This is a genomic window from Paenibacillus sp. sg306046 (assembly GCF_059821225.1).
Genome location: NZ_JCAMRT010000005.1, coordinates 228,100 through 285,770 on the forward strand (window position 1 = coordinate 228,100; position 57,671 = coordinate 285,770).

Genomic DNA, 57,671 nt, shown 5'->3' on the forward strand with positions numbered 1-57,671 from the left:
TATTTTACCATTGGAAAATGAAAACTGCATCTGATCTGCTGGCCGTGGCCGTCTGGCTGATTCCACTGACTTATTTGGTATCGACCATCGGAGCCGCCTCGTCAACGCTGGCGTTTAACATGGTCTATATTCAGATCATTTATGTGGCCTTCTTTTTGCTGGCGTATTATATATCCAACGAAAAGCTCGGCTTGACGCTTCTGAAATCGGTGCTTGTCGCTTCGGCGTACTGGATCGTCCTCTTCGGCCTGCTGAACTGGCTCGGGCAACGCGAGGGCGTCTTCCGTCTCGTGAAGTGGTTCATATCTGACACGAATCTGCTGCCGTATTACCAGCACGCGGTGATGTCAGATTCGAACGGACCGCGTTTGACCTCGGTTTTTCAGTACGCGAATACATATGCTGGATATTTAATTGCTATTTTACTCGTTGCCGTTCACTTTGTCATTACGTCCAGGCGCTGGTACACAATCGCGCTGCACGCCCTGTTTGTCGTTCCGATTATTATTTCTTTCTTCGTCACCTTGTCGCGGGGAGCGCTTGTCGTCTTGCCGATTGTGGTGCTGATCGTCCTTCCTTTCCTGAAGGTGTCTCGGCAGGTGACGGTTCTGCTGCACCTTTTACTTGCTTTTATTGCATCCTTTCTCATTCTAACACAAGTGTCAAACGCCGGGGTGCAATTGTTTCAGGCATATGATGCCAGCCTGGCCCAAAGCGGCTGGACGCAGCTGCTGCTCGCTTCCGCAGTGTACACAGCTCTCGCTGTAGCGATCCAGCTCTGGGTGCAGCCGTGGCTGGACGCTCGGTTCAGCAAGCTGCAGCAGCGTCGCTTCTCCCAGATTGGGCTCCCTGTCATTACGGTCATCGTCGGCACGATTGCGGTCGTGCTGCTGTTCACTGACACAGGGGTAACGAAGGCGCTGCCGGACAACATTCGAACCCGGATCGAAAATATTAACTTCCAGCAGCATAGCGTGCTTGAACGCGGAACCTTCTACAAGGATGCAATCAAGCTGTTCTCCGATTACCCGCTGCTCGGCGCAGGCGGCGGCGGCTGGTCTGCCTTATATGAGAAGTACCAGAACAATCCATACACCAGCCGTCAGGCTCACAGCTTCTATTTGCAGTATTTAGGTGAAACCGGTCTGATCGGCACGCTTATTTTTCTGCTGATTCTGGCGGCCATTCTTTACATCTTTATCCGCAATTATGTCAAGCAAGATGAGGAGACGCGGGACCAACGCTTTATATTCTATATAATAGCGATTTCGTTGCTGGTGCATAGCGCACTCGATTTCAATATGAGTTATGTGTACATCGGCCTGCTGGTTTTCCTGTGTCTGGGCGGAATGATTTCCGGTGACGCAATCAAGGTGAAAGGAAGCTGGTTCGCGAAAACGGCTGCATATAAATGGGCAGTTCCTTCGGCCTTCACGGTGATTTCGTTGGTGATGTTTTTCACGTCCGTACAGCTGGTGAACGCCAATCGGAATTTCCAGGCGACTGTTACACTGCTGACCTCCGGCGCTACGGATTACAACCAAATTGTCGCGCCGCTCGATCAGGCGTTAGCTACGCGGCCTGTGCAGCCGGAATATGTGCAGCAGAAGTCGGCCATCATGTTCCAGGTGTATAACCAGAATAAAGACGAAAAATTTTATACGGATGCCGTACAGCTGATTGATCAGGCTCGTGAGAAAAATCCATATGATTTCAACTTGATTTTCCAGCGCTTGCAAAGTCATCTGCTCAAGGAAGAGGTGCAACCGGCCTTAGATTTGGCGACTGCTCAGCTTGATAACTTTGCCTGGAAGGTGGAACTGTACCAGTTGGCCATTGATCTGAATAATCGCTTTGGCCTTCAAGCCTTCGACAAGAAGGATCAGGCCGCTCAGGATAAATATTGGGGGCAGGCGCTGCAACTGTTCGCTCGCTTCGAGGCTCAGCAGCAGACGCTCGCAAGTCTGCCGAAGGAGCAGGCGCAAGGGAATGCCTTTGCGGTTACGCCGCAGATGGGCTTCTCGCTCGGACAAATTTATTTCCTGCAAGGCAAATATGATCAGGCGGAGGCCATGATGCGGCTCGGATTAAGTGATGACTTGAAGGAGTCCTTCACCCGCCAGGCAACGAGATGGTACTTGGCCGCGCTGCAAAAGCAGAACAAGCAGGATCAGGCGCTCTACGACAAGCTGATTGCCGCAGATGCTGCGGAGAAAAATGAAATCCAACAGTTGGTGAATTTGAAGCCGTAACGATGCGGCGCTAAGTCAGCTTCAACTTCAAGCAAAATGCATCCAAGCCACGCTTCGTGTGGACTGGATGCATTTTTTCGTAAAGTCGGGTATGCTCGATGCCCGGCCCGTAGAATCGGATATTCAAGAGTAGAAATGGGGGCATTCAAGTCGAGCTAAGTGTCCTGCCGCCGGGCGACCTGCCCGACTCTGGCATACAGCTGCTGCCAGGCTGGAGCCATGTCGCGCAAATGCGGGGCGGCCTCCAGATCAAGCTGGCTCTCCCAATTCACTGCAGTCTGCTTGCCCTTCGCTCCGCGCGGCTTCGCTGCGACGGGCATGCCAGACGCTGCTTGGCCGGACGAGTTGACTGCGGCAGAACGCTGGGCTGGAGGCCGACCGCGCCCCGCCTGCTGAGCTTGAGCCTGCACAGCTCCCGCTGCAGTCAGACCCGCAACAGGAGCACCTGTCCCCTCGTTTGCCTCCGCCCGTGAACGGCTGCCAGCCTTATTCGGCTGTGCGGAGCTTGCGGTCGCAGCCGCCAAAGCGCTTTTGGGCGGCCGTCCCCGACGCTTGGGGACCGGGACAGGTTCAGCAGCGACGGAGCCAGGTCCAGCCCCGTCGCTTCGCCGGTCCTGAGTGTGTGAGTCGGCGGCCGCCGCATCCGTGGAACCTTTATCCGTCCGAAACGGCTGGTTGCCACTGGCTGGGGATGGAGGGGCGGCTTGCGAGCTTCCCTGTACGCCACCCTGAATAACAGACAATTCGACGGCTTTGTCGTTGCGGCTGTGGCGCCGTTCTTTGGCCTTGATTTTGTCACGCTTTCGCTTGGACACGCGTGTCTCTCCTTTCATCTTAACAAGTCGCTACAGACGCTGCATCAGCTCCGCCATGGCCTACTTGCCGATCCATTCCCGGCGCAAGGCAAACATCTCCCGCAGCTCGTCCGTCGACATTTCCGTGACCCAGTTCTCGCCAGCGCCTACGATTTGCTCGCTGAGGCCCAGCTTGCGTTCGATCATTTCATCAATCCGCTCCTCAAGCGTACCTAACGCAACAAACTTGTGTACCTGCACGTTACGCGTCTGACCGATGCGGAAGGCCCGGTCGGTCGCCTGGTTTTCCACAGCGGGATTCCACCAGCGGTCAAAGTGAAACACATGATTCGCCGCCGTCAGATTAAGCCCCGTCCCTCCCGCTTTCAGCGAAAGAATGAATATTCCGCCGCCTGCGCCATCATTCACAGCAGCTCCGCTCGCTAGAGCAGCTTCTGCTTTGGGCTGAATGGAATCGGAGTGTGACCTCGGCATGCCCTCCCGGTCCGAGACGACACCCGCTGATGCATCCGCCGCAAACGACGCTTCCTCGACCGTCACAGCCGAGCTTCGAGACCGCGTCTGTTTGGCAGCAGCTTCCGCAGGTGACAATGAAGCTGGCCCCGCTTCGCCCTGAAAACGGGCGATCATCGCATCGCGCTGCTGTTTGGGCACGCCGCCGTGCAGGAACAGTACCTGCTCGCCCCGCTCACGCTCCAGCGTCGCCTTGAGCAGATGGCCCATTTCGACGAACTGGGTAAAGATCAGGCAGCTCTCGCCCTCCTGCCGCAGCTCATCCACCAGTTCAAGCAGCCGTTCCAGCTTGCTGGAGCGCTCCTCCCAAGCCGAATCGGACGGTTGCTTAAGAAACAACGCCGGGTGATCACAAATTTGCTTGAGCTTGCTCAGTGTAGCGAGAATGAGTCCCTTTTTCTCGATTCCGCTCAGCTTGTCGATCTGCTCCAGCATATCTTGCACCGTGTTTTCGTACAGGGTCGCTTGCTCTACGGTGAGCGGCACATATACCTTGGTTTCCGTTTTGTCCGGCAGATCGAGCTGGATAGCGGGATCTTTTTTGACCCGCCGCAGCAGAAACGGCTTGATCAGCTTCTGCACTTGTCCGATTAGCTCCTGGGCGTCGCCCTTCTCGATCGGATTCACGTATTTATGAGTGAAGCCGCCAAGCGTCCCCAGATAGCCCGGGTTCATAAAATCAAAAATCGACCAAAGCTCGGTCAGCTTATTTTCAATCGGCGTCCCGGTCAACGCAATCCGATGGCGGGCGTTAAGCTTACGAACCGCAGCAGATTGCTTCGTATGGACATTTTTGATGTTTTGCGCTTCGTCCAGACCGATGACATCCCACATGACTGCGGACAGCTCCTCCTCATCCATTTGCGCCAGCGTATAGGAAGTCAGCACAATATCATAGCCCTGCACCGCCGGAGCAAAAGCCTCGCCCTTAGCCCGCTGAGCACCGTAATGCAAATATACGCGCAGGGAAGGCGCGAACCGTTCCAGCTCCTTCTGCCAGTTACCGAGCACGGAGGTGGGGCAAATCAGCAGGCCGGGCGAACGGGCGCCATGGTCTGCGATTACGGCAGAAGCCGAAACCGGCTGGTCAGCTTTAGCCGCAGGCGCAAGCTCTGCTGACATAGACTGCTCCTTGCGCGGCCGTCCCCGGCGTTTGGGCGCTGCGTCTGCTTCCGCTTCCGTCAGGGCGGCGCTTGCTTGGGCCGATTTCACTGTTCCTTCGCTTGCTCCAGCCGCATCCAACCCGGAACCCGCCTGCCGCGCATGCAGCAAGTAGCCGATAAATTGAATCGTTTTGCCAAGACCCATATCATCCGCCAGACATGCCCCGAAGCCGAATTTCCGCAAAAAGAGCAGCCATGACAGCCCATCCCGCTGGTAGCTGCGCAGCTCGGCCTGCAGCCCTGCCGGAGCGTCTACCACCGGGATGCGGTCTGTATCCTGCAATTGCTCCAGCAGCCGGGCCATATGACGATTCAGACCAACCTCAATCCGCAGCTGCCGCTCCGCCTCCTCCGGCGTCAGGTCGGCATGACCTTCCTGCGCAGGCGCACTGCCTGATTGCTCGGCTTGCAAGAGGTGAAGCTCCATCACTTCACGGAAGGAAAGTCCTCCCTTGCCCACACGCTTCATCGCTTTGCGCATCGCTTCGACAAAAGCCGGGTCCAGCTGAATCCAGCGCCCGCGCACGTACATCATCCGTTTGTTTGCAGCAACAAGACGGGCAAACTCGGCATCCGAGAAGTCCGTATCGCCGACGGCGATCTTCCAGTCAAATGTCATCAGCTGGTCAATGCCCAGCATGGAGCCCGAGCCGGCGCCTGCCGAGGGCTGCAGCTGCGCCTTCAGTCGCGGCTGCGTCCGCCGCAGCTCCTCCCACCAAGAAGGCAGCCATACTTGCAAGCCCGCCTGCACAAGCTTCAAGCTATATCGGTCCAAAAAGGTCCAGGCCTCGTCATCGGTCAGCCGTCCACGGAAACGGGCGCTTGCTTCAGCCTGATCTGCTTCCTGATCTGCTTCCCGATCTACTGCCCTCAGCAGCTCCGGCACGGCCAGCAGCGCGCGCCCCAAATCGGTTTCCAGCTTGGTCGCCAGCGTGTCACGCCAATGCGCGGGAAGATCGTGTCTGCCGCTTAAAAGCGAACCTAACTGAGACGGCGAGACGCCTTCCAGCTCCTGTTCGACAATCCGTGTCAGATCCTGCTTGTCCTGAAGCAGCAGGCTGAGCGACCAGGTCTGCTCATCAGCCGACAGCCGCCCATTCTCTGCGCGCCCCTCGTCCCCGCCTTCCTCCAACCCGCGTGGCTCCAGCAGCTGCAGGCCAATCCGGAACGGAATGTCATCCTTTTTCCAGCCGACCGAAACAAGCCAGCTTTCCTCATCCAGCAGCCCCGCTGCATCGACAGGCTCAGCCGTCTTGTACCGTCCGCTGTGCAGCTCCGCCAGCTCCTGCTGCAGCAGCTCAGCATCGTCGCGGTGCCGCTTCAGCAGCGGCTCCTGAGCCAGCAGCTCGCTCCAGGCTCCCGCTATCCTATCCTCTTCCGTAAGCAGCTGCTCCAGCGCCGCTGAAAACCAGGCCGTCGGATCGGCTCCGACAGCCGCAAGCTGCTGCTGCAGCTGCTCCAGCTCATCCGCTTGCTCAGACGGCAGCAACAGCGCCCAGCTCAGCTCCCCGCGCAGCCACGCCGCCGGATCAGGACGGTACCATCCCTTGTCCAGCGCCCGCCTCAGCAGCCTGGCAGCCTGTCTGGCTGCTTGCAGCGTCTCACTCCAGGCCAATGGTAAATGAAGCGAAACGTCCGGCTCAGCCAAATAGTCCAGTGCGTCGTAAGCAGACAGCTTGAACGCCTCGGGACGACCTGGCAGCCCCAGCTCCAGCAGCGTACCGTACATGGAACGTTCATGCCACGGAAATAATCGCGCACGCGAGCTTTCGGCAGACAGCTCGGCTCGACCGTCCTCCGCCTCCGACCACAACGCCCAGCCGCCCCCAGGCAGAGGCTCACCCTGAATAAGATACGTCTTCAAGTGGATCATCCTCTAAGCTTCTCCCTTCCGGAGCTGCGCCAGCTCCTCCTGCAACGCGCGCAAACGCGAATATTTCACCGTAATATGCGCCAAATACAGCTCCCAGCGCTCCTTGCGCTTCAGCTTGCCGTACATCGTACGCAATTTTTTCAGCAGCTTGACTGCCTGCTTATAGGCGGTGCGATTTTTCTCCGCAATCAGCTTTTCGGCGCTGTGATGGAACCAGGGAAGCAGCAAATCCTTGCGCTTCAGCTCAATCGGCTTGTAGTCAGCGGCGCGCAGGTCAAGCGGCGTGTAGCCAAACGCCATATGCAAATCCACCCATTCCTGAAACCGCTCCTGACGCATCAGACGCTCCAAATAAACCGGGATACTCGCCGGAAACAGCGCGCGCATCGTCCGCTCCCAAGCCTCCTCGGCCGGCCGATGAGCCATCACCTGTTCCCAGAACGCATAATAAGTGTCGTCAGGCCGGCTCCATTTCTCATCAATAAGCGGGGCCAGCTCCTCCAGCCAATGCTGCAGCCTTTCCCACTCCTTCGCCTGCTGAAATCCATACAAAAGCGGATACATGCGCACATGCCCGTTCGCCTGCAGCTCAGCCGCCTTCTTCAAGGCAGCCGCATCCTGGGCCTCATCCACATCAAACATAATTCTCGCAACCTGCAGCTGATCAAATGCGGCCGGACTGATCTGCTGTCTGGACGCCCGGCTCAGCCTAGCCTTCTCCCGGTCTCTGGCCGCCGGGTCAATCATGAGCCCTCGCCAGACAGAGATATAAATATTGACCCAGGGAACTGAACTACCTGCCGCCGGAAACGCATGCTCGGCCAAATAAGCAATGGTAGCAAGCACATGATCGCCATATTGCCGGGAGGTCTCGACTGCGTCCATCCGATTCAGTACAGCGATTAACTGGCGGTAAGCCTGACCGGAGGCTTCTCCAAACAGCTCCCTCCATGAATAAAAATCATAAGCAAACGAGTAACGATAGACGGAAGCCGACATATTGCCTAGCGTCTCAAACGTAAACAACAGCGCATGAATGTCAAACAAGCCGCGCAACGGCGCCGGCCAGGAAGCGCTAATCGGCGACAAGCCGCCATAGACGGTGTCGTAAAATCGCTCCATCACGCGCGGCGCGTTAAATCGCTCCGGCGGAAATTGCTGGCGGAAATAGCGGTGCCAGTCCTCTACACTGGAGTTGGATGCGGGTGCGGGGAGCTTGTCAGCCTTCTTCTCGACCATTGGCGAGCTTGCCGTTTGTACGCGCGCCCCCCAGGCGCTGCCGCCGGGCGACAACAGAGTTTCCGGTGAAAGCCCTATCTCTTCCTCGAGATGAAGCATCAGCAACGCGGCCAAGTGCTCGCAAGCAGGTGAGCGCGTACAAGCGCAGCTGCTTCTCCCCGGCGCATCCAGATTGAAGACAGCCTCAAGCTCCTGGTAGCGGCCATTGGGCTTCTTCTGGAGAACCGCGCCTTGCAGAAGATGATCGTCAGACTCGTAGGAGCTTATTTCATCCTCGCGGTATAATTCCAGCCCTTGCCGCAAAACAGGCTGTGAAAAGTGGCTGAACAAAAAACGGGTCCATTCCTTATTCGTTCGTAGCTGCATTGCCTGCACCTCTTCAAATTCAAATCAATTCCTGATTTACTTCGTATTCTTGCCAGCTATTGTACCATAAAAGCATACAAGCCGCTTGACTTCAGCAGATTCCCTGGCCTCCGGATCATGCCAAAAAACGGCATCCTCACGGATGCCGTTTCTCCTATCTAAACCTGGGCTTGAAGCCGCAGCTTCACCGATCAGGGCCGGATTAGAATCCGCCCATGCCGCCCATACCACCCATGCCGCCCATATCAGGCATAGCTGGCTTGTCTTTTTCCGGTTTGTCAGCAATGACAGCTTCAGTCGTCAGGAACATGGAAGCAACGGACGCTGCATTTTGCAAGGCGGAGCGCGTTACTTTCGCAGGATCAACGATACCAGCTTCGATCATGTTTACCCACTCGCCGGAAGCAGCATTGTAGCCGATGCCTGTTGCTTCTTTTTTCAGGCGCTCAACGATGACCGAGCCTTCTTGACCCGCATTAGCTGCGATGGTACGAACAGGCTCTTCCAGCGCGCGCAGAACAATGTTCACGCCTGTTTGCTCGTCGCCGCCAGCTTGCACAGCAGCAACTGCCGCATATACGTTAACAAGCGCAGTACCGCCGCCTGCCACGATTCCTTCTTCAACAGCCGCTCGCGTTGCGTTCAGAGCATCTTCGATACGCAGTTTGCGCTCTTTCAGCTCAGTTTCGGTAGCAGCGCCGACCTTCACGACAGCTACGCCGCCGGACAGCTTCGCAAGACGCTCTTGCAGCTTTTCTTTATCGAACTCGGACGTCGTCTCTTCCAGTTGAGCGCGGATTTGCGAAACGCGAGTGCCGATATCTTTCTTGTCGCCAGCGCCGTCAACGATGATCGTGTTTTCTTTCGTTACACGAACTTGACGAGCGGAGCCGAGTTGATCCGGACGCGTCGATTTCAGCTCAAGGCCGAGCTCTTCGGTGATCACTTGGCCGCCAGTGAGGGCAGCGATATCGCCCAGCATCGCTTTGCGGCGGTCGCCAAAGCCAGGAGCTTTAACAGCTACGCAAGTGAACGTGCCGCGCAGACGGTTAACGACCAAGGTCGCCAGCGCTTCGCCTTCGACATCCTCAGCGATGATCAGCAATTGCTTGCCGGATTGTACGACTTTCTCAAGAACCGGCAGGATCTCTTGAATGTTCGTAATTTTTTTGTCCGTAATCAGGATATGCGGGTTGTCCAGCACAGCTTCCATTTTATCCGTATCCGTAATCATGTACGGGGAAATGTAGCCGCGGTCGAACTGCATGCCTTCAACGACTTCCAGCTCCGTAGCGAAGCCTTTGGATTCTTCAACGGTGATTACGCCGTCCTTGCCGACTTTTTCCATGGCTTCTGCGATCAGTTCGCCGACTTCATCATCAGCTGCAGAAATAGCGGCAACTTGTGCGATGGATTGCTTGCCTTCGATTGGCTTGGCAATGCTGGCGAGTTCGCCGACAGCTGCTTTAACAGCTTTCTCGATACCTTTGCGGATAACCATCGGGTTAGCGCCTGCCGTTACGTTTTTCAAGCCTTCGCGGATCATCGCTTGCGCCAGCACCGTAGCTGTTGTCGTACCGTCGCCGGCAACGTCGTTTGTTTTAGTCGCTACTTCTTTAACGAGCTGAGCGCCCATGTTTTCGAACGCGTCTTCCAGCTCGATTTCTTTCGCGATCGTCACGCCGTCATTTGTGATCAGCGGGCTGCCGAATTTTTTCTCAAGCACGACATTGCGGCCTTTAGGACCGAGTGTAACTTTAACAGCGTTCGCCAAAGCGTCTACGCCGCGAAGCATCGAACGGCGAGCTTCTTCGCTGAATTTAATATCTTTAGCCATGAATGAACCCTCCTGATTTGGAAAATGTTTATGTTGAACACGTTCGGATATTTCTAAGTAACGAGGCTAAGCCTAAGTATAAGGTGCGATGACTAAGCCAGAACAGCCAGTACGTCGCTTTCGCGCATGATCAGCAAATCGCGGCCTTCGAATTTCACTTCGGTACCCGCGTATTTGGAGAAAATAACACGGTCGCCTTCCTTCAGTTCGAGCGCTACGCGTTCGCCATCCTTGAGTGTACCGCTGCCGACTGCTACGACTTTACCTTCTTGCGGCTTTTCCTTAGCCGTGTCAGGCAGTACGATTCCGGATGCGGTCGTTTCCTCCTTAGCGATGGCTTCGATAACTACGCGATCACCCAACGGTTTGATCATGAGAAATTGCCTCCTTTAAAATGTGGATCTCAGTTTCGTTTAGCACTCGAATGTCTCAAGTGCTAACAACACTATTTATGATAACCACTTCGCCTGCATTTTGCAAGTGGTTTTACAACTTTTTAGCGCCTTCCCCATTGTCTCCGGCGGCTTGGGCAAATATACCCGCAGCAACCCATGTTTGATACATGGAGCGAGAAGCTGCGGGTTCAGCAGGCGTGATCTAGTCATTTGTCAAACGCGGATTCTGGTTGTGCCTACTTTAAAGTAACATAAGTGGTTGCACGCTGTCCGCCAGGCAAGACGGCGGTCAGCTCAAAGGCTGTAACCGTGCCGCTAATCCGGACGACGCCGTCCTGGGCAACCTGAACCGTGCCGCCTCCTTCCACGGCATTGGTCATGAACAGCGTCGCCAACGCGAAATTATAGCTCTTGATTTCGTCGCGTTCATAGACAATGCCGTAATTATCGGTCAGCGCAAGGTCCATCGCTTCATAAGCATTGAATTCAGCGGATGCGCTCAGTTCGCGAGTGTACCTGTTCGCAGCCGTTAGCTTCTGGCCAAGCAAGGGATCGGACTTCACCGTAACTGTCGTCTGCAGCTGTTTCGTTTCGCCATTGAGCGCTCTAAACAGCACGGTGAGCGTAGCGGTTCCTGACTTATTGCCAAGCACATAACCGCGATGATCGGCCGACACGCTCACATCCACAACGCCGGGATTCGTCGAGGTCATCGCCTGGATTATCCCCGGCACAGCAACCTCTTCGCCGCCGGAAATCACCCTCAATTTAATTTCCTTTGCAAATTTGCTGGTCGTCGGGTTTTCGGCATTCGCCCGCGTCACATAGCCGCTGCTGCCCGTAGCCAGCTCGGTCAGGCCGCTATCCCGGACATTGGCAAGCTCGAAGACCGGCGAAACGCTGTAGGTCATATTTCCCGTCGTGACGGACGATGAGGTTGCAGCGGTAATCGTGAGCTTGCCGGTCGCCTGCTTGATCGCAGCCGGGTCCAATCCGCCAAGTGTTACCGTGTAGTCGCCAGGAGCCAGTGCGGAACGGATCGTCAAGCTGGCGGATGAGCGATCCTCGGACCATGCTGTTGCAGCAGCAATGGCCGCTCCATCCTTGCTCAGGCTTAGGGTGGCTTTTGTTGGGTCCACCTTGCCGTCCAATGTGACCTGGAGCTGAAGCGAATCGGGAGAAGCCGTCACAGCGCGTACCGACACCGGCGCAACAGACGCGGGTGGCGTGGCCGGCGGAGCTGGCGTCTGGGGCTGCCCGACCGGCTTCAGAAGCTGGAGAGCGGCATAAGCAGCTTGCACCAGATCAGCGCGATCAGCGGCAGCAGCGCCGGATTTACCGACGGGATGAATGCCAAGCGCTTCCGCCTGCTGAACCGCATCGCTGTACCACGGCTGACCTGCCGTTTCGACCTTTTTCCCCAGTCCCTTCAGTAAAATCGTATCCAGCTGGCCCACTGTCACCGCATCGGAGGGAGCGAAGGCCGTCTCCGATACTCCGTCAACCAGACCGGTATTTCTCGCCGCTTCAATATAAGGAATCGCCCAGCCGTTGGCCGGATCGTCCGCACGGACATCGGTAAAGTCAGACACTGTACCTGCGCCTGCTATCGGCAGCTCAAACATAAGCGCAGCAACCTTGGCAAATTGCGCGCGGGTCATCCGTTCTCCGATGCCAAACGTATCGTCCGACACGCCGTCGAACAGCTTCGCTGCCAGCAGCGTATCAATCTGCGTCTTCAGGCTCGCGTCTACATGCTGCAAGTCCTTGAAGCTCGCCGTGGTTGGACGGACGGAAGCTTCAGCTGTGGCCGCAAGCAGCTCGGCAGGATGGCTCAGCGCTGTGGTCAACATGAGTGCGCAGGCGATTGCGCCTGTCGCTTTCAATTTCATTACTTTATGCATACGACCTCCCGGAAAGCTGGTTTTCTTGTAACCTCAATCCAATCGTTCTACCTATACCTTGCAGGCTGAGAGATATGATTGTCAAATGAAGCAACATCCGTTTACATAAAAAGGCCAGAGCCGCCCGCCATACGGACGATTCTGACCATATTTAAAGAAGAGTCTAAAGCTCTCTCGCCGCTTCCGTAGTGTAATTGATGACCGCGTCAGGCTCGGCCACAGCCTCATAGCCTGCCGGAATAAAGGTCAATACCTTCGCCGGAGTAATGACCTGCGGATACATCTTGTCCGGGTCTGGGTCCGTCAGCTTGTAGGTAATGACGGCTTGGTTGCCTGACTCAAAGCGAATGCCCGTAATCTCCATGCCGTAGCCCGGATGAGGCCGCTCTGCCCAGGTCAAGGTCACCTTGCTGACTTCATCGTTGACTTTATCCACGCTGACCGTAATTTCAGCCGCCGGGGCCGGAGCTGGGGCCGGCTTGCTCGAATGGGCCTCCAGTACACGCAACGCGTTGTAGACCCAGACCGCCGCCTCGCCGCGCGTCAGCTCGCTTTGCGGATGAAACTTGCCCTCGGCATCAAGCGAGGTGATTTTGTACAGCAGCAGCCGTTGAATACTGCCCTGCAGCACCGGTGTAAACTGATCATCGTCTTTCACTTCGATAAACATCTTCACGAGCGGGAAATTGCCCTTCTTCTCCAAAGCTTGCACAAGCAGGCTGCCGAACTGCTCCCGCGTAATTTTCGCGTGCGGATTCACGTCCTGGGGAATGTCCAGCCCATTATAATGAGCGAAAATAAAAGCTTGCGCAAACCAGGCATCATCGCTGACGTTCGGGTACAGCTCTGAAGCAACCGGCGGCTTCGCCAGCTTCATCAGGTCCAGGTTCAGGTCCATCGCCTTGACGACCATCTGCACGCCTTGCGCGTAGCTGATCTGGCCTTTCGGAGCAAAATGCTCGTTGTCGATGCCATTCACCACGCCGCGGCTCTGCAGCGCAGTCACCGCTTCGCGCTGGCTATCGTCCACATCGTTAAAGGCAAAGGCTGATCCCACCGTCATGCCGCTAAGCAGCAGCGCGGTCAAGCCGATGGCTGTTGTCTTTTTCATGATTAGTTATTCTCCCTTCCGTATCCCGTGCTGTGACCTCGCGAGTCATTGTCATTGACGGGACTTGCCGCAAAAAGGTTGCACCGCCTCCGCAGCCGGCTTTCATCTGTCGCACTCTCTCCTCTATACTCGCTCAGAATCGGCTCTGCCAGCTGCTCGGGAGCCGTCTCTTTCCCTGCACCCGCCGATCAGCCGGAATAGCTGCTCCGCTGTGCGCCTGATATTGCGCTTCGCCGTCTCCGGGCACATCGCCTGCTCCAACGTAACCGGGCCGCAGGGAATCGGGAAATACGCCGTGATGCCCAGGTCGTGCAATCCCGCTGCCTCCTCGGCCACACCGCCAGCCAAAGCCAGCACCGGTATGCCATACTTGCTGGCCAGACGGGCTACGCCGAGCGGCGCCTTGCCCAGCGACGTTTGATCGTCCAGCTTCCCCTCGCCGGTAATGACAAAGTCGGCTCCGGACATCGCGCGCTCGATCCCGATCTGCTCCATGACCAGCTCCACGCCTGATCGCAGCTCGCTTGGCAAAAATACGGCAAATGCGCCGCCCAGCCCGCCAGCCGCTCCGGCCCCGGCAATCTCCTGCAAATCGCGGCCGTACGATGCCGCCGCCACCGCGGCGAACTGCGCCAGCCCGCGATCCAGCAGCTCGACCTGCTCGGGACTGGCCCCCTTCTGAGGGGCAAACACGCAGGCAGCCCCTTGCGGGCCGTGCAGCGGATTCGTTACGTCGCAGGCGACAATAAACCGGCAGTGCCGCAGCTCCGGACAAACCTCCGTCCCGACGATAAGGCGAAGCTGCAGCAAAGCCTCGCCGCCAGGCCCGATGCTGCGGCCATCCTGCTCCTCCAACCGGTAGCCGAGCGCCTGCAGCATTCCGCTCCCGGCGTCGTTCGTGGCGCTGCCGCCCAATCCGATCACAAATTGTCGACAGCCTTGGCCGATCGCATCGCGAATCAGCTCCCCTACCCCGTACGTCGTCGTCTTGAGCGGGTTGCGGCGGTCAACGGGAACAAGCGGCAGCCCGCAAGCTGCCGCTACCTCAATGACAGCCGTACGGCCGTCCCCCAACAATCCGTACGCCGCACGGACAGGCTCGCCCAATGGCCCTGTTACTTGAACCGTGCGCCACCTCCCAGCCGTGGCCGCAACCAGCGCAGCGGCCGTCCCTTCGCCGCCGTCTGCAAGCGGAAACAGCGCCGTCTCCGCCTCCGGCGCCGCTTGCTTGATACCGCGTTCCACCTCAAGCCCCGCTTCCAGCGAAGACAAGCTTCCTTTAAATGAATCCATCGCGATGATTACCTTCATATCCGCTCGCTCCTTCAGTCCCGATCCGGCATCCTCCAGTTACATAGCCTGATTCCTTTACTATACCTGAAAGACTATACCTGAAAGCAAGCCTCTTTCCCCCTACCGGTAGCCCGTGACGTCGGCGGGCTTGCCGGCCTCGATCACTTCAGCCATGTACCGGAAGCAATCCGGCTGCGTGCCGTCCAGATCGCAGAACCCGTACACCTGCGCGAGCTGGCCGCTCGATACCGATTGCCCGTTCCAGCGCGCAACTTCTGAATCGCCTGCCAGCGCGGCTGCCGCCCGGCCTACGTACCGCGGCGATTCCGAGATGATAAAATGCGGCTCCTTCGCCGCAGCATCGCGCCAGCTTGCTTCCGTCACCCCGAAGTGCTCCAGCATCATCTCTGAACGCATCCAGCCTGGCGTCAGCGCAAGCGCTGTCCCCTGATGCGGCCCCAGCTCATGAGCCAACGATTTCGCCATACGGATGACCGAAGCTTTTGCCAAATCGTAAAAGATAGACACCCGGTAGTTGCGTTCATTGTATTCGGCTGTGCCGTCCGTCACCTCAATGACCAAGCCGTGCGGATTACGAATCAGCAATGGCAGCGCCAGATGACTCGTGACCAGATGCGTGTCCACGGCCAGCCGCAGCATGCGCAGCCCTCTCTCCAACGAATGCTCCCACACCGGAACCTCCCATTGGGCCAGCTGCTCCCCGCCCCATATATTGTTAACCAGCACATCCAACCGCCCCTGCTCCTGCTCAATGCGGGCGACCAGCGCCCGGACTTGCTCAGGCTCCAGGTGGTCCACCTGTACCGCAATGCCCGTACCTCCAGCCGCGGTCACAAGCTCGGCCGTCTCCTCAATCGTTTCCGGCCGGTTGTATTCTGACTGTTGTTCCCGGGTCGTACGGCCTGTGACGTAAACCGTCGCTCCTGCCGCTCCCAGCTCCACCGCGATGCCGCGCCCGGCTCCCCGTGTTCCTCCTGCTACCAAAGCTACTTTTCCCGTTAATGGTCCCATGATCATTACCTCCTCCTTCAATTCACTTGTATTGTAAACGCCAACAGCGCCAGCTCTTGTCATAGATTCAGGAGAACTTGGAATTAGAAAAAGAGCTGAGCAAAACCAGACCTGTACGCCTGCGTTTCGATCAGCTTTCGCTCACGACTTCGATTACCCCCTAATATCGTTCCATAATTGCTCCTGCTCTCCCCTATCGTCGTAAATACCTAAATAGTCGAACACCGCAAACGAAAAATCGACAAATGCGCGGCCTTTCGCTGTAATAATATGTCCGTCGCGCCATACACGCTGATCGACAGCGTTATGACGCGGGAACGGGTCCGCTACACCAAGCCGCTGAATGCTGGCGAGAGAGCAAGACGTGGTATATGTGCGGTGATCCAAAATACCCGCCCTCCCTAGATATTGCGGTCCGTTGCAGATCGCGGCCAGCATAACCTGCTCCTGATGAAGCCTGATCAGCAGCTCCGTCAGCTCCTCCCGCTGCTCGCGAATCGGCCCGCCGGGAAGTAGGATTCCTTCAATCCGCTGCAGCTGTAAAGCTTCCTTCACGGTCATCGCAGGCTTGTAGCCTAAGCCGGACTCGCTCAACACCTCATCCCGGCTGTAGCCTACCGTTATCACTTCCCGTTTGCCGATATTTTTAATCTTATGAAACGCCAGCGTAATCTCGAAGTCGGCAAAATCGTCCAGCATCAAAGCTAATAGTTGTCCCATAGCTGCGCTCCATCCTCTTATCCTCTTCTTCATGCTTCCAGACTGCCGTTCCGATCTCTTCCTCGCACGCCAACGGCTTGCCTGCATAAAAACGGAGGACGGCTTTCCTAAGCTCATCCCCCCGGATTGTTCAAGCCTAATTTTAGCAAAACTGCATGGAAAAAGCATTCAAATTTTTCGGAAATGTGATATGTTGAATAGTATCGGCAGCGGACGGGAATGTGAGCTGTGGCTGGAAAGGATGTGGCGCTGGTGTCGTATATTCAACCGATCCATCTGAACGAGCTGAAGCTCTTTTACGCCTATCAGCGAACGAGCGCCGATACCGCCCCGTTTCCCGGCGTTTTTCACGCGCATCAAGGCATGGAAATTTTAATCATACACGAGGGCAAGGGGACGCTGATTCTGGATCAGACAAGCTATGAGCTCACGTCAGGCATGATCTGTGTATTTCAGCCGTATCAGCTGCACCGCGTGCAAATGGAGTCGCGTACGCAAACTCCGTTTGTCCGCTCCATCGTTCAATTTGAGCCTGTGCTGTTCGAAGCGTATTTCGACAAGTGGCCCGGACTGCTTGCTTTCTATAAGCATATGTACACCAGCAGGCTGCCGTATCCCTGCCTGTACAATGTGGGTGAGCTGCTGCCGTTGCACACGCTGTTTCAGGAGCTGGAGCAGCGTCAGCCGATGCTGGGCAGCCAGGACGAGATGGAGGAATATTCCTTATTCCTCATCCGTTTTTTCCATGCCTTCAAGCTGCTGTGGGAGCAAAACAAAGGACCGCTCCACCAGGGAACGGCCCGCCTCCCCCACCAGGCCAAGCGTATTCTTGCCTGGCTGGAGGGACACTATGCCGAACCGCTGCGCCTGGAGAATATGGCCAGCGAGCTTCACCTCTCCGCCCATCATCTCTCTCATCTGTTCAAGGATTGCACCGGCTCAAGCATCTCGGACTACGTGATCGCCAGACGGATGCAGCAAGCCGTCAAGCTGCTGATGACTACCGATCAGCCGGTCTCGCACATCGGCGAAGCCGTCGGCATGTCCAACTGCTCCCACTTCTGCAAGACGTTCCGAACCCAGTTTGGCGTCACGCCGCATCAATACCGTAAGCAATGGCAGAAGCAGGCCGACCGGACGACCACTCCGCGCTTGTAAGCAAACCGCCGGACGGGGCCGCCGGTAAATGCTTCGCTAGACGTACTGCCAGCCCTTGGGGATCGGCGTTGTCCCTAGCTATACGTGCTGCCCGTCGTAATCGTTTGCGTCGTGAAGTTTTCGACCGATGCCGTCTTCTCATAAAAATGAGTCGCATGGGCCTGGACGCCGCTTCTGGTGTAGAACGGATCATCGGCGGCCAACGGCAGCTTCACGAGCTGTCCCGTACTGGCCGACTTGTAAATGGCCGTGATCAGCTCCAGCGTCTCCCGCCCGCTCACGCCGTCAATCAATGCCGGAGCGCCTGTCTCAATGGCCGTCAGCACATTATCGACTTGCCCGGCATGCGCCTCATACACCACCTCCGGCAGCTCGTCATACAACGCTTGCAGCTGCTCCTCCAGCGCGGCGTTGCGTGTCGGAAAGCCATTGGCTGTCGAGGAGGACGCCCGCACCTTCCACGGCACGGACACACGCGCTTGCTGTCCCTGGAAAATCAGCTGCTGCTCCTCGCCATGATGCACGACCGAGCTGGTCACCTGGCCAAGCGCTCCGTTCGCATACCGCAGCAGGCCAATCGACAAATCCTCAACCTCCGCATTATCATGCGACACATTGCTCATAAACGCCTGAACTTCCGCCGGACGGCCCATCATCCACAGCAGCGCGTCAATGTGATGTACGGCGTGATTCAGCGTCGGGCCGCCGCCCTCCTTCTCCCACGTGCCGCGCCACCACAGGTCATAATAGCAATGTCCGCGCCACCAGAAGGAATCCACCTGCACATGTCCGATGCTGCCCATCAGCCCGCTGTCCAGCACCGCCTTCAGCTTCATCATCGGCGTCCTGAACCGATTTTGGGCCACGACGGACAATAGTCGGCCCGTTCGCTTGGCCGCTTCGTTCATCAGATCGCATTCCTCCAGCGAGGAAGCCATCGGCTTCTCCACCAGCACATGGGAGCCCGCTTCCATAAATTCCGTCGCCAAAGCCGCATGCGTATAAGGCGGCGTGCAGATGGAGACGAGATCCACATCCGCCTGTAGCAGCTCGCGGTAATCCTTGACCGCCTGCGCGTTAAGCTGAAACTGGTCAATCCGCTGCTGCGCCTTCTCCTCATAAATGTCGCTGACGGCCACAATCGTACACCGTTCCGGAAATTGCAGGTACCCTTCAATATGCGCCTTCGATATCGCGCCTGCTCCAATAATGGCCACCTTCAGCATCTTGCTCCGCCTCCACCTATGTAATCATTCGATAGTTCCAGCCTATCAAGAAAACGCTTCCCATTGTGCCGTTACTTTGTTCAAAAATACCGCTACTTTGCGGTTTATGCTCTATCTTGGGACAAACGCCGTGAACCCGAAGGCCCGCAGGCAAACGGTGCCCCGGGAACCGGCAGTGCTTCGACTTTCGCCTTGCACTTTTCGTTTTTCGTCTTGCGCTTTTGCATCTTTCGTCTTGCATCTTTCGTCCTCCGCCCCGCCTGCTCGCGGCTACACAAATTGCGACGGCGGACGGTTGTAATATTTTTTGAACGCCTTTGAAAACGTGTAGGGGTCCGGGTAGCCGAGCCGTTCGGCGATCTGCTTGACCGAGTAGCTGCCGAGATACAAATATTCACGCGCCCTGTTCATCCGCAGCTGGTGCATGTAGTAGCCTGGCGTGACGCCGACTGTACGTTTGAAAAACGTAATAAAATACTTTTCCGACATGCCGATTTGCTCGGCCAGCTCGCGGACGGCGATTGGCCGATGCAAATGCTCCTGCAAATAGCCAAAGACAGGCAGCAGCACATCCATTTTACGGATTGCCCCTTTGCCGGGCTGCGCCGGAGCGGGTACGGTCTGTTCCGACCCGGCCGCCGATTCGGCCGCCTGTTCAATGATCCGCGACAGCAGCATCGTCAGACAGCCCTTCAGCCTGACGCTGGACGCAACCTCGCGGCTGCGGTAACGTTCGAACGCCCGCCGGAACAGCGCGGTTTCTTCTGCCAGGGCTGCTCCCGCCACGATGCCGGACAAGCCGAAGTCGTCCAGGATGCGCGGCCGGTCACCCAGGTCAAAATCAAAGTGAACGTACAGAAAGCAGCAGCCGTCCGAGGCGGCAGAAGCCGTATAGGGGACGGACGGGTAAAACAAAACAAGGTCGCCCGGCCCCGCTGTGCCGGAGGTCCGGTTCATGTGCAGGTTAACCTCGCCGTCCAGCAGCACCCACAGATCATAGTCGGCATGCTGCTTATCCTCGCTCCAGTAAGACGGATGCTGCATCATGTTGCATGAGGCGATGCGGAGCGTCAGATGCTCCGACAATTCGTCGAATAGCTGGAAGGAGCTCGACGGACGTCCCATTCCGGATCAGTCCCTTCTGTGATCAAATCATACTTTTTATACAGTCAGCGCAGTTGCTGTTAGTTTACATGGGTTTGAGCGAAGCTTCAATCGTACTTTTTGACATCAAGTTAAAACTACAGTCCATGTTCCTTTCACCCGTTCTCCCTATAATGAAGATGAAGTCAAGCAACGACGCCATGAAATCAAACTACGTAAACGAACAGCGGAGGGAAACCTGATCATGAGCCAACGTACATCTGAACATCCAAAGGTTGTTATATTGGGAGCGGGAAGCTTGTTTTTCGGACGGCAGGCGATCTGGCAAATGGTGATGTCTCCTTATTTAAATCGCGGCACGCTGGCCTTGGTGGATACGGACGAAGTGAGGCTGAACAAGCTGCTGACCTTGGCCCGGATGGTCATCGAGGAGGAAGGCGTCGAGCTGAAGCTCGAAGGCTCGACCGAGCGCAAGGACGTGCTGCCGGGCGCAGACTTTGTCGTGCTGAGCTTCGCGAAGGATACGGTGAAATACAGAGGGATTGATTGCGCGGTATCGGAGAAATACGGCATTCGCATGTGCTCCGGCGATACGATCGGACCAGGCGGCGTATTCCGGGCCATGCGCGAGCTGCCGGTCATCCTGGAATGTGTGGACGATATTCGCGCCCTCTGCCCGGATGCCTGGGTCATCAACTATATTAATCCGTCTGCTGTACACGGAATCGCGATTCATCGCTACGCGCCTGAGCTGAAAAGCTTCGCGCTCTGCGACGGCCTGCACATGCCGCATGTGAAGGAGCGGTACTTGCGGCGGACCGACGCCATCACCGAGAAGCAAGCTTACAACGAGGACATCGAGCAGCGGTTTGATTTTCGCATCGCCGGCGTCAACCATTTCACCTGGCTGCTGAAGGCCGAATTTGACGGGCGGGACATCGCTCCGCAAATTGCCGAATCGCTGCGCGTGGCGGCCGAGCTAGGAACTGACGGCGGCGACCGCGGAGCCAAGTCGATTGATAACGACGCCATCGGGTACGAGCTGTACAACATTTTCGGATTTGTGCCAACCTGCGTCGCCCATACGAAGGAGTATGTGCGTTACTGGCAGGGGCTCGGCAAGACGGCTGATGCGATTCCGCCGCTGCTCATTTGGGAAACGGTGGAGCGTTACCAGCGCCATGCCGAGATGTGGGAGCAAATTGATGAATTCATTAACGGTGTCCGGCCCATCTCCACGTACAAGACGACATTCGGACCGGATCACGCGACCGATATTATCGAAAATATGGTCGGCAACCTGGGCAAGCCGTATTATATCAATACGCCTAACCGCGGCGCGGTCAGCAATATGAGCGATGACGCCTTTCTGGAGTTATGCTGCGAGGTTACACTTGACGGCGTCAAGCCGCTCCCGGTCGGGGAAATGCCGCGCGGGATTCGCGGTATGCAGGAGCTGGTGCTGGACACGCATGAGCTGACTGCGGAAGCTGTGATCGAACGCAGCCTCGTGAAGCTGCGGCGCGCCATGATGACCGATCCGCTGGTCAGCTCCATCAGCGACGCCGATGCCATCATCCGGGAGCTGCTGGAGCAGGAAACAGAGATATTGCCTGACTGGTGGTACAGCTAATTGCCCGTTCGTTAAGTTGCACGCAAAAACAGCGCCCAGCCTGAACAGCCCTCCGCAAAATCGGCTTCTTCTGCGAGGGGCTGCCCTGGGCAGCGCTGCTTTTTTTCTACCGCCCGGCGTACAGCGCCAGCTTGGCGAACATATCCTCCAGCGTGTAGCGTGCATCGACGTAGTGGTACACACGGATTTTCCGTTCCTCCTGCTCATGCACGTAGCTCATGTCCTCGGCGATGCGCGGCGTCGGCTTCAGCTCATACCCGTACTCATGATCGTCGAGCAGCAGCGAGATCGCCGGCGAATCGCCCAGCGACCACGACTCGCCTTTCGGCCACGGCACATCCGGGAACGTCCGCCCTGTCCACTCGTTAAATTCGATCAGCTGCCTGAACAAGTAGTCGCCGATCTCACCGCACGGTTTAACCCGGTACGCCAGCTCCGCAATGCTGACGCGAATCGTGGTATACACCGTATGCGGCACCTGCCACAAGTCGATGCCCGCAGCGAAGACGACGTTGGCGGCATGAACATCGTTCATCAGATTGTACTCCCAGCCGCCTTGCGGCCAATGGCCGCCTCCGATCCAGATCGCCGTCAGCCGCCCGGCAATCGACGGCTCCAGCAAGTAGGCAGCAGCCAGATCGGTCAGTGGCCCGAGAAATACGACGTAGAGCGGCGATGGATCGTCGGCCAGCGCTTCGCGAATGATCGCCTGCGCGCCCTCGGACGGCTCGGGCGTTTGCTCATCCGCCAGCATCCTCGCAGCTCCCCGGTACACAGGCACCTGCCCCTGTAGCTGCATCAAGGCCAACAGCCGCTCGACTTCCTTGCAGCTCTCCTCCATCGTGGCGCCGACCATCCGCTTCATAAAGCTCTGTTCCGTCTGCTCGAACTGGGCGCCGATAATGCCCTTGATCTTGAAGCGCGGCGTCAGCAGCGCATGGACGATCGCGAACTGGTCGTCCGCTTCGTTTTTGGCGTCCGTATTAATCAGCAAGCGGAGCTTTTTGCTTTCCGGCACATCAAACGGCAGCCCGTGTTTTCTGTGGTCCATATCGTACCGCCTTTCTTATCCAATTGGATACTTCAGGATTGTGGCAATGAACTGAAAACCGTACCCCTCAGGAGCGGGTACGGCTTCAGCATCGGTTGCATTATTTCCCGTTCACCTTCAGCCAGGCATCGAACTGCTTCTGTTTCTCGGCGATAATTTTGTCCAGACCCGCTGCCTTCAGCTTGGCGTTAAACTCGCTCACGACTGCCGGATCAAGCGTCCCGCTTTCCAAACCGGCCTTGTATTGGTTCAATACGTTCGTCGCCGCCGCCATTTCGGTTTTCACCGGGTCCACGTTCCAGGAGAAGCCCAGCGCCTTCGATTTCATCGCGTTGTCATTATGCGCCTTCGTCAGATCCCAAATTTTCGGATCGGTGCCGTCCCAGACGTACGTCAGAAAGTTGTTGCCGATCTCCCATTGGTTGAACTGGTAGCCGCTTTGCTTGACACCGTCCGGCAGCTTGATGATGTTATCGGACTTTTTCACGTAATGCTTGCCTTCAATCCCGAGTGCCAGCAGGTTCATGATGTCTTTATCCGTGTAGAGCAGGTTCATAAACTCCATCGCTTTTTGCTTGTTATCGCTGTTTTTCGTCACCGACATCATAAAGCTGTTGATCGCATCGGCTTTTTTCAGCGGCTTGGACAGACGAACCCCTACCAGCGGCATACCCGCCAGGTTGCTTTCCTGCTGCTCGAAGCCCGGCTTCATATTGGAGAAATACGAGAACGCCTTGCCGGCCTTCACGAGATTCACGCCGACTTCCTGCGAGGTGGCGATGTCCTTCATGATGTACCCGGCTTTATACCATTTGCTCACGAGATCAAGCGTTTCCTTGTACTGCGGCGTCTCAAAGTAATTGACGAACTTGGTGCTATTGGACGGATCAACCAAAGCGCCCAAGCTGTCGCCGATCGAATCTACATTAACATTAAAGATGTTCGCCGCAGGCATGGCCGTATTCGTCTGTTGCACCAACGGCGCCATGCCAGGCTCCTTCTCCTTGATCGTTTGATACAAGGACTCCAGATCGGCCCACGTTTTGATTTTGCTCAAATCCATATTGTACTTGTCCACCAGATCCTTGCGCATCATAACGCCGTAATCGGCGCCCATATCACGCAGGCTGGAGACGCCATAAATTTTACCATCGACCTTGGAGCCGTTCAGCACATCCTGTCCCACCGCATCGACAATGCCTTTGCCGTATTGCTTCAGCAGCTCATCCATCGGCTCCAGCTGTCCCTTGGCGACCTGGCTGGCATAGTTGAACAACGACGACGACACCATCAAATCCAGCTTCTCGTTGCCGGCCAGCATCAGATTCGTCTGCTGCGTCCAGTTGGCGATGCTGATCGGAATCAGCTTGACCGTCGCATTAATTTTCGCCTTCGACAGCTTGTTGATTTCCTCCTGCACCAGACCGAGATCCGGCATATCGTTGAGCTGGATATACGCCAGCGTCACTTCATAAGGCTTGCCGTCTCCGCCCCCCGCCGCTGCGCCGCTCTCACCCGCCGGCGAATTGTCGCCGCCGCATGCGGCCAGCAAGGTCGATGCCGCCAGCATGACGCTAAGTGCCGTACTTGTGCCTTTCCACGCTTTCATCATTTGTTTATCCCCCTTAAATTTAAGCTATAGTATGCTTGTAATGCTGCAGGCCAAGTCGCAGAACCCGGAAGCAGCCGGTTTGCTTATCCTTTAACAGCGCCAATCGTAAGACCTTTGACAAAATATTTTTGGAAGAAGGGATACGCGACAAAGATCGGTACGATCCCGATGACAGCAATCGCCATTCGCACCGAATCGGTCGGAATGTTTGCGGCCGCTTGTGACGCGTTGTTCATCGAACTCTTCTGTAGAAACTGCAGGTCGTTGAGCATCCGGTTCAGCAGATTTTGAATACTAAACAGCTTGCTGTCGGTGACAAACACCATTCCGTTAAACCAGTCGTTCCAATACGAGATGCCGAGCATCAGACCAATCGTCGCCAAAATCGGCAGCGACAGCGGCAGCACGATTTTATAAAAAATTTTGAGCTCGCCCGCTCCGTCCATATACGCCGATTCGATGACCGGCACCGGGATCGAAGTGCTGAAAAACGTCCGGATGAGCAAAATGTAGAAGCCGTTCGTCAGCAGGCCGGGGATAATCAAAGCCCAGATCGTGTTTTTGATATGAAAAAACTCGGTGTAAATCAAGTAGGTCGAGACAAGGCCGCCGTTGAACAGCATCGTGAAAAATACGATAAAGCTGAGCGTCTTGCGCATCGGAAAGTCAGCGCGGGACAGCGGGTAAGCGAGCATCGTCGAGATCGCCAGTCCGGCGAACGTGCCGACGACTGTAATAAAGACAGTGATGCCATAGGCGCGAACCAGCGAGCTTGAGGTGGCGGCCATATATTTATAGGCTTCCAGACTGAATACGCTTGGCCATAAGGAGTAACCTTCGTTGATGATTGTTTTCTGATCGGTAAAGGAGGCCATGAACAGCAGCAGGAACGGGAAGACGCAGGCCACCACCATGATGACAAACATAACATGTACAAACAGCTGATTCATATGGTTCGATTTCATCAGGCACGACGCCTCCTTTCTAGAATAGGGCTTGATCCGGACTTTTGCGGCGGATGATGTAGTTGGTCACCAGCACAAGCGAGAAGCCGACAACCGACTGGTAGAAGCCTGCGGCGGAGGACATCCCGATGTCGCCCAGCGTCATCAGTCCCCGGAAAACATAAGTGTCAATGACATCGGTGGCTGGCTGCAGCGGACCGGAGTTCAGCGGCACCTGATAAAACAAGCCGAAGTCGGAGTAGAAAATACGGCCGATCCCGAGCAGCGCCATCACGACGATGGTCGGCGACAGCAGCGGCAGCGTAATGGTGCGGATTTGCTGCCATTTGTTTGCGCCGTCAAGTGTAGCCGCCTCGTAATATTCGCTGTCGATGCCTACGATGGCAGCAAGGAAGATGATGCACAGATAACCGACGTTTTTCCAGATGTTCACGATTGTCAATATAAACGGCCAATATTTCGGTTCGGAGTACCACGAGATCGGTTCAATCCCGAACAGCGGCAAAATTTGATGGTTCAAATATCCGTTCTCCACGTTCAGCATCGCTACGCCCAGATAACCGACGATGACCATCGAGATCAAGTACGGCAGCAGGATGACGCTTTGATACAGCCGCGACATAAAGCGGTTTTTCACTTCGTTCAGCAGAATCGCTACCGCAATCGCAAGCGCCAAATTGATGAGAATAAAAAATCCGTTGTACAAAATCGTATTGCGGGTAATCAGCCAGGCGTCTGATGTCTTGAACAAATATTCGAAGTTTTTCAGACCGGCCCAGTCGCTCCCCAAAATCCCTTTGCGGTAATTGATGTCCTTGAAGGCAATGATGACGCCGAACATCGGCAAATAGTTGTTGATGAACAAGTATAACATTCCAGGCACAATCATCAGGATCAGTGCCCGGTAGCGTTTGATCGTTTTCCAGGCTTGTCTCCATTTGCTGGCGCTTTTGACAGCCGGTATCCGGGTTTGCAGCACTTCGGTCTCGGTATTCATGCCGTTCCTCAACTCCTTCCTTGTATGACCTTATTGTAACCGATTGCATAATGACAAACTTACCAGGAATCCGACTTCTCACTTTCGATATTCCGACATGCCTCGTCTTGCGATCACAAAAAAACCACTTCCATCCGCTGAAAGTGGCTTCTGCTTCGCTGGCTCTACGTTTTTCCGAGCTGCTTCCGGTATTCCGCAGGACTCAGACCGGTACATTTCTTGAAAATGGTGGAGAAATAAGACAAATTCGAATACCCGGACGACAGCCCGACCTCGCTGACAGACACCTCCGTTGAAGCGAGCAGCTCCTTCGCATACTCAATCCGCTGCTGCTGCAAATAGTCGGAAATCGACATCCCGGTCTCCTTCTTGAACACACGCGTTAAATAATCGGGATTCAAATAAACATGACCCGCTATGTCCTCCCTGGACAGTCCCGGCTCCGAAATATGGCTGGTGACGAATCGCTTGACCTTATCGACGATCGACATATTGTTTTCCGTCGCATGCATGTGGTTCAGCGCCACTTCAATAATATATTGTACCCATTCCTCCAGCGCCGATACGGACCGGAGCGCTTCCTCCGGCTTCTCCGTCAGCAGATTGTCGGCGAATACGTTGCTTACTTGCAGGCCCTTCGATTGCAGCACGAAAAACACCCATTGCAGAAAGCCCTGGTAAAAGGTATGCAGGAACGGCGCGCGTACCCCGTCCTTGAGGTCCCTCAGCGATTGAAAATACGTCCTGACCTCCTGTCGCAGCCGCTCCCTGGCCCCCTGCTTCATCCACTCTGTCCAAACGTCGGCCGACGGCAGGTCGATGTGCCGCTCCTCCTGCTCGTCATCCTGGCGGAAGGAGACGACCTCGTTGATGCAGCTCACATTGTTCTCGTCCCGCCGGACCAGCTCGCCGATCATCGACGTGATTTGCGCGATCTCCACCGGCTTCCCCTGGTAACAGACCACATCGCAGGAAAAATAAGCGTTGCAGGAGCGAATATACGCCTCGCCATCAGCCTGCAAAGCGTCTGCAGACGCCCCGGTTCCGTCAGGGATGAGCGCAACCAGCATATGCGGCTTGAGCAAGACGACCGCTGCATCGGGATCATCCCGGCCGATTTGCTCCTCCGCCGCTTTGCGCAGCGCATACGTCATAATCTGCCGGTCGCGCTGATTCAACGGCTTGTACCATCGTACAAGCCGGATCAATACGGGCGTGAACCGGCTTGATGCCAAATGCTGCAAATGGTGCGCGGCCAGCTGCTCCTGGATTTTCTCCTCGATCGCCGGGATCGTTTGCTGCAGCAGGCTTTGCCAGAACCGTTCCTTCATCAGCGGCTTATGCGCTTCCCATAGCCGGTAGTAGTGCTTGTACGTTTCCTCAAACGAAAGCAGCTCCCGATCCTTTCTGATCTTCGCAATCGCCCGCTTCAGCACCTCCTCCAGCTCCTCATAATCCACAGGCTTGAGCAAATAATCAAAGCTGCCCAGCTTGATCGCCCGCTTTGCATAATCGAAGTCGGAATGACACGTCAGAAACACCGTCTCTGTCTGGGGAGAATGCTCGCGCACCCAACCCAGCAGCTCCATGCCGGAGCCTTGAGGCATCTCGATATCGCAAATCATCAGATCAATGCGCTGCTCGGCGAACACCTCCTGCGCCTGCTTCATGCTGTGAGCGGTAAACAGCTCCTGTACCTGCACCTTCTTCCAATCGACGCCGGCCTGCAGGCCGCGCACCGCGTGAACCTCATCATCTACGATCAACAGCTGAACCATCCTGCCGTCCCTCCTCGTTGTCATCAAAAACCGGCATACGGATGCAAACTCCGGCGCCGCCGTCCGTTTTGTTGTAGAAGGCAAGCGAAGCCTGCTGCGCAAACAAAAGCTGCAGCCTTCTGCGTACATTCCAGATCCCGATATGCTCGCCTTCATCTGTCGTCAGATTCCCCTGCTCCTGCAGCTGTCGCAGAATCGGCTCCGGAAACCCGTCCCCCGTATCCTCGATGCGAATAACCAGACGCTCGCCCTGCTCCTCCTGCTCCAGCTCGACCCGTACCTCAATATGCATGCTCCGGTCCATGTCCACCGTATGCTTGATTACATTTTCTACAAAGGTCTGGATAACAAGCGGAGGCAGCTTGCAGGCTAGCGCCTCCTCCGGCGCCGCGACCGCGTACGACATGATGCCGGGGAAGCGCAGCTCTTGAATGCGCAAATAATTTTTCGTATGCTGCAGCTCGTCCTTGAGCGTCACGAGATACGAGCTGCTGCGGAACATAAAGCGGAAATAAGCGACGAGGCAGCGGGTCATCTCTTGAATCAGGCGGTAGTCCTTCACCGTAGCCAGGTTGTAAATAATATTAAGCGCATTCAGGAAAAAATGCGGATTGATCTGCAGCTGCAAATGCTTCAGCTCGGCACGCTGGCGGTTCAGCTCCTCCTCGTAGACGTGAATTTTGAGATGCTCAATTTCGGTAATCATCTGATTGTAGGTCCGGTTCATCAGCTCAAATTCGGTGGAGGTCGGATATTGATCAATTTGCGAATTCCATTTGCCGTCGCCGAGCTTGCGCATTGCCTTAATGATCCGGTAGATCGGAAGCAAGAACACCTTGCGCATGAAAATGATGAACACCACAAGCAGCAGCAGCGCCGCAAACGAAATCCCGGAGGCGATGCGCTGCAGGTCGGGAAGCTGCTCCAGCACCGTTTTCTCCGGAATTAAGGCAAATAAATAAAACTCGCCCTTCCGCGAATGCTCAGCCATAACCAGATAGCGGGCTTTCCCGCCCGTCAAGGCATACGGCTCGCCGCCCGCCGTCAGCTGGATGCCATTGTTAAGCAAAATGTCCTGATGGCTCATCGGCTCCATCCGGTCGGTTGCAAGCAGCGACATGCCCGACGGCCCCAAATTAATGAGCTGCAGCGGGACGATCAGCTTGTCTGCATCCATCCATGCCCCTACATACACTTGTCCGGACTTGATGATATGATAAGCATAGTAATCCCCGTTCACCTGCCGCGTCGACCAGCGGTTCACATCCATTTTGAATTGATCGTCCTGAACGATCTGCTTGATTTCCGTCGCAATCATATCCCGGACGTCATACCCCTTATCCAGCCGCTGGGACACGAGCAGATCGTCATTTTTCTCCGAATAAATAAACAGCATATCAAGACCCGAATAATAGCTGAGGTCATTATTGATCGTGTTGAACAAACGCAGCTTCGCTTTCGTATAGCTGTTTGGATCCATGGTTTGCAGCCGGTCGATTTCGAGCAAGTCCATATTGGTCTGGCTCATATTGATCAAGTAATTATCAACCTCCTGGAGGCTGCGGTCGATTTGCCCCAGGTACAAGCTGAGCAAATTTTTATTGGACTGGGCCACCTGCTTGCGCACCACATCGGCGGAATATTGGTTTACCACGATCAACACCACGATCAGCGGAAGGATCGTAACGACCAGTCCTACGGTGAGCTTAAACTTTAAAGAATTCAATGTAGCCCGCCAATTGCTCATCCTTGCTCGCCCTCTCCCGGTTTGAACGTATTCGCAAGCCAACCGTGCCGCTTGATCTGGAGTCAGGTTGCCCGCATAGCGCTTATCCATCACCCTTACCATATCAAAAACGGAACCAAGGCGGAAGAGCTGCCTCGGCTCCAATCGCCAGCATCAGAGAAAAAGGGCCTCCGTTTCCACAGTCGCAGTCGCGTGGAAACGGAGGCCCTTGCATTGTTTAGGCTGAAGCATGAAGCAGAGCTGGAGCTGCCAAACAGCCAATTGGCTTTGAGCGCAGCGCCGCCGCGCCTGCTGGCGTCAGCACGCTTGCTCATGCACACGCACATTGTCTCAGCCAGCGGAGCCGCTGCCCGTTGCGGGCAGCACCTCGCGCTTACTGAATAAGCGCGGCTTGCTGCAGCAGCTTCCGCACAATTGTAGCGACTTCCGCCCGGGTCATCGGATCGGCCGGCGAGAAGGCTCCCTCGCTTTTCCCCGATACGAGGCCCGCTTTGACGCTTGCGGCAATGCCGGCTTGCGCGTAGCCTGCAATCCGGCCCGCGTCGGCGAAGCTCCGCAGCAGCGCTTCGATCTCGCTGTCCGCCACCTGCACCTGCATGCCGGCTAGCTGCATCGCTCTGGCGATGATCGTCGTCGCCTGCTCCCGGCTGATCGAATCCCGCGCACCGAAGCGGCCGTCGTCATAGCCCGAGATCAGCCCGTACGCATACGCGGTCCGGATCGAAGGAGCATACCAGTCGGCAGCCTGCACATCGGAGAACGTGCTGTCAGCCATATCTGCCCCGGCATCCTCCAGACTCAAGCCCAATGCCTTCACTGCGATGGAGGCAAACTCCGCCCGTGTAATGCTGCGGTCAGGCTCAAACGAGCCTTCCCCTGTGCCGCTGATCATCAGGCGGGAGCCCAGCTCGCGAATCGCCTCCTGCGCCCAGTGACGCTCCGTATCGCGGAAAGCAGGAGCTGCCGTGTTCACAAGCGCAAACACGCCGTTGCTTGCCATGCTTTTAATCACGGCCACTTGCTGGCCGCCGGAGCGGCTGAGCTTGGCCGGTACAGGGCTGATCGTTCCGTCAGCCAAAATCCGCACCGCTGCCAGCTCCCCGGCCCCTCCCGCAGCACCGGAAAGGACGAGGGTCCGCTCCGCATAACTGTCAAATCGGTCCAGTTCGCCTACCGTATCCCCCACGGTGTAAGTCGCCTTGAACACCGTCGGCTGAGCAGCGAACACGTATCCCTGACGGGCTGCCGCCTGCTCAAGCCGCTTGGCTTGCGCCTCATCCGGCGCCGCAATTTCGATGCGTACGAGCGCTGACGGCTTGCCTGACTGGCGCAGAGCCGCATGATTAGCCAGCTCCGCGGCCGGAATTCGGTATGAAGCGGCTTGGCCGTTATCCAGCTTGAGCGCAGCCTCCCGGCTCGCCAGCTCCCGCAGCAGCTCGGCGCTCAGCTCCACCGTCCAGAGATCAGACGGCTTCGTGAAAACAATCGCCACTTCCGGCTTGTCGCCTTGCTCCTGCAGCAGCTTTTTCAGCTTGTCTTCCTGAACGGTCATCACCGTATGCGTGCGTCCATCCTTGGAGACGGACGTTTCCTGACCTGCCGATTGCGGCTGGCCATTCACCAAAATGTTTGCCGCCGGAGTGGCTTGAGGAAGCGCTCCGCCAAAGCCGCCGCCTCCACCGCCGCTGGCCGGCTTTTCCTTCGTATAAACCGCCTGGACAATGCCGCTGTCATTTTTGCCATCGGCCATCGCCATCGCTTTGACCGTCGCCGTTTCCTTCAACACGATCGGTCCGGCATAGACCGGCGAATCCTCGGCAGGCTCGCTGCCGTCCAAGGTGTAATAAATCATTCCGGCCGGCTCGTCCGTGACCAGCGTAAGCTTGATCTCGTCCTTAAAGGTACCCGTAGCCAGACCCGTTGGCTTCCCGGCTGTCTCTGCATACAGCAGCGCTTGCTTATTTACGGTAATGGTCCGGCTTTCCTGGCCGAGGGAAGCCGTCAGCCGCACCTGCCCCTCCTCCTTGACCGTGCTCCACACAAGCGACGGGCCATCGGTCAACGTATAGTCGGCGGTTACCCGATAAGCGGTATCCTTCGCGCCGAGCACAACCGCCGCTGCGGCCGCCTTCGCCGCATCTACGCCGTCGAAGGCGCGCAAGCGAGGATAATAACCCGCAGAGGCTTGCCAGATCGCACTGTCCAGCCCTTCAACCAGCGTGCCTTTGACCAGCTCGCCGGTGCTCAGGTTTACGGCCTTCCCTGGCGTGGATCTGACGATTGTACCGTTGCCGTCCATGTACGCAACACGTTCCTTGAGCATTTGCCGGTCACTGAACGCCTGTTCAATCGACGCGCTGTCCGCCGCCTGCCCGGCTATGCCTCCATAAAAGGTTTTCTTGTGAACCATCGTTCCGTTAATGCTGCCTTCCACCTGTCCGTAGCTCAGGACGTTGTCAATACGGCCCGATCGCGCATATCCGGCAATGCCGCCTGCCCGCGTCAAGCTTTGGCCTGTAATATACACATTGCCTGCGTTCAAGACGCCATGCAGGCTCCCTTCATTTTCCCCGGCAACGCCGCCCGCATTCACGGTATCAGCCGTGGCATGAATCGCAGCTGCGGAAAAGCTTTGTTCAATCGCAGCCGCCGGGCCATTCCAGCCCGTGATGCCGCCAATATTCAGCTCGGCGCCGTCACGCTCGCTGCTAATCGTTCCTGTTGCGTAAGACACTTTAATCCGGGCCGCATTTTGCCCGGCTACGCCCCCTACGGCAAGTCCTGCGCCGGAAATCTTGCCCTTGAAGCGCGCCTGCTCGATGCTGCCTTCATTTCGCCCGGCAATACCGCCGGCCACGCCATCCTGAATGACCAGCTCCCCTTGCACGGCAACGTTGTTGATCGTCGCCGTCGTCTTGCCGACGATTCCGCCGATGTAGGACGAGCCTTTCACCTTCACTTCGCCAAGCTCCACATCGCTGACCGCAAAAGCCGTTTCCGGCACGATGCCTGCCGCGGCTCCGCCTGTCGCTTCCACCGAAACCATCTCCGCGCGAATGCCGCTGACCGGGCCTGTTACCGCTCCGGCCATGCCGCCGAGCGCACTTTCGCCCTTGACCGTCACGTTAGCAGCTACGATGTCCGACAGCCCGGACGCCTCGCCCGCGATTCCTCCGGCGATTTGCGAGGCGGTGACCGTGATGTTGCCAGCTGCGATGTCCGATACCGCTTCGGCGTTGCCCGCGATTCCCCCGGCTTGTTGCGTCCCGGTGACCGTGATGTTGCCTGTGCGGACATCCGACACCGCTTCGGCCTTGCCCGCAATTCCCCCGGCTTGCTGCGCTGCGGTGACAGTGATATCGCCTGTCCGAATGCCCGACAGCTGCTTCGCCGATCCGGCGACCGCTCCGGCAAAGTCACCTGCTGCCACGATCTCCGTTGTGCCTTTCAGCGTAATGCCGTTAAGCTCGGCCGTCGTCTTACCGACGATCCCGCCGATGTAGGACGAGCCTTTCACTTTCACTTCGCCAAGCTCCACATCGCTGACCGCAAAAGCCGTTTCCGGCACGATGCCTGCCGCTGCTCCGCCCGTCGCTTCCACCGACACCTGCGCCGCGCGAATGCCGCTGACCGGACCTGTTACCGCTCCCGCCATGCCGCCAAGCGCGCTTTCGCCCTTGACCGTCACGTTAGCAGCTACAACGTCCGACAACCCGGACGCCTCGCCTGCGATTCCCCCCGCGTGCTGCGCTGCGGTAACCGAAATATCGCCTGTTCGGATACCCGACAGTTGCCTCGCCGACCCGGCGACCGCTCCGGCAAAGTCACCTGTTGCCACGACCTCCGTTGTTCCTTTCAACGTAATGCCGTTAAGCTCAGCCGTCGTCTTGCCGACAATTCCGCCGATGTAGGACGAGCCCTTCACCTTCACTGCGCCAAGCTCCACATCGCTGATTGCAAAAGCCGTTTCAGGCACAATGCCTGCCGCTGTTCCATTGGTCGCTTCCACCGAAACCTGCGTCGCGCGAATGCCGCTGATCGGACCTGTTACCGCTCCGGCCATGCCGCCAAGCGCGCTTTCGCCCTTGACCGTCACGTTAGCAGCTACAACGTCCGACAACCCGGACGCCTCGCCTGCGATTCCTCCCGCGTGCTGCGCTGCGGTAACCGAAATATCGCCTGTTCGGATACCCGACAGTTGCCTCGCCGACCCGGCGACCGCTCCGGCAAAGTCACCTGTTGCCACGACCTCCGTTGTTCCTTTCAACGTAATGCCGTTAAGCTCAGCCGTCGTCTTGCCGACAATTCCGCCGATGTAGGACGAGCCCTTCACCTTCACTGCGCCAAGCTCCACATCGCTGATTGCAAAAGCCGTTTCAGGCACAATGCCTGCCGCTGTTCCATTGGTCGCTTCCACCGAAACCTGCGTCGCGCGAATGCCGCTGATCGGACCTGTTACCGCTCCGGCCATGCCGCCAAGCGCGCTTTCGCCCTTGACCGTCACGTTAGCAGCTACAACGTCCGACAACCCGGACGCCTCGCCTGCGATTCCTCCGGCGTGCTGTGCTGCGGTAACCGTGATGTTGCCAGCTGCGATGTCCGACACCGCTTCGGCCTTACCCGTGATTCCCCCCGCGTGCTGCGCCGCCGTAACCGAAATATCGCCTGCACGGATGCCCGACAGCTGCGTTGCCGACCCGGCGACAGCTCCGGCAAAATCACCCGACGCCACGACCTCCGTTGCTCCTTGCAGCGTAATGCCGTTAAGCACAGCCGTCGTCTTGCCGACGATCCCGCCGACCTGGTTGCGGCCGTGTACGTCCAGCTTTCCTGTCGATATATGGCTAAGGACGCCGATGTTTGTTCCTGCCGCGCCGCCCACCTCATCGCCGCTGCCAGTCACCTTGCCGCTGACCGTTATATCCGAAAGGACGCCCTGCTCGGCATTCGTGCCTGCCACAATCCCAACATGTGATCCGGCTGCAATGCGCGCCTCCGCAAACACCGTTTTGCGAATTGTGCCCTGGTTGGTTCGGGTAAAGCCATAATGATCAAAGCCCGCGCTTGTGTAGCTGAGGCCGGTGATCGTGTTCCCTGCGCCGTCCCACGTTCCCTTGAAGACGTTAAACGGGTTCCAGAGCGCGCCGGACAGCGTCAAATTTTGACCGAGCGTCAGCTTTGTGATCACAGGCAGCTCGGTTGCGTTTTTATGAAATAACCGGTAGAAGCTCAAGTCGGCATCATTGACCAACGTCACGATAGCCCCAAGCTGTCGTTCGCTGGAAATCACGATCTCCTGAAGCGACTTCGCCTCCCGCATAAACGACAGATCCGGCGCAAACGTCCAGCTCGACACCTGCCGCAGCACCGGCTTGCCGCCATTGCCGCCCTCCAGGTAGGCCCAGCTCGCCTGGTCTGTCGTGAAATCAAAACCGCCAAGCGCCGCCTGCACGGTCAGATCAGCCTGAGCCAAGCCCGGCGCCGCCGTTCCGTGTCCGATGCCGATATCTCCCGCATAGTAGGAGCGGTTGACTTGACCATCACGGAAATTGTAGCCGATGAACGCGCCGACATACGAATTCGAGCCGTTCGCCCGCGAAGCCGTGCTGCCCGCAGCCGCATACACTTCGGTCAAGCTGCCATTGTTATACCCGGCAAAGCCGCCGGCATAAGCCCGCGTCGCGCCATGTGCGCCGACCGCCTCCACGCTGGCCGGAGCTGCGTAAGCTTTCTCAACAACCGCGCCCTGATCCAGGACGCCCGCGAAGCCCCCGCTTCTGGCATCAAACGCCGTGCCCGACACCGTCGTCATCGCCGCCGCTTCACGAATCGTATAGCGGCCGATATCTCCCGCAAAGCCCCCGGCATACGCGCCTGCCTTGCCGGCTACGGTTACGGAGCCTTGCGCGTAAGCGCGCTCGATCAGGCCGCCATCCGGTCCCGACGATTCCAGCAGCCCGGCGAAACCGCCTGCGTACACCGTATTGTACGGATTGTCACACGCGACCTGCAAGCTTGCATCAGCCGATGCCTGGCGAATCCATGTATCGACTGCCCGGCCAACAAAGCCTCCCGCATGCGTAGCCGGCGTGACGCCCGCATTCGCGACCGCGCTGCCAAGGGTCAGCTTGCTGCCCGCCTGGGCCTCGGTATAAGCGATCCGGCCGCTTGTTGACAGCCCGGCGACGCCTCCCGCCTGGTAGATGCTTGAATCAGAGGCGCTCAGCGCCGAGGTGGAGCTTCCGCTGATGATGTCCCCCTGGTTCCAGCCTGCAATTCCGCCGACATTCGCCGTCTTGACGCCTGCAGCCTCCACCGTCGTTGCAGCACTTACGCTGTACAGCGAGGAGGAACGGTTCACGCCGACGATGCCGCCCGCCGATACTTCCGCCAAGCGGCCTGTCCCGACGATCCGGACCGCACCGCCTTCAACCTTGGATAATGTAATGCCTCGATATAAAGGCAGTGCGTTGCCGAAATCAAACGCCGTGTCCGCTGTCGTCTCGACGATCCCCGCGATTGCGCCCGCGTAGCTTTCGCCCGATGCGGTGGACAGCGTCAGCTCCGGGGTTGCCGTCGATTTGTAAATGATCGAATCCAGGCTTTTGCCGACGATGCCGCCTACCGCTGCTCCATCAGCGCTCAGCCTGATCGTGCCGGTGAACGCGCCGTTCAGCAGCGCCGCCTGCTCCAGACGGCCGACAAGGCCGCCCACAGCGCCGACGCCCCCGGCTTCCGCCGAAATGACTGCCTTTTCAACCGTCACGTCCGACATATCCCAGCCGGCGACCGCCTTGCCCGTCTTCAAGCCGACAACGCCCCCAACATCGCCGCGGCCGGTCAGATCAACCGGATTGGCGACGCCTTCGTGCGCCGTCGTCAGACGTATGCCGCTCAGCTTATGGTCTGCGCCGGAGCTGCCCACAACTCCTCCGGCGCTGCTGCCCGAGCCGGAGCCGTTGATCGTTCCGCCGCGCAGCGTCATGGCGGCGGCCGTCAGGCTGCCTGACGGAGCATGGCCGACGACGCCGCCCACCGCGGCCCCGCTCGCGCTGGAGCCGATCGCGCCGGATGCGTCCACCGCAACGGCTACCTGCTCAATCACGCCTCGGCTTTCGCCCGCTACACCGCCAGTCGCCGTGCCGCCGGATACTTGTCCCCCGGCCAGCACAGCCACGTCGACATCCGCGATACGCCCCTTGTTCAACGCCGCCAGCGCGCCAACCCGGCCGTTCCCGGTCACCGCAACCGGCTCCAGCTTGACATAGCTGATGACCGCGCTGCTGCCCACAACTCCGAATAAGCCGGAAAACTCAGGCTTGTCCACCCGCAAGCCGCTGATCAGCTGGCTTTTCCCGTCAAAGCTTCCCTGAAACGCAACCTGCTCGCTGCTCCCGATCGGCGTCCACTGGGCAGACTGAATCCGGATCGGAGCGGTTACCTCCACTACCTTGCCGGCAAAATCAAACCGCGGAAGTCCTGTCACCGTGCCGTTGACGATCGCAGCCAATCCAGCCAGCTCAGCCTCTGTGCTGATGTAGAAACGCGGAGCCTCCTTGTTTTGCGTATACCAGCTCAAATTCACATTCACTTCCGGCTGCGCAGGCACACCTCCGCCGCCCGCTTCCAGCACCAGCTCGGGGTAGCGATACTCCGCATTCGGCGAGCCGTATTTCCATATTTTGTTTTGGCTGCTGAAATCCCAGCGGGATAACGCGGTGAACGTCTCCCGGTCTGCCAGACTGGCTGACAGCACAGGCGACAGACGCATATACAGCTTCAGCTCATAATACGTGCCGCCCGCAAAATCCAGCAGACCACTGTTGATCCCCAGCTGTTCATCCTTCAAATAGTAGCTGTTTTCCAGCAGCTCCTTGCTGGCCGAGTCGTACCGGCCGGCGAAGGCGCCGGCATAAGCTCCGTTTTGTGCCGAAACTTGTCCGGCCGAATAGCTGTCCTTGGCCGTACCGCCGGTAATTCGGCCGATGAAGCCGCCGGCGAAGGAGTTGGCGCCCTCGGCCAGCACCGGCTTGGCTGCATAGCTGCTCGCGATGCTGCCGCCCGCCTGCCAGCCGATCAGACCGCCGACGCTTGCGTAGTCGCCGCGGACCGTAACGGCCGACGAGGTGTACGACCGTTCCACCGCGCCGCTGTTTTTACCGATTAATCCTCCCAGATAGCCGTCGCCCGCCTGAGTGCCGCTAACGTCGGCTACCAGGTCCTGATTCATATAGGAGGAGGAAACAAGTCCGGTATTTTCGCCGACAAGTCCGCCTGCTGCCGTCAAGCTGCCGCCCGCGGTCAGGGACGCATTCGAGAATGAATAGTAGACGGTTTTGGCATTCAATCCGATCAAGCCGCCGACCTTGTTTTGACTGCCCTGGGCGATGACCCGGAAGCCGTCGGAAATGCTCGTATTGGCGATTATCGAACGATTTTCTCCCACAAGACCGCCGACCTTGGAATCCGCTGCGCTCACCGTCAAGCTGCCGATGCTCCGGTTGTTCTGCAGGGAGCCCGCTGTCGTCTTCGGATCGCCGTTGTCCATCCCGCCGTCCCGGGTATCGTTCAGACCGATCAGTCCGCCAAGCGTGGATTGGCCGGAGGACGCGCCTGCTGCGATATGCATGTCCGCCATGTAGTTATCCGCAACAATCGCGGTCGCCGACCCTTTATGGTAGCCCGCCAGTCCGCCTGCCGTGGACTGCGGCGCGCTGTCGGTCAGCTTCACGCCTGCGGCCACCAGGCTGCGGACCGGGGTCGTTTCATTCCAGCCGATAATCCCGCCCGCCGTCGTGCCGCTTGCCGTTTCAAGCACGTGAATCAGCACCTGCTCAAGATTAGTATCCTGCGCGTTCCCGCTGATCACAGCGTTTGTCGTCTTGCCTGCGAAGCCGCCGACAAGCGAGCCCGCCCCGCTGATCTTGAGGATCGCATACTCTCCCTCTGGAGCAGTGACGGAGGAACCCGTCAGCTCCGCTTCGGTATAACCGACCAACCCGCCTGCGCGCGAATTGGCGCCGGTGACAGTGATAAGCGGCTGCAGCACGCGGCTGCTCTTGATCGTTCCACCCGCTCCCGTCGCTTCCCCGACGAGACCTCCGACCGTGGAGCTTGCGCCGCTGACCGTCAGGACAGGCTTGTCGCTGATGGTTGCTTCCAGCGCTGAGCGGATGCTTTGACCGGCAATGCCTCCCGCGAGGCTGCTTTCGCCCGAAGCAGTGAGCTGCAGATCAGCAAGCGCCGCGTCCTGCCCGTTTCCGGTCAGAGCCGCATTCTCCAGAATCCCGACGATGCCTCCGGCTACCGATTGCCGGCCGCTGATCGCAAGCTTCGGGTTGCGCTCCCCTGCGTTGATCACCTTCACATCCCGGATCGCGCCGGTGCTGCGGCCGACAAGCAAGCCAGCGACACTGCGCGGTCCTTCAGCGGAAATGTCCGGATTGCGGATCGCAAGGCCGTCAAGCGTCCCGGCGTTTTCTCCGATCATCCCGCCTGCCATGGTTTCGGCCCCGGTGGCGACAAGCTTGATTTCATCCATTTGCGGTACATTGGCGGCAGTCAGCGCCGCGCTGTTTCTGCCGAACACGCCGCCGATGCGGGCGTCATCCCCGCTCGATTGCAGCGTCAGCTCCGCAGCCTCGGTCAGAGGCATCGCCATATACACCCGGCTCGAATGATTTTCACCTGCCGCTCCCCCGAGACTCGTTTTGTCTCCGGCAGCTATCACACTTACATGCTTGACCACAATCGGCGAGGCTTCGCTTCCGAGAACGGCGGTCAGCGCCGCTTCCCCGACGACGCCGCCCACTCGGCCTGCAAGCCCGTCTTGCCCTTGCGCGCGGATGCCGATATAGGCAGGCGTGGAGGTCTGGATGCTCCCGGCCGCATAACCGGCGATTCCGCCTGCGGCTCCTGTCGAAGTGACGGACGCCGGACTTGCGGCGCTGTTTCCAGCCTTCGCGTTGGAAATTGTCCCGGCTCCCTGGTAACCGACGATCCCGCCGGTATACGTGTATTCTCCGCCATCAACGGCCAATGTCCCGGTAAAGGCAACGTTGTCCAGGCTGGCGGCCTGCTCGTGAAGCCCGACAATACCGCCGGTATACACGCCGGAGGCAACGTCTGTATGCTGCGCCGCTGCGCCTGTTACGGTAATTGTCTTGCCGTACGATTCGCCTGCAAAAGAGATCCCCGCTCCGGCAGCCGCGGCCTTGCCGATGTAACCGCCGGTATACAGCGCCTTGTCGCCCGTAACCGTCACATTCCCTGTGCTGGACACGTTATTGGCTGCCTTCGTGTAAGCTCCGTAGGCGACAATACCGCCCGTATAGACGTCCGACTTGCCTGTTACCACGAGGTCGCCGTTGTTCGCGTACGCTCCGGCCTGCGTGCTGTTGAAGGCCAACTGCCCGCCCGAGGCTCCAAAGAGACCTCCGGTATACATCGGGGAGGCGCTGCCCGCTACCGTCAGCTTCCCTTGATTTTTGAGCTGGAAGCCAGCTGCAGCGGATACGCTGCCGTCCACATAACCGGCAATCGAGCCTGTATAGGTAGTCTCCGTACCTGCCGCAGTCGCTTCAATAGCGACCGTGTTCGTGAAATTGCGGTTCAAGGTCAGATTGCCCTTGACGCGGCCAACCAGACCGCCGGTATACATGTTATCCTTCGCCTGATGAACAACCAGGCCGGAGTTCACGTAGTTAAAATCAAGTACAAGCTCCTTGTCAATCAAGCCGGCCAGCGAGCCGGCATACGACTCGGTCGCATTCGGAGCGTTGACCCGCACCTGACCGGAGTTCGCGGTCTGATCCGAGAACGTAACTACGGCCGTTGCAGCCAGCCGTCCCATCACGCCGCCGCTATAGGCGCTTGTCCCGTCAGCGGTGACACTTCCGCTGTTCGTAATCGCCGTATGGCCCTCCGCCATGCTCAGGCTGGAACCGGCCTGGCCGACGATTCCGCCCGCTGCGGCAGCTCCGGTGGCGCTAGAGGAAATCGCGGCCGTATTGGCTGCCGTCTTCAACGTCAGTCCCCCTTCGACCAGCCCCATAATCCCGCCCGCGCCCGCCTGGTACGTGATGCCGGTAACGGTAACCGAACCGTTGTTGGTGGCATTGGAGATGATTCCGCTTGCCGCCCCGGCAATGCCGCCCGCATAACCGGCATACGTGCCGCGGGTCACGGTCAGATTCAGACTGACCGCTGTCGTGACATCGTAGATGTAGCTGTTGCGGCCGCCACTGCTCGTCATACGGCCGACAATGCCTCCCGTGTACGCTTCGTCCGCCGAGTTGATCGTGATTGTCCCCGACAGCGAGAAGCCGCCTACGGTCGCATTTTCCATGTGGCCGATAAAGCCTGCATAGCTGTACGTGTTATTGATCGTTATGCCGGAAAGCGCGAACGGCCCTCCGCTCCGGGCAATCAGCACGCCGCGAAAAGGGCGGCTCTGGGTACCGATCGGCGCCCAGGCATAAGCCGCCAGGCTCAAGTCCCGGTCGACCTCCAAAATTTTTCCCTGAAAATCTGTCGTCCCGTCATTCACGAGCTTGGCGACCCCCGCCAGCTTCTCCGGAGAATCAATCGTGAACGTCGTGTAGTTCGCATAGTTGTCATACCAGGCCGTGTCGGCATGGTCCGTCCAGCTCTCGGTGTCGGCTTGCACAAGCCACGTACCACACACCAGCAGTAACGGCAGCAGTATCAGGATGCCGAGCCTAAAGCTTTTACGCTGAAAAGCTTTATTCATGAAAATGATCCTCCCCACTCATCGTACCAGCTCCAGCCTGGCGGCGATTGGCGCATGCCGCAGACTGGAGCTGAACAGAGCTGTGTGTATTATCTTGACGCAAGCCGCTGATCGAGCCGCATCGCCATAGCCGCTGCTTGCGCGCGGGTTAGTACGCCCGAACCGTCCAGACCGGCGTCCGTTCCCTGAATAATGCCATACTTGATGCCGAGAGCCGCGTCTCTGACCGCCCAATCGGGAACGGCGGCCCCGTCGGCAAACGGCCGCAGGATGTCCAGCGCCTCTTCATCGGTGATGCTGTCTGCAGCTCCGGCATAGGCCAGCAATCGGCCCGCCATCACCATCGCCTGCAGCCGGTTTACCTCTTGCTGCGGCTTGAACGATTGATCCTCGTACCCGTTCACGATGCCTTTCTCCGCTGCGATTGCCGCGCTCCGTCTGAACCAGTCCTGCTGTCCGACGTCACTGAACTCGGCGGAGGCGTTTTTGTTCATCAGCCCTGCCACACGAAGCAGCACCGTTGCAAATTCGGCTCGGGTAACCTGGCTGCTCGGAGCAAACACGCCTTCCTCCCGGCCGACGACAAACAGCTTGGCTGCCGCTTCATCAATGCTGGCCTTGCCCCAGAACGCATCGTCCACATCCGTGAAGGCCGTCCGGCTGCTGATAAACGCCACACTGCCGTTGCCGGTCAGGCTGGCATTCACTACCGTTTTATCCCCGGACACTTCAAGCCTCCAAGGGATCGTCGTCCAGCTGCCGTCCGCATCTCGCAAAATCACCGCGGTAATGTCGCCCGCTGCGATCGAAGCCGGAACCGGAATGCTCACGGCAGCCGTGCGGTCGTCCTTGGCTGGAAGCTGGAAGTCAATACCTTGTCCCAGCAGCCTTGCCTTCATCCCGTCGGCCAACTCGCTCAAGCTTTGCGCCGCAGACGCGCTGCTGCGGGCAATCGTCACCTGAGCGCCGTCAGCACCCTGCCGGAAAGCACCGGCATTCAGCCGGACCGAGGCGAGCGGCGTCTCCACCCGGATCGCTTGACTTTCACGCACATCGCGGTCCAGCTTGAACACAAAGGTATGCGCGGCAGCATCCGTCGCTGCAATCCGCAGCTCCTCCGCACCCAGCTCCTTCCCGGATACGGAAGCCGTGAGCACGCCGTTCACCAGCTCTCCGGTCGCCTGCTTGCCGTTCACGGACAGGCTGGCCGTTCCCTTGGCAGGCGCAGGGGCTCCTCCGCCTCCAAGCACACCGCCGCCTGCCGGGGCGGTCGGCTTCCACACCTGGGCGACGATTTTTGGACTCGTCCCCAATGCCAGCCGGTCGTCCGCGCTTCGCTTGGCGATGACGATCGACTCTCCGTCCGCAGCCGCAATCTCCAGATTGGCCGGCAGCGGCGACCAGTGCGACAAGTCATCATGCAGCTTAGGCTGCTCGACGCCGAGCTTGTACACCAGCTCCGCGCCATCCATATGCCCGGCGCCGCCGACACTGATCCGCGTCCGGCCAGCCGTGCTGGCGATCTGCTGCGATGCGGCAGTCAGAGCTTCCAGCTGCTCGGTGACCTTCACAACCGTCATGGAGCTGAGCGCGATATCCGGGGACACCCGGTAGCTGGCGCTCACGATGCTGGAGCCGGCCCTTAACGCTGCCAGCGCCCCATTTTCATCAACGAGAACCGAGGTTCCCCGATAGCTGGAGAAGCTCAGCCTGTCGAGCTGTTCCTTAGGCACAGGCACCTCTTTATAGCCGACCTTGCCCTTGGCGTCCTTCCCGTTCGGATATCGCAGCAGCGCCTCAACCTGCGCGCTGTCGCCCAGCTTCAGATCCGCCGGTCTGCGCAATACGAGCGCAACCGGTACCTGGAAGCCGTCATTGGTCACGTCGATCACAGTCTCGTTGCGGTTGCCGACGCCATCGACGGCGACGATGTCCAGCTTCACGCTGCCCGTCTCGCCGGAGACAGGGACTGTGCCTGCAAATGCGCCGTTTGGCTCCACCGGGATCGGCGTGCCATTCACCGTGAGCACCGCGTCGCTGCTTGTTGTGCCTGCGACGGCAATGCCGCCGTTTACGGTACGGTCACCTGTTTTCGGCGTATCGACATACAGCACCGGAGCGGTCGTATCGACCGTTAGATACAGCATCGTCACGGAGAAGTCGCCCGTTTGCTTGTTGCGCGTCCTTAGCTCGATGCCGTAGGTGCCGTCTGTCGTGAAGCTGCTCAGGTTCAGCTCACCCGCGCTGTCGCTGCCACTGTTCGTCAGCTCGGCTCGGGCGACCGGCTGCTCCATATAGAGAGCCTCCACTTCAACATTCGGCTGATCGGCCGCCAGCCTGATGCTTTGCGCCGTGCTCCCGGTCAACAGTGTGATTGATTTCCCTTCGGCCCCCATCGTACCGCTCAGCGACGTCAGCTTTGGCTTCTGCGGCACAGGCAGCAGCGTGTTAACCGAATCAATCCGGTCCGCATCATGCCAGTTTTCATTTTTATCGGCGCTCTTCGGCGGCTTCACAGCGGCTGTCACGCCCACGATATACGAGCTACCGGCTTGCAAGCCCGTATGCTGCTCCGGCACGCTGGCCGCGCTCAGCTCATCGGACGTCGAGACGGCCGCCCAGCCGCCGAGACGAATGTGCTCGTATTGACCGGCAGCTTCATTCCAATGACGCTGCAGCTCCTCGCCTTCCAGCGTGAGTGTTCCAAAGTGCGGATACGGCTCCAGCTCGCCTCCGTCCGCTTCCTGCAGCGCCTCAATCAGGTAGCTGCGCGGCTGATCCGCTTGCTCCGGCTTGTCCTGCCCCGGCTTGAAGGACAATTCGAAGTAGCCATTGCCGACAGGCACAAGGTTCACCTGACTGACCGACTCGGGCGCCAGCGGATCGCTGATCCGGAACTTGTCCGCCGACGTTTTCGTCGAGTAATTGGATACCGAGCTCAGCTCGGCCCGCAAGTAATAATCTCCCTGCTTGAGCAAGCCGCGAATGTCCTGCACATCGCCAAGGAGCCGTACCTGACTGGCATCAATCGTCATGCTGCCGACGCCATTGGCTCCGACCGGCACATCCTTGGCAATAGGCAGCCCGCTGTCTCCGATCTTCGGCACGCTCACCGTCTGGCCGTTGCTATCGGTCACCGTGTCCTGGGCAGCCGTCACCGCATCCTTGGTCAAATACAGATTGACCGTATCCCCGCTCTTCACATTGCTGGCGGTCCACGAGGCGGTAAACAGCTTCGGATCGGAGCTGTCCGGCGTCAGCTTCACCTGCTCCAGCGTTGAAGGAAGCGGCAGGTTAAGCAGCTTCGATTGCACCGATTGGCTGGCATACAGCGTCCAGTCGCCGCCCTTGATCACTTCTTTCGGAACGGCGATATACGCTTTCTTCCGATCTGTCGTGCCTTCCTCCGCCGAGCCGGGAATCAGCTGGGTATATGCGGGAAGATGCCCTTTCTCCTCCACCGTTCCTGCTGCGGCCGTCGCCCCGGCCTGGTAGAACACAACCGGATATGACTTGCCGCGCGTGTTATCCTGCAACGTCAGCTCAGGCGCTGCCGCTCCGAAATACTCGACCTCCACCAGGCCGTTCCCGGTTACGCTGCCCATCGGCAGAACATGCTTTTTACCGCCGCCCGAAACGGTAATGCCCCCGATGCCGACATCCATGGAGCCATTGTCCAGGATGCTGACGCCGTCGCCCGCGCTGCGATACTGAATCTCGTGCAGCTGATTTTCGGTGGACGCCCAGGAGGTGGCGACAGGCTCAATTCCTTCCCCGAACACAATCAGCTTCGGCCGGCCCTCCTGATCCTGCAACTGGACATAAGCGAGGCCCTCCGGCAAGCCCTCGCCCGAGGTGCCGAACTCCAGATCGCCGCTCCAGTAGTAGGTGATGCCTACCTGAATCATCAGGAAGCCGATCCCGATGCCGACGCCGCCCTTGATCAGATCATTGTTCAACTGCATGAAGACACTGCCGACGGGAATGCCGCCCACAATCGGTACCTTGGACGGAATTTGCACCTTTGCGCCGACGAAGCCGTCGAACGAAATCCGGTTTTTTTCCAGATCCTGTCCGATGAAAATACTGGCGTTGCCGATAATGACATTCCAGCCGAATACATCCAGCTCCGCCTCGGCCCGGACAAACCACGGGGTCATCCATTGCGCCTCAATGACCGCCTTCGTCAGCATCTCGACCCGCTTGGAGGTTGGGCTTGACGCATAATCCAGCTTGCCTTCCAGCTTGATGCCCGATGCGCGCAGCATCAGATCAATCGAGCCGTAGAAGGTTGCCGGCGCCATTCCGAACTTCACATCGACGCCCGCCTGCACGGTAAGCGGCACGCCCTCGCCTCCGGCGATCGTGTCCGCCAGCTCGCGGATTGCTCCCCGTACGCCGGTCAAGTAGGTCGCGCCGGTAATCAGGATGCCGGGGTCCATGTCCTTCGCGCCAAATGCGACAACGTCGGGCAGCACTCGGCCGTCCGCAACCTGCTTGAACCCGATCTCGGCGTCAATCGTCGCGATGCTTTTCAGCTCGGCGTTAAACTTGATGCCGTATTTATTCGGTATACCCGGTATCTGCTGGACGTAATGCGTGACATACATCTCACCGGCTACGTCGCCCAGCTTGCCCTGCCCCTTGTTTACCTTTTTCTTGCCGTCGGGACCGGTTGTCTCCGTATTTTGCGCCTTGAGCAGGCCCATGTCCTTCTCCAGATTAAACTTCAGCGACGTATCCACGCCGACAAAGCCTTTATCGTTAAACAGCACATCCTTGACCTCCGGCTCCAGCACCTTGAGGTTCAGCTTGCCCGCGAAGGATGCGCCGTCCTCCCGCAGCAGAAAGTCGCTGAGCGCCAGAGACAGGCCGCTAATCGAGAAGCCCGGTGTTGCATACATGCTCGTTTTATTGAAGTACACCTTATCCAGTACGATTTGCCGCAGCGGATTCATCCGCTCGCGGGCTGCGCCCGACGCCCACTTCAACGCGCCGTTCAGCGTGCTGTCCTCAGGATTTTCCTCCGCCTGCTTCGCTTTCTCCTCCGCAAGCTTCTGTCTGGCCTTCTGGTCCTTCGCGTCCTGCTCCTCCTTGCTCAGTCTGAGCGTTTTCTTGAAGCTGTTGAAGAAGTCCAGCGTCCACTCGCCGTCATAGAACAGGAAGCCGCTATTGCGAATTTTGAGCTTCCCTTCCCCTTTCACAAACAACGTGCTCATAAATGGCAGGCTGCTGCTCATGCCAAACGCCTCAAGCTGGCCCTTGACAAACACGATGTCTTTGCCCTGATACGAGATCGTTTTATTAATAATCGCAGGCTCGGTTTTCGTATCGACGACATATTCCGCCTTGTCCCCGCTGCCGATCTGCTTGATCATGCCGCGAATTTCGACTAGCATCTCGTCCCCGCCGGCCTTGCTGCGCTTCAGCTCCTCTTCGCTTTGAAACGTTTCGATCCGATAGGCGTCCACGTTCTGGAAATCAACCAGTCCGCGTTCGTCGAATTTCGGATCAATTGCTTTACTGGCGCCAACCAGCGAGGTTTTAAACGCGGCAAACTTCGTCACGTCCGCAGCCAGCTGGCCGATATTGGCCACGTTATAGCCGGGGTAGGCCCGATTAACCTCAGTCAGCTTGGCCCCCGGATTGATGGCTTCACTTATCGCGTTCACCCGCAGATCCAGCGTTGATCGGGTTACCGTCAAAATTTTCGCCTCGCGGATTCGCGCCTTCTCGTTATCTGTCACCAGGAACGCTTGCGGAGTCGTGATATCGTACATGGAGGCCAGTTCGTCATCCATGCCTGTTCCGCCCTTGTAATCAAGCTGCACCTGGTATTGACCGAGCGGCAGCTCCGGTCCCAGATTGGCCTTCAGCACATTGCCGTGGTCATCGACCAGATCGCCATTGCGGTACGTAATCCGCATGTCGCCCGTCAGGCCCTCGTCCGTCGGCTGGATCAGCACCGATTCCTTGACCGGCACCTTGTAGCGGTTGCCCGTCACCTTATCCTTCAGGAACAGATCGAAATTCGGCGCAACCAGCTCGCTGCCTACATTGTAAGCTTCCACATTGGACAAGTTGAGCGTGATGTACTTCTCATCCTTGCGATACGCCTCTTCGGGCGACATCGCATACACATAAGTCGGCGTAGCCTGACCGATCGGCGGCAGGAAAATAAATCCGCCCTTGGACGACGTATATTCGGCCTTGATCCCCTCGTCGGCGATCTCCTCCAGCTTCCGGCTCGTTTCGGGACTTTTCGCCGTTAGCATATACTCCTTCACGGATGGCCATGGTCGGCCCTTCGCCTTCACTTTGAAGGACACCGACACCGAGTCCCCCGGCTTGTACTTCGGCTGAATGCCCTGGCTTGCCTCCTCCGGCGTCGCCTCCTTGCGCAGCGTCAAGCCGGTTGACCGATACGGAGTCGTCAGCGCTTGCCCGTTGGCATCCCGGACAATGTTCCCCCGCTCGTCCAGCTGCACGAAATCAAGCCCGCCCTCCAGCGTCAGCTCCAGATCAATGCTGGAATGCTCCATCTGGTACAGCTGCAAATTTTCCACTTCGGCAATAATGTTGAAGATGCCCTCGTCCTGATAAGCGCTGCCGTCCTCCTTCGTCGCCAGCTGCTCGACGGTATCCATGTAGCGGATGGAAAATACTTTGTCAGGCTCAATGATTTCTCCCAGCCCATAGACGGTTTCAAAGGTTTTCACCGCACCCGTCACAATCGGTTTCGGGTTCCAGTAGAAGGCAACCGCCGAATCGGCGGAGCCGTAGTCATTGGTGTCCCGGGTAAAGTCCAGGTTCGGATTCACCGTGTAATCCCACTTCGTATTGGCCAGCCGATTCCAGTGGCCGACGATCATCTCATCGACAAGGTTGACATTGGCCTCCGAGAAGTTGTTCAGCCCGTAGGCGACGACATTCGTCGCCTGCGGATTGCTCAGGTCGAAATTGTCCCGCATCACCCAGTAAGGAGGGAGCTTGTACAGCGGCCGCTCCCTTTCCGTGATCGTCGGGTCGTTTTCGGGATTATGCGTCAGCTTGCGCTCCACCGTAAGCGGCGATTTGTACGTCGTGCCGATCTGGAAGGCCGGACCGTCATTGCCGCCGACCATCGTATCGAGCAGCATCCGGGTGCCGACCTGCACCTCGGCTCCGGTATTGTTCAGCACCTCGTAGCGCACATTGACGTTGCCGGAATTAACCTTGTCTCCCGCATTCGTGTACAGCTTCAAAATTTGCTTGATGTGAATGCCCTTGATCGTCCACACCGTCTCCAGCTGCTTCGTGCCGTCGGTGTTCATCACGATCTGCGGCTTCGTTACCTCCGAGAAGAAGTCCACCCCGAATTTGTACGGATTGCCGAAAATATAATCGGTGCCGTCAATCCGGAACGTCGTGAAGGACGTCTGCGGATCATCCCCGCCATACAGCAGATCGACGGACTGATCCTTTTTGCGGATCGGCTGTCCTTCTACCGTTCGAATACCAAAGCGCCCGGACGTATTGTCCACCGTCACCTTGATAAAATCATTGGAAATTTCCGTGACCCCGGCCTGCTGCAGCTCCTCGGCCAGCGCAGCCACCGGCAGCATCGTCATCAGCAACGATACAAGCAGCGTATGGATCAGCACGGCGACAAGCCTTTTTTTCAAGCTTTTCATACAGTCGTTCTCGCCTCCTCAGCCCCTCTGGGATTAGGGTGTATCTCAAAACTCGCTGAAGTGTATCTTTTACCGCCTTCAGCGGTTTCAGACACGCCCTACCGGGCCATCTTCGATACAAAAAATGTCGTAAACTCCCGTTCTCTCTCCTGCGTCCTGACGATCAGCGTGTACCAGCCCGCTTCCGGGAATTCGACCGTGAAGGACTTGTTCAGCAGCTCCGCCAGCGACAGCCCTTGGGCGATCGTTTTCATCTGGCCCTCGCGGTACAGCCCGCTTTGGTACAGCACATCGTAGCTGCCCCACTCGTTCGTCCGCGTCTCACCGCCAACCTGCATCAGATTGTATCTGGAAATTTGGAACGTGATGACGTTTGTGTCGAACAGCGCCTGCTTCGCTTGGGCGGCGGACACCAGCTGGCCGTTGCCCAAAATCATCAGGCCGTCGCCCGGCAGCACATGCACCGTCTGCTCCGCCGTGGACGTATTGCCAGCCTCATCCGTGGCCGTATACGTGACCTGCTGCGTGCCTGCCTTGGACAAATCGAAGCCAGTCAGCTCGACTTTCATGTTGTCCGGCTTCGACCGATCATCGCTGACTGTGAAGCCTCCCAGGTCTGTCAGCGGATTGAAGCCTGGCGTGTCCCGCTCGACCACCATAACCGGCTGGTTCAGCGTAAGCGCCGGAGCCGTATTATCGAGCCCTTCCACCGTAATTTGCAGCTTGTTCACATTGCCCAGCAAATCACTGAGCGCCAGGCGCGTCTGACCGTTCGCCCCGTAAATTTTGGAATAGCTGTAGCTCCCGTCGGCATGGCTGACCAGATTGGTATAGCCTCCGTTTCCGTCGCTGGCCGCAGCCGTACCGGCGAATACCTGGTTCGGCGCCTGCACGCGTCCGGACACGGTCACCTGCATCCGCCCCTTGGCTACCTTGACGCCGTCGATCACCTTGATCTGCTCCTCGGGCAGCGGATTGCCCGCCTCATCGACAAACGTATAGACGATGCTGTCAGGGTCAGGCAGGAACGAGATGATGTCAGAGATGTCCTCCTTCAGCGTCGCCGTGTTGCCTGCGGCATCCACGATCGTAAACTGCACGCTGCCGTTCTGCTGCAGCACAGTGCCGTTTGTTCCCCGGACAAGCTCGAAATCCTTGGCCTGCGGGTTCGGCTTCTCGACCTGCAGCACGACGCCTTGGGCCAGCACCACTTGTCCGCCGTTATCCCGGATCGTTTTGAAGGTCTGGCTTCCGTTTTCCCCATACGCGTAGGAGCGTACAATTTTCGCCTCCGGCGGCGTCCGGTCAATATTGTAGACTGCCGCTGTCACGGAAGCCGGATTGCCTGCCTCATCCTCCATCAGGAAGGTAAAGCTGCCGTTCTCGGTAAAGGTATAGGTTGTTCTTCCATCATTGTTCAAGATTCTCACCGGCTCGGAGGTCTCCAGCTTGGCGAGCACATTCCCGCTCGTGGTGGTCGTGACGGAGTAATCGACGCTGCCCTGCGGGGCCACGTCATCCAGATTGTCCACCACCACCTGCAGGACATCCTTCCGGGTGCTGTCCGTCAGATCGGTCAGGTTGAAGGAATAAAGGCCATTTTGCGTTACGGTATAGGTGTTGCCCTTGATCCGCACAGGCTCAACCGGATTGCCTCCCGGCACAGGAACGGCTCGGATGCCTGCGGGCAGCTTCAGCTCCAGGGAAAAGCCTGCTGACTTGACCGGCTGCAGCGTATTGTGTACCGCAAGGCCGTACAGCGGCTCGTTCGGCGACAAGGACGTTGTGTTCACCCCGACAGCGGCGCTCTCCAGACCGCCGGGCGATCTGAACTTGGCCTTGATGCTCGACTGCTGCGGGCTGCTGCTTGGCAAGCCTTCAATTTCAATAAAATTGGCGTACGGCAGCCATCTGCCCCAGGAGCTTCCGCCGTCGGTCGATAGCGCGTAGCGGTAGCCTTCCTTATTGGAGCTGTCCAGGTTCAGCCGCATCACAGCCGTATACCCTTCACCTACGCTTTTATAAAGCTGAAGCAAGTCGGAAGCAGCTGCGGCAGGCGCCTCGGCGTCCGCCTTTCGGGTTACCTTGAATGCGCCGGTGTGCGCCACAGCGCTGTTGCCTGCGGCATCCTCGCCCAGCACGTACAGCACATAATCGGCGAACTGGCCCGGCTGCAGGCCCGATGAATCAATCGTCAGCGCCCCGTCCTCCGGGAGCTGCTGCCATCCGGCCGCAGCCTTGTCAGGGGCCGGCGCGCCGGCGAGCGCCCATTGATATTGCTTGCGCGTCACACCGCTCAATCGGTCATTAACCGTGACCGTCACCCGATGCTCCTCCAGCGGATAGGAAACGCCGTTTTTGCTGAACAGCATCTCCGGAGCCGCATTGTCCACGCGATACGTCTTGGAGTACGTATAGTAACGCTCTTTATCCGCTTCCTTGACCTTGACATGGACAACGTACGGCCCGTTGATGCCGGTATTGGCCGGGATGCTGTACACCGCTCCGCTCACGGTGCCGTAGACGGACCCGTACACCGCATCCGAGACGGACGGATAGTCGGCCGGAGCCGCGTTCGTGCTCGTAATCGCATAGCGGACGCTCTGGGCGGAAATGCCGTTAACCGAGAAATAGACGTCCGGGCTGCGCGTGTAGCTGCCGTCCGTATCCGGATGGAAGGCGGTCGTCACCCGAACTGAGGAATCAACCGTGACCGGAGTGCCCATTTTCTCCATGGCCGCATTGCCCGCCTTGTCCACGGCCTTGACCGCCAGCTCGTATACGCCGTCCTCCTGCACGTGATTGAAGGTCGTGAGCTCGCTACTCTCCGGCACTGGCTGCCAGTCAATATCCTGCGGCTCATTGCCCTGCTTGACCCACTGGAATTGCTCGACGCCTGAGCCGCTGTGCGCATCGGTAATGTCGACCTGCACCTTCACCTCTGCCGTGCGGTCTCCGCCAATCGTACCGAAGCTGATCGTCGGCTTCTGGTTGTCCAGCAGCAGCGTTGCCCGCGCATATACCCAGTTGGAGTCGTCCTGCCGGAAATCGTCGAGCGGCCAGTCCTTATAATTGCCGACCTCTGTCAACCCTTTGCTTTTCGCATACTTTATCGCATCGTCATCGGACGCTCCGGCATGGCTGCTCTTGTATTCGTTCACCCATTGCTCGAAGGTCGCCGCATTGGTCTCTCTGAACGTCTGCATTTTCTTGTATTGCATCAGCTCGCGGGCTGAATCCCACGTCATATCCGCCGTCCACGTATGCAAATACCAGGCGCCGCTATTTTCTGCCTTCAACGCATCGGCCGGAGGATCGATCGCCGTTTTGTTGTCCTTTACCTGCAGCGTGACCTCGTTGCCCGGATACAGACCGTCTCCCGGCTGCTTCGCCGCCAGCGAATAACGCTTGATGGCCGCGAAGTGGTCGTCCTGCTTCCCTTCAAACGGGTCCACCGGGCTTTGGCTCCACGTATAATACACCAGGCCGACATCCGGCGCCTTATCCGGCGTCACGCCGGTCATATTCAACGGACGGTAGATGCCTTTGCTCGGCCGCGACGGAAATTGCTGGTCGGGATCAAGCTCAGGCACCTTGAGTTCCGGGTCATTGGCGTCAATGACTACGCTCCCGGATTTCCCGTATACCGTGTCGTTGACGCCGCTTGGCGTATACCGGAAGCTGATCTCAGGCAGCGTGTTGTCGATCGTCAGGAGCGACCAGTCAATTTTCGTGTAGGGGATGCCCGTGGACGGGTCAGGCCGCGTGCCCGGCGGCGAGCCTGGAGGCGGAGTCGGCGCTGTCCGGTCTTTATTGGCTTCATCCATCAGCAGATTGCCCGAATAGTCCTGAATAACGCCCGTATCCGTTCCCTTCGACTCATGGGTCAGCGCAAGCACCTTGAGCAGCGGCGTATTCGCAGCGGCTCCGGCCGGAACTTTCGCTTTAAACTTCCATACCTTCGTGTTCGGTCCGGTATTTTGCTGGGAGTCATACTTCGCCCTCATGCCGTTATTCAGCAGTAAGTACAAGCCTTCGTTCGACAAGCCGTCCTTAACGATCGTGTCCTCGGTCAGCTGCACGGTGAATTCGATCTCGTCCCCTTCATTTAACGTCAGCCCGGTCGGAATTTCCGGCGTGATGCCGTTTCCGGTCAACGTATACTGAGGCGGCACGGCATCGACAATAACCCGGTAGCCCCCTTGATCGTAATCGAACGGATTGACAGTCCGGTTGCGCAGCAGCGGCAGGCTAGCCGGACTGGCCTTCATATAATCGTCGGTTGACAGCGGGTTTCCGGCTGCATCGTGGAAGCTGGCCGCCTCCAGCCGCCCCTGCATGCTGTACAGCACATTTTGGATGTTCGTGGCCAGCTCCCCGCCGTTTCCGATCGGGTTATTGCCCGTGTGGTGGTAATCCGAGGCGGTATAGGTATAAGGCAAGTTCTTCACATACTTGAAGCTGGCTATATCTGCGGGATTATCCTTGATTGATTTGTTGAAGAAGTCCTCCGGCAAGCTCATGCCCTGCGGCTGGTTGTCTGTCGGCAGCCCGTTGCCGTCTGGCACCGTGTACAGCAGATGCTTGTCGAAGGCTTGCGGGATCGGCGCGCTCGCCCGGACCGGCTCGCTGAAATTGTACTGCAAATTCAGCGACTCGTTCTTCTTCAAGAACAGCTGTGCCTGCCCGGCCAAGTTTTCCCGTTCCGTACCGTCCGAGGTAAACGTGTAGTTGCTGACCTTGGGCGCTACGAAGTCGGCGAAGCTTAGCACAATATTCTCCACCGCCGTACCGGCTCCGTGCGTTTCCGTCTGGATGACGATATAATCGTCCACGCCGAATGATTTCCAGCCCGAGTCCACCGTTTTGTCGGGGTCTGTCGAGCGGGAAACCCCCTCGAATCTGGAGGTGGCGCTATTGTAGTTGGAGCTGTATTGTTCGTTATAATCAAATTCCGTATAGTCATACCCTTTGCTCGCGTAGGCCCATATATAAGCGCCGTTGCTCGTGGTCGAGTTCAGGTGGGCCTTCACCCGGTACTGCGCGTTCCCGCCCTCGGCCAGCGCTTTGAGCGCCGGAATCTTGTTTACCTGAATGACCGCCCAGAAGTGGCCGTTTACGATGTTGACGCCGGAGCCGTCGGCGTAGTCGTCGTCGGACTTCCCCCAGATGCCCGGATACTTGGACGGCTCCTGTTCCTGACTGTAAAAAACCGGCCACATATTGTAGCTGGACAGACCGGAAGCGTAGTCCGCGTCGCCGCCCCAGGAGGTGTTCAGATTGCTGCCATTCATGATTTTCGCTATGTAGGCAAATCGACTTTCGTACTCGCCAGCCGCCTGGACCGGCTTCGGCGCTACACTTGGCAGCAGTGGAGCAAGCAGCAGCATCGCAGCCGTCAGCCTGGCCGCTTTCCTTGCCCGGTTACCGCTTTTCTTCATGCTCTAGTCCCCTTTCGATCCGATGTCAACGCAATGGCAGCCTCCTGCCCGTTCGTCTCATTTCGACAGCTCCATTTGCGACTTTGGTCGCAGAGCTTACTTAGAATACCTAGATTATATAGGAGCGTTCTCTCAAAATTCTCACAAACGCCGAGCGCTCTGTGTCGAACGAGCCTGCCCCGGCTTCGGAAAGAGACTGGAGCGAAATTGAACCATTCATGTTAAAATCAACGTGGAGCCGTCGTGCCCAAGGAATGGAGCAAGGAGATTGATCAGATTGCCATACCGCCGCAGCATCGGAATTGGTTTGATTTTTTCGCTTACGCTTATGTTGTTCTTCGCGGTTTATTCCCGTACGATCCCGAATCCCGACAATCCGTCCGCGCAGCGGGGCATGCTTGACTTAACGAACTGGAATTTTCATCAGGACGGCTTTGTTCGCCTGGACGGAGACTGGGAGTTTTACGAGGGAGAGCTGCTGGAGCCTGCTGATTTTCAGGAAGGGGGCTCCCATGCCGCTGCTTCTTATCTGGCTGTGCCCGGCACATGGAAAGGAAAGACGGGAGAGGGCGGCATGAGCCGGAAAGGCTTCGGGACGTACCGGTTAAAGGTGCTTGTTCAGGAGCAGGACGAGGTGCTTGGGATTAAAGTCAGAAGTATCCGCATGTCCCATCAGCTGTTCGTTAATGGGAAGCTGGAGGGCGCAAGCGGCGTACCGGCCGTCAGCAGCACCGCAGGCTATGAGCCCGGCAATACGCCGTATACGACCTTTTTCAAGGCCGACGGTCCGGAAATTGAGTTGATTCTCCAGGTGTCGAATTTTGTGTTTGTGACGGGGGGCATCGTAAACTCCATCCAGCTCGGCTCCCATCAGGCCATCACGGAGCTGAACGGCATCCAGCTTGGCTCGGATATCGGCACGATCCTCATCCTGGGCATGTTCGGCGCGTATCATGTCGGCTTTTATTTTGTCGGCCGGAGAGAGCGCACCTACTTGCTGAGCGGGCTGTATATGCTGTTTTTGCTGCTGGAGCATTCGCTGTACGGCGAGAAAATTTTTCAAAGGGCGCTGCCCGACTTTCCCTTCGAGCTGGCGTACAAGCTGCTGGATTTGAGCGAATTTGTCAGTGCAATCGTCATTATTTTATTTTTCTACACCGTGGATCGGCGGCTTATGTCATCCCGCAAGCTGATGGCGATGCTGGCCCCCCTTGTTGCTTACATCGCGGCTGTTCTGCTGCTGCCCTACCAGGTTCATATTATGGCGAAGTATGTGTTTGTCTCCTACATGGGACTTGTGATCCTGTTTATTATCGGGCGCATGGTTTATTTGTACCTTCAGAGTCAAAGCGAGCCGTCCGCCCGTCAGGAGCTGATGCTGTTCATTGGCGGCAGCTTTTCCCTCATGATCTTCATGGTGAACGGCGCGCTGTATGCGGAAAATGCCGTGCCCACCGATCTGTTAGGCAAATTTGGCGTCATCTGCTTTATCACGTTCATGAATATGCTGCTTGTTGTGCATTTTTCCAATGCGTATACGAAAACGGATCTGCTCTCCCATCAGCTCGACCATGCTCAGATCAAGCCGCACTTTCTGTACAATGCGCTCAGCAGCGTCATTTCCTTTTGTTACACCGACGGGGAGCGGGCCGCCCATCTTTTGTCGATGCTCAGTCATTACTTGCGTTACATTTTGGAGCTGGACCGCTCTCGGCTGTTCGTGCCCTTGTACCAGGAGCTGGAGCTGATTCATGTGTACGTCGAAATTGAGAAAGCCCGCTTCGGCAACCGCTTCGAGCTGCATCGCCGCGTGGATGAGAATTTATACCACCGGAACATCCCGTCCCTGTCCATCCAGCCGCTTGTGGAAAATGCAATCCGGCACGGGCTGTTCGAAAAGGAAGGGTTCGGCAGCGTCTCGCTTGCCATTCAGGAGAAGAACGGCTGTATGGAGATCATCATCGAGGATGACGGCATCGGGATGTCAGCCGAGCTGCTGCATCAGCTGGCCAAGGGGGATGGACGCAGCGGCGGGATCGGGGTAACCAATATCCGCAAACGGCTCGAATCCATTCACGGGGCGTCCTGGAGCATCAGCTCCGAGCCCGGCCAAGGCACGCGGGTCACGATGCAAATTCCGCTTGCGCTGGAATGGACAGCCTGGAGAAGGAGGGATTAACCTGTTTAACGCCATCATCGTGGAAGACGAAAAGCCAACCCTGGAGCTGATGAAGGTCATCATCGGCCGCAATCCGCACTTTACGATTGCCGCGACCTTCACCAACCCGCTTGAAGCGCTGTCCCGTCTGGCTGAGCTCAAGCCCGATGTTGCCTTCCTGGATGTCGAAATGCCGAAGCTCAACGGAATCGAGCTGGCCAAGCAGCTGAACCGGCTATCCGAGCATACCCAGATTGTGTTTACAACGGCGTACAAACATTATTCGCTGGAAGCGTTCGAGGTGCATGCGCTTGATTACATTCTCAAGCCGGTGACGCCTGCGGCCATCGAGCGGGTCAAGGAACGATTGGCGAAATGGTTTCGTTCAGAGGCAGCCGTGGAGCCGGAGCCCAAGCCGGTGCTGCATTGCTTCGGGGGCTTTGCCATTTACAATCCGGAAGGCGCCGTTGTGCGGTTTCCGACACGCAAAGCCGAGGAGCTGCTGGCTTACTTCCTGTGTCATCCGGGGCGAGACCTGAGCAAATGGCAGCTGACGGATTTGTTATGGCCGGATATGAGCGAGGAACGGGTGCTGCACAACCTGCACAATACGATTTACCGGCTGAAAAAAATGCTCAAGGAGCAGGACATTCCGCTGGAAATCAGGAAAACAAATGACGGCTATGTGCTGGATACCGGGAGTTTGTTGTACGATGTGCTTGCTTTCGAGCGTTATGACTTTGCGAGCACGGACGATCTGCGGCGGGATAAGGAAACGGAGCGGCTTTTTTCGCTGTACCGGGGCCCGCTGCTCCAGCATAAGGATTATTTATGGAAAAGCTCGCTGGAGGAAAGCTTTGCGA

26 protein-coding genes (2 of these 26 only partly in view) are annotated in these 57,671 nt (G+C 57.8%); 5 read left to right on the plus strand and 21 right to left on the minus strand.

Going from position 1 to position 57,671, the window contains the following annotated elements; all coding sequences use genetic code 11:
* Positions 1-2,252, plus strand: partial view of an O-antigen ligase family protein gene (locus AC6ROY_RS07420; protein ID WP_500099553.1) — the 3' portion only. It extends 241 nt beyond the left edge of the window; only the last 2,252 of its 2,493 coding nucleotides appear in the window; the start codon falls outside the window, past its left edge; it ends in the stop codon at positions 2,250-2,252.
* Positions 2,253-2,407: 155 nt separating this feature from the next.
* Here AC6ROY_RS07420 and AC6ROY_RS07425 read toward each other — a convergent pair whose 3' ends face one another.
* The 10 genes from AC6ROY_RS07425 to AC6ROY_RS07470 all read right to left on the minus strand — a co-directional run bounded on the left by AC6ROY_RS07425 (position 2,408) and on the right by AC6ROY_RS07470 (position 16,513).
* Entirely contained in the window at positions 2,408-3,067 is a 660-nt protein-coding gene (locus AC6ROY_RS07425) for a hypothetical protein (RefSeq protein ID WP_500099554.1), read from the minus strand.
* Positions 3,068-3,127: 60 nt separating this feature from the next.
* Complete coding sequence (locus AC6ROY_RS07430; protein ID WP_500099555.1) at positions 3,128-6,616, minus strand: SNF2-related protein; 3,489 nt, start codon at positions 6,614-6,616, stop codon at positions 3,128-3,130.
* A gap of 3 nt (positions 6,617-6,619) precedes the next feature.
* A complete protein-coding gene (locus AC6ROY_RS07435) occupies positions 6,620-8,221 on the minus strand; it encodes a hypothetical protein (protein WP_500099556.1) in 1,602 nt (533 codons plus the stop codon).
* Between the two features lie 202 nt (positions 8,222-8,423).
* Positions 8,424-10,058 carry a chaperonin GroEL gene (gene groL, locus AC6ROY_RS07440; RefSeq protein ID WP_500099557.1) on the minus strand — a complete coding sequence of 545 codons (1,635 nt, stop codon included), beginning with the start codon at positions 10,056-10,058 and terminating at the stop codon, positions 8,424-8,426.
* Between the two features lie 92 nt (positions 10,059-10,150).
* On the minus strand, positions 10,151-10,432 hold the full coding sequence (gene groES / locus AC6ROY_RS07445) for a co-chaperone GroES (RefSeq protein ID WP_159885981.1): 282 nt from the start codon (positions 10,430-10,432) through the stop codon (positions 10,151-10,153).
* 257 nt (positions 10,433-10,689) lie between these two features.
* Positions 10,690-12,357 carry an S-layer homology domain-containing protein gene (locus AC6ROY_RS07450; protein ID WP_500099558.1) on the minus strand — a complete coding sequence of 556 codons (1,668 nt, stop codon included), beginning with the start codon at positions 12,355-12,357 and terminating at the stop codon, positions 10,690-10,692.
* A 163-nt stretch (positions 12,358-12,520) separates the two neighbouring features.
* Positions 12,521-13,468 carry an S-layer homology domain-containing protein gene (locus AC6ROY_RS07455; RefSeq protein ID WP_500099559.1) on the minus strand — a complete coding sequence of 316 codons (948 nt, stop codon included), beginning with the start codon at positions 13,466-13,468 and terminating at the stop codon, positions 12,521-12,523.
* A gap of 123 nt (positions 13,469-13,591) precedes the next feature.
* Entirely contained in the window at positions 13,592-14,779 is a 1,188-nt protein-coding gene (locus AC6ROY_RS07460) for a glycerate kinase family protein (RefSeq protein ID WP_500099560.1), read from the minus strand.
* A 102-nt stretch (positions 14,780-14,881) separates the two neighbouring features.
* Positions 14,882-15,793 carry an SDR family oxidoreductase gene (locus AC6ROY_RS07465; protein WP_500099562.1) on the minus strand — a complete coding sequence of 304 codons (912 nt, stop codon included), beginning with the start codon at positions 15,791-15,793 and terminating at the stop codon, positions 14,882-14,884.
* 153 nt (positions 15,794-15,946) lie between these two features.
* A complete protein-coding gene (locus AC6ROY_RS07470) occupies positions 15,947-16,513 on the minus strand; it encodes a DJ-1/PfpI family protein (protein WP_500099564.1) in 567 nt (188 codons plus the stop codon).
* Positions 16,514-16,741: 228 nt separating this feature from the next.
* Between AC6ROY_RS07470 and AC6ROY_RS07475 the strand changes: the two genes are divergently transcribed.
* Positions 16,742-17,671, plus strand: a complete 930-nt coding sequence (locus AC6ROY_RS07475; protein WP_500099566.1) for an AraC family transcriptional regulator — start codon at positions 16,742-16,744, stop codon at positions 17,669-17,671.
* 74 nt (positions 17,672-17,745) lie between these two features.
* On the opposite strand, the gene AC6ROY_RS07480 is transcribed toward AC6ROY_RS07475, so the two are convergent.
* Both AC6ROY_RS07480 and AC6ROY_RS07485 read right to left on the minus strand, forming a co-directional pair.
* Entirely contained in the window at positions 17,746-18,897 is a 1,152-nt protein-coding gene (locus AC6ROY_RS07480) for a Gfo/Idh/MocA family protein (protein ID WP_500099567.1), read from the minus strand.
* Between the two features lie 270 nt (positions 18,898-19,167).
* Positions 19,168-20,022 (minus strand): helix-turn-helix domain-containing protein, encoded by an 855-nt coding sequence (locus AC6ROY_RS07485; RefSeq protein ID WP_500099568.1) that lies wholly within the window; start codon positions 20,020-20,022, stop codon positions 19,168-19,170.
* A 223-nt stretch (positions 20,023-20,245) separates the two neighbouring features.
* Between AC6ROY_RS07485 and AC6ROY_RS07490 the strand changes: the two genes are divergently transcribed.
* Positions 20,246-21,634, plus strand: a complete 1,389-nt coding sequence (locus AC6ROY_RS07490; protein ID WP_500099570.1) for a family 4 glycosyl hydrolase — start codon at positions 20,246-20,248, stop codon at positions 21,632-21,634.
* Positions 21,635-21,740: 106 nt separating this feature from the next.
* On the opposite strand, the gene AC6ROY_RS07495 is transcribed toward AC6ROY_RS07490, so the two are convergent.
* The 9 genes from AC6ROY_RS07495 to AC6ROY_RS07535 form a co-directional block, all read right to left on the minus strand.
* Positions 21,741-22,685, minus strand: coding sequence for a nucleoside hydrolase (locus tag AC6ROY_RS07495; protein ID WP_500099571.1), 945 nt, complete (start codon positions 22,683-22,685; stop codon positions 21,741-21,743).
* A 100-nt stretch (positions 22,686-22,785) separates the two neighbouring features.
* Positions 22,786-24,297, minus strand: coding sequence for an ABC transporter substrate-binding protein (locus AC6ROY_RS07500; RefSeq protein WP_500099572.1), 1,512 nt, complete (start codon positions 24,295-24,297; stop codon positions 22,786-22,788).
* An 83-nt stretch (positions 24,298-24,380) separates the two neighbouring features.
* Positions 24,381-25,265, minus strand: a complete 885-nt coding sequence (locus tag AC6ROY_RS07505) for a carbohydrate ABC transporter permease (RefSeq protein ID WP_500099599.1) — start codon at positions 25,263-25,265, stop codon at positions 24,381-24,383.
* A gap of 16 nt (positions 25,266-25,281) precedes the next feature.
* Entirely contained in the window at positions 25,282-26,259 is a 978-nt protein-coding gene (locus AC6ROY_RS07510; RefSeq protein WP_500099573.1) for an ABC transporter permease, read from the minus strand.
* 164 nt (positions 26,260-26,423) lie between these two features.
* A complete protein-coding gene (locus tag AC6ROY_RS07515; protein ID WP_500099575.1) occupies positions 26,424-28,037 on the minus strand; it encodes a response regulator in 1,614 nt (537 codons plus the stop codon).
* On the minus strand, positions 28,012-29,784 hold the full coding sequence (locus AC6ROY_RS07520) for a sensor histidine kinase (RefSeq protein ID WP_500099576.1): 1,773 nt from the start codon (positions 29,782-29,784) through the stop codon (positions 28,012-28,014). The genes AC6ROY_RS07515 and AC6ROY_RS07520 overlap by 26 nt, the downstream gene beginning before the upstream one ends.
* A gap of 373 nt (positions 29,785-30,157) precedes the next feature.
* Complete coding sequence (locus AC6ROY_RS07525; protein ID WP_500099578.1) at positions 30,158-41,536, minus strand: S-layer homology domain-containing protein; 11,379 nt, start codon at positions 41,534-41,536, stop codon at positions 30,158-30,160.
* Positions 41,537-41,625: 89 nt separating this feature from the next.
* On the minus strand, positions 41,626-49,209 hold the full coding sequence (locus AC6ROY_RS07530; RefSeq protein WP_500099579.1) for an S-layer homology domain-containing protein: 7,584 nt from the start codon (positions 49,207-49,209) through the stop codon (positions 41,626-41,628).
* Positions 49,210-49,307: 98 nt separating this feature from the next.
* Entirely contained in the window at positions 49,308-54,650 is a 5,343-nt protein-coding gene (locus AC6ROY_RS07535) for a hypothetical protein (protein WP_500099580.1), read from the minus strand.
* Between the two features lie 268 nt (positions 54,651-54,918).
* Between AC6ROY_RS07535 and AC6ROY_RS07540 the strand changes: the two genes are divergently transcribed.
* Both AC6ROY_RS07540 and AC6ROY_RS07545 read left to right on the plus strand, forming a co-directional pair.
* Positions 54,919-56,829: a sensor histidine kinase gene (locus tag AC6ROY_RS07540; protein ID WP_500099581.1), complete on the plus strand. Its 1,911-nt coding sequence runs from the start codon at positions 54,919-54,921 to the stop codon at positions 56,827-56,829.
* On the plus strand, positions 56,792-57,671 hold the 5' portion of the coding sequence (locus AC6ROY_RS07545; RefSeq protein WP_500099582.1) for a response regulator. The gene runs 269 nt beyond the window's last position; 880 of the gene's 1,149 nt are visible here — the first part of the coding sequence; its start codon is at positions 56,792-56,794; the stop codon falls past the right edge of the window. The genes AC6ROY_RS07540 and AC6ROY_RS07545 overlap by 38 nt, the downstream gene beginning before the upstream one ends.

Coding starts and splice junctions, on each gene's coding strand:
- AC6ROY_RS07430 (WP_500099555.1), bottom strand. CDS start 6,616: ATGATCCACTTGAAGACGTATCTTATTCAGGGTGAGCCTCTGCCTGGG.
- AC6ROY_RS07435 (WP_500099556.1), bottom strand. CDS start 8,221: ATGCAGCTACGAACGAATAAGGAATGGACCCGTTTTTTGTTCAGCCAC.
- groL (WP_500099557.1), bottom strand. CDS start 10,058: ATGGCTAAAGATATTAAATTCAGCGAAGAAGCTCGCCGTTCGATGCTT.
- groES (WP_159885981.1), bottom strand. CDS start 10,432: ATGATCAAACCGTTGGGTGATCGCGTAGTTATCGAAGCCATCGCTAAG.
- AC6ROY_RS07450 (WP_500099558.1), bottom strand. CDS start 12,357: ATGCATAAAGTAATGAAATTGAAAGCGACAGGCGCAATCGCCTGCGCA.
- AC6ROY_RS07455 (WP_500099559.1), bottom strand. CDS start 13,468: ATGAAAAAGACAACAGCCATCGGCTTGACCGCGCTGCTGCTTAGCGGC.
- AC6ROY_RS07460 (WP_500099560.1), bottom strand. CDS start 14,779: ATGAAGGTAATCATCGCGATGGATTCATTTAAAGGAAGCTTGTCTTCG.
- AC6ROY_RS07465 (WP_500099562.1), bottom strand. CDS start 15,793: ATGGGACCATTAACGGGAAAAGTAGCTTTGGTAGCAGGAGGAACACGG.
- AC6ROY_RS07470 (WP_500099564.1), bottom strand. CDS start 16,513: ATGGGACAACTATTAGCTTTGATGCTGGACGATTTTGCCGACTTCGAG.
- AC6ROY_RS07480 (WP_500099567.1), bottom strand. CDS start 18,897: ATGCTGAAGGTGGCCATTATTGGAGCAGGCGCGATATCGAAGGCGCAT.
- AC6ROY_RS07485 (WP_500099568.1), bottom strand. CDS start 20,022: ATGGGACGTCCGTCGAGCTCCTTCCAGCTATTCGACGAATTGTCGGAG.
- AC6ROY_RS07490 (WP_500099570.1), top strand. CDS start 20,246: ATGAGCCAACGTACATCTGAACATCCAAAGGTTGTTATATTGGGAGCG.
- AC6ROY_RS07495 (WP_500099571.1), bottom strand. CDS start 22,685: ATGGACCACAGAAAACACGGGCTGCCGTTTGATGTGCCGGAAAGCAAA.
- AC6ROY_RS07500 (WP_500099572.1), bottom strand. CDS start 24,297: ATGATGAAAGCGTGGAAAGGCACAAGTACGGCACTTAGCGTCATGCTG.
- AC6ROY_RS07510 (WP_500099573.1), bottom strand. CDS start 26,259: ATGAATACCGAGACCGAAGTGCTGCAAACCCGGATACCGGCTGTCAAA.
- AC6ROY_RS07515 (WP_500099575.1), bottom strand. CDS start 28,037: ATGGTTCAGCTGTTGATCGTAGATGATGAGGTTCACGCGGTGCGCGGC.
- AC6ROY_RS07520 (WP_500099576.1), bottom strand. CDS start 29,784: ATGAGCAATTGGCGGGCTACATTGAATTCTTTAAAGTTTAAGCTCACC.
- AC6ROY_RS07525 (WP_500099578.1), bottom strand. CDS start 41,536: ATGAATAAAGCTTTTCAGCGTAAAAGCTTTAGGCTCGGCATCCTGATA.
- AC6ROY_RS07530 (WP_500099579.1), bottom strand. CDS start 49,209: ATGAAAAGCTTGAAAAAAAGGCTTGTCGCCGTGCTGATCCATACGCTG.
- AC6ROY_RS07535 (WP_500099580.1), bottom strand. CDS start 54,650: ATGAAGAAAAGCGGTAACCGGGCAAGGAAAGCGGCCAGGCTGACGGCT.